Below are 57308 nucleotides of genomic sequence, written 5' to 3'. Positions count from 1 at the left end.
ATCTGCCCGGCGCCCATGGCCACCGGGACCTGCAGCACGGCGGCCAGCGCGGCGATGGCCAGCCCGGTCTTGAAAGTGCAGCGTTCGCCGTCGTCCAGCGGACGGCGCAGCGCCTGCAGCGCGGTCACGCCCATCATCAGGAAGGCCGCCGCCAGCGCCGACCCCACGACCACGACGCCCATGCGCCAGCCGACGGACGGATTGAGCACCACGGCCACCCAGTCGTAGACCTGGTAGCGGCCATCGACCAGGACGGCGCCGTCGGGCGTCTGCATCCAGGATTGCAGGGCCAGCACCCAGAACAGCGCGACCAACTGGCCCACCGCCACCATCAGCACCGCCAGGGTGTGGGCGCCATCGGACACACGGCGCTGGCCGAACAGCATCACGCCCAGAAAGCAGGACTTGAGGATGAAGACGGACAGGATGCCGTAGCCCAGCAAGGGGCCGGCGATGTTGCCGATCTTGTCCATCAGGCCTGCCCACAGGCTGCCCAGCTGGATCAGCACCGGCACGCAGGCGGCCAGGGTGAGGACGAAGGACAGGGCGAAGATGCGGACCCAGAAGCGGTAGGCGGCCGTCCAGCCGCCCTGCCCGGACACGCGGGCGCGAATCTTGAAGAACAGCAGGACCCAGGCAAGCGCCAGGGCCACGGCGAGGAACAACGCCAGGAAGCTCAGGCTGGCCACGAATTGCACGCGGGCCAAAGATAGGGTGGAAATATCCATGATGGCCCGTAGTGTAGAGCCAGTTACATGACGATGGGGGACAGTTTGAAACCGCTTGCGCCCCCCCTGGAAATGGCCCTTCTCAGGAACGTGGCAAAATTGACGCTTTGTCGCTGCTTTTTCCTATTCTTTCAAGAATGACCTCCGCCACGACGCCGACCCCCGCTGCATCCAATTTCCTGCTCAACATCGTCGAAGACGACCTGCAAGCCAACCGCTTCCAGGGTAAGCGTTGGGCCGGCAAGCCTGGCCCGGCGGCCGTGCAGCAGCAGGGCGAGCCCGATCCGGCCCGCATCCGCACGCGCTTTCCGCCGGAGCCCAACGGCTACCTGCACATCGGCCACGCCAAGAGCATCTGCGTGAATTTCGGGCTGGCCCGCGATTTCGGCGGCGTCTGTCACCTGCGTTTCGACGACACCAACCCCGAGAAAGAAGACCAGGAATACGTCGACGCCATCATCGAGGCTGTGCACTGGCTGGGTTTCGACTGGAAGGCCGATGGCCGCGACAACCTGTATTTCGCCAGCGACTACTTCGGCTATATGTATGAGTTCGCCGAAGCCCTGGTCGAGGCCGGCCACGCCTATGTGGACGAGCAAAGCCCCGACGAGATCCGCGCCAACCGCGGCACCCTGACCGAACCCGGCACCGACTCGCCCTGGCGCAACCGCCCGGCCGCCGAGTCCATCACGCTGCTGCGCGAAATGCGCGACGGCCAGCACCCGGACGGCAGCCTGGTGCTGCGCGCCAAGATCAACATGGCGTCGCCCAACATCAACCTGCGCGACCCGGTCATGTACCGCGTGCGCCACGCCACCCACCACCGCACGGGCAACCAATGGTGCATCTACCCGATGTACAGCTGGGCGCACCCGGTGGAAGATGCGCTGGAAGGCATCACGCACAGCGTGTGCACGCTGGAATTCGAAGACCAGCGCCCGTTCTACGACTGGATCCTGACGCGCCTGGCCGAGCTGGGCAAGCTGGCCCAGCCGCTGCCGCACCAATACGAATTCGCCCGCCTGAACCTGAGCTACGTGGTCACCAGCAAGCGCAAGCTGCTGCAACTGGTGCGCGAAGGCCATGTGGACGGCTGGGACGATCCCCGCATGCCGACCATCTTCGGCCTGCGCCGGCGCGGCTACACGCCGGCCTCGATCCGCCTGTTCTGCGACCGCACGGCCGTGTCGAAGTCGGATTCGCGCATCGACTACAGCCTGCTGGAGCAGGCGGTGCGTGACGATCTGGACCCGATCGCCCCGCGTTCGGTGGCCGTGCTGGACCCGATCAAGCTGGTGATCACCAATTACCCGGAAGGCCAGACCGAAGTCTGCACGGCGCCGCGCAATCCGCACGATCCCGAGGCGGGCGTGCGCGAATTCCCGCTGTCGCGCGAGCTGTGGATCGAGCGCGACGACTTCCGCGAGGAAGCGCCGAAGAAGTACTTCCGCCTGTTCCCGGGCAATACGGTGCGCCTGAAGTACGGCTATGTGGTGCGCTGCACGGGCTTCACGAAGAACGAGGCGGGCGAGGTGGTCGAAGTGCAGGCCGAGTACCTGCCGGAAACCAAGAGCGGTACGCCTGGTGCGGACAGCGTGAAGGTCAAGGGCAATATCACCTGGGTGAGCGCGGCCCATGCGGTGCCGGCGCAGATCCACCTGTACGACCGGTTGTTTGCGGATGCGCGGCCGGATGGAGGCGACAAGGATTTTCTGGCTTGCCTGAATCCGAATTCCAAGCAGACCGTGACGGCCTGGCTGGAGCCGGGGACCTTGGCGGTTCCGGGGGCGACCTGGCAGTTCGAGCGGCTGGGGTACTTCACGGCGGACTTGAAAGAGTCTTCAGTGGAGAAGCCGGTGCTGAATCGGGTGGTGACCCTCAGGGACTCTTGGGGCCAAGCCTAGTCACTGGCTTGCTTTCGAGGAAGGCGCCTTTTCAGGGCGCCTTTTTCATGGATCGGGGGGGCCGCGGCCTGCGATGGGCGCGACCAATGGGGCATGGCATCCCCTCCCCGGCGTTTCAACAGATGGAACCCGCCGAGGCCACCCGTAAACCGGGCGGTTTTTACCCTTGGCCGATCGATTGAACGGCCCCGGGGCGGGTTATCATCCCCGACATTGCGCAGCCGGTCCCATGCGCCCCTTTCGGGCGCCCAGAACCGCCAGCCCCACTCAAGATGAACACTGAATCCCTAGCCCTGGACTTCAAGAGCGCCACCCTGTACGCCATCCGGGTGGTCCTGCACAGCGCCGACCCCGAACGCCTGAACGCCGCGCTGGCCAAGCGCATGGCCGATGCCGGCAGCTTCTTCGAGAACGAACCCGTGGTCATCGACGCCAGCCGCGTCGAGGAAAACATCGATTGGACCGCCCTGGTCGCGGCCCTGCGCGGGCACAACCTGCCCCCCATTGGCGTAGTCGCCGAAGGCGCCAACCTGGCCGCGGCCCGCGCCGCAGGCCTGACGCCCGTGGAACTGTCCACGCCCGCCGCGCGCCCCGTACCGGTGGTGGACACCGCGCCGCCCAACGACGTCGCCACGCCGGTGCCCTCGGTGCCGGCGGCCGCGGTCGAGATTGCCGCCGCCCCCACCCCGACCGATGCCTCCGCGGACAAGGCCGCCGACAAACCGGCCGATGCGGCCACCGCCAAGTCCAGCGAACCCCTGCCCGAGCGCGCCGCCAGCAGCACCACGTCGGCGCCCAGCCCGACGCCGGCCGCGCCGCAATCGTCGTCGGCCCTGGTCATCACCAAGCCGCTGCGTTCCGGCCAGCGCGTCTATGCGCGCCACACCGACCTGGTCGTGATCGGCATGGTCAGCCAAGGTGCCGAAGTCATCGCCGACGGCAACGTGCATGTGTACGGACCGCTGCGCGGCAAGGCCATGGCCGGTGCGCGCGGCGATACTTCGGCGCGCATTTTCACCACGCACCTGGATGCGGAGCTGCTCGCCGTGGCCGGCGTGTACCGGGTAGTGGAAGACAAGCTTGACCGGTCGCTGCAGAACCAGCCCGCCTTGGTGCGCCTGGATGGGGACACGCTGCGCATCGAGGCCCTGAAAGCCTGAAAGGTGAGGCCCCCACGCCGCGCCCGCTATGCGAGCCAGCGGCCCCCCAAGGGGGCCTTCCTTGGGCGGCCCGGCGGAAGAAGGCTTTTTCAAGCCACACTACGCCCCGCGCTGCGGGCCCACGGCAACTCGGAAAGCGGTACCCGGTCTCAACACATTCTGTAAGAAGCCTTACATGGGCTTTTTGCTTTACGATAACGCGATTTATTCGAACATAAGGGTTTGATCGTCATGACACGCATTGTTGTGGTGACTTCCGGCAAAGGCGGCGTGGGTAAAACCACGACGAGCGCCAGTTTTTCCGCGGGCCTCGCGATGCGGGGCCACAAGACCGCTGTCATCGACTTCGATGTCGGCCTGCGCAATCTCGACCTCATCATGGGCTGCGAGCGTCGCGTGGTGTACGACTTCGTCAATGTGATCCAAGGCGAAGCCACGCTCAACCAGGCGCTGATCAAGGACAAGCAGCTTGAAAACCTGTTCATCCTGCCCGCCTCGCAAACGCGCGACAAGGACGCGCTGACGCAGGAAGGCGTGGAAAAGGTCATCAACGACCTGAAGGAAATGGGCTTCGACTACATCGTCTGCGATTCGCCGGCCGGCATCGAAACGGGCGCCCTGATGGCCGCCTACTTCGCCGACGACGCGCTGGTGGTGACCAACCCCGAAGTCTCGTCCGTCCGCGACTCTGACCGCATCCTGGGCATCCTGGCGGCCAAGTCCAAGCGCGCGGTCGACGGCGGCGAGCCGGTCAAGGAATTCCTGCTGCTCACGCGCTACAACCCCAAGCGCGTGGTCGACGGCGAAATGCTGTCGCTGGGCGACATCGAAGACATCCTGCGCATCAAGCTGATCGGCGTCATCCCCGAATCCGAAGCCGTGCTGCAGGCGTCCAACCAAGGCCTGCCCGCCATCCACCTGAAAGATACCGACGTTTCCGAAGCCTACAAGGACGTCGTGGCCCGTTACCTTGGCGAAGACAAGGCCCTGCGCTTTACCGACTACGAGAAGCCGGGTTTCCTGAAACGCCTGTTCGGAGGCAAGTAAGCAATGTCCTTCCTGTCGTTTCTGCTTGGTCAAAAGAAATCGTCCGCTTCCGTCGCCAAGGAGCGGTTGCAGATCATCCTGGCCCACGAGCGGGGCCGCGGCGACTCGCCCGACTACCTGCCGCAGCTGCAGCAGGAACTCATCGCGGTCATTTCCAAGTACGTGAAGATCAACCCCGAAGACATCAAGGTGCACCTGGAACGCCAGGACACCCTCGAAGTGTTGGAAGTGAAGATCGAAATGCCGCAAAGCGAAGCCTGACGCAAGACGTGCCGCGCAGACATTCTGCGCGGCGCTCGGCAAGCCCGCGCACAAACGAAAAACCCTCGGTTTCCCGAGGGTTTTTCATGGGCGGAAGAGACAGCCCTGTCGGCGGCAAGCCAATGGGACGGCCCGTTGGCGCCGGCCCATCACGGACCGACACGCGTTGCCTCGCGCAGCTTAGTGCTTGCCGACCTGGTCGCCGATGACACCCCCGATGGCCGCGCCGCCGACGGTGCCCAGGATGCCGCCGTTGGTGATGACGGCGCCCGCCACTCCCCCCAGCGCCGCACCGCCCACCGTGCTCTTCTGGCGATGGCTCATGCTGTCCCAGGACGAGCAACCCGCCATTGCGGCGGCCATGGCAACAGCGACACAGATTTTGGAAACAGATGCGATTTTCATGATGAGGCTCCTATTCTTGTACCCGGGGCCGCACCTGATGAAGACGCGAGCGCACGATACCCCTTATGGGTTTAGAGCCTTCAGGATCGCAAAATATCCCTGGGGACGGTGTGAGGTTTGCCCAGGAATTGTGTCAAAGGGCGAGGGAATCTTTGCGGTTCCCCGGGGCAGTGTTGCAGGGCCTGCGTACTATTTGACCAGACGTAACACGTCGCGGAAGCGCGGATGCTCGCAGGTGTCCATCCATTCGAAAATCGCCATTTCCGAGGTGACGATCTGGGCGCCGTGGGCGCGCGCGCGGCGCAGCGCGGCGTGGTGGTCGGACGGCTTGCGCGAGCCGGACGCGTCGGACACCAGCACTGCCTGGTAACCCGCATCGATCAAACCGATGACGGTCTGCAACACGCAGATGTGGGCCTCGCAGCCCGCCACCAGCACCGTCTTGCGCGCGGCCGGCAGCCAGGCATCGAAGCCGAGTTCGCGCGTGGAAGAAAAATGCATCTTCTGGAACGTGGACTGCACCAGCTCGTTCAGCGGCGCCACGGTCACGCCGAGCATCTTGCTATGGTGCTCGGTCGCCACCACCGGCACCTCGAGCAGGCGCGCGGCCTGTGCCAGCTTGTGCGCGGTCGCCAGCACGGCCTCACCGTCGTGGATCACGGGCATCAGGCGGCCCTGCATGTCGACGATGAGCAAGGTGGAATCGGAGGCTTGCAGCAGCATGGTGGAGTACTCCTGTCAGAAGCTTGCAGCATAACGCGGAAGAATTTGCGGGTAACGCCTCGGTGCCCATTTGCACAGGCAAAAAAATCCCGGCACATCGGCCGGGATTTCTCGGACTGCGTTACGGGCGGGATTACTTCAGGGCCTTGTAGCGCAGGCGCTTGGGCTTGGCGCCTTCTTCGCCCAGGCGGCGTTTCTTGTCGGCTTCGTACTCTTGGTAGTTGCCGTCGAAGAACACCACTTGCGAGTCCCCTTCGAATGCCATGATGTGCGTGGCGATGCGGTCCAGGAACCAGCGATCGTGGCTGATGACCATGACGCTGCCGGGGAACTCGAGCAGCGCGTCTTCCAGGGCACGCAGGGTTTCGACGTCCAGATCGTTGGACGGTTCGTCCAGCAGCAGCACGTTGCCGCCGGCGATCAGCGTCTTGGCCATGTGCAGGCGGCCGCGTTCGCCGCCGGACAGCTGGCCGACCACCTTGTTCTGGTCGCCGCCCTTGAAGTTGAAGCGGCCCAGGTAGGCGCGCGACGACATTTCGAACTTGCCCACGGTGAGGATGTCGGCGCCGTCGGCCACCGCGTCGAACACGGTCTTCTTGTCTTCCAGCGCATCGCGCGACTGGTCGACGAAGGCCAGCTTGACGGTCTGGCCCACCTTCACTTCGCCCGAATCCGGTTGCTCGCGGCCCGCGATCATGCGGAACAGCGTCGACTTACCGGCGCCGTTGGCGCCGATGATGCCGACGATGGCGCCCGGCGGCACCTTGAAGCTGAGGTTGTCGATCAGCAGGCGATCGCCATAGGCCTTGCTGACGTTGTTGAACTCGATGACCTCGTTGCCCAGGCGCTCGCCCACGGGAATGAAGATTTCCTGGGTTTCGTTGCGCTTCTGGTATTCGTAGGACGACAGTTCCTCGAAGCGGGCCAGACGCGCCTTGGCCTTGGCCTGGCGGCCCTTGGGGTTCTGGCGCACCCATTCGAGTTCTTTCTTGATGGTCTTCTGGCGAGCCGATTCCGAGGACTCTTCCTGCTTGAGGCGGTCTTCTTTCTGCTCGAGCCACGAGCTGTAGTTGCCCTTCCAGGGAATGCCGTAGCCGCGGTCCAGTTCGAGGATCCATTCGGCCGCGTTGTCCAGGAAGTAGCGATCGTGGGTCACGCCCACGACGGTGCCCGGGAACTTGTGCAGGAACTGTTCCAGCCATTCGACGCTTTCGGCATCCAGGTGGTTGGTCGGTTCGTCGAGCAGCAGCATGTCGGGCTTGGACAGCAGCAGGCGGCACAGGGCCACGCGGCGCTTTTCACCGCCGGACAGATTGCCGACGATGGCGTCCCAGGGCGGCAGGCGCAGCGCATCGGCGGCGATTTCCATCTGGTGCTCGATGTCGTCGGCGCCACTGGAAGCGGCGGCGGCGATGATGGCTTCGAGTTCAGCCTGTTCGGCGGCCAGCGCGTCGAAATCGGCATCCGGTTCGGCGTAGGCGGCGTAGACCTCGTCCAGGCGCTTCTTGGCGGTGACCACGGCGCCCAGGCCTTCTTCGACCGCCTGGCGGACCGTGTGCTCGGGGTTGAGCTGCGGTTCCTGCGGCAGGTAGCCGATGTTCAGGCCCGGCATGGGCGTGGCTTCGCCTTCGATCTCGCGGTCCACGCCAGCCATGATCTTCAGCAGCGTCGACTTGCCCGAGCCGTTCAGGCCCAGCACGCCGATCTTGGCGCCAGGAAAAAACGAAAGCGAGATGTCACGCAGGATCTGCCGCTTGGGCGGCACGATCTTGCCGACGCGGTTCATGGTGTAGACGTATTGGGCCATGGGCTCGTATAGGGTAAGAAAGCTGATGAACCGTCGATTGTAGGCCGGAACCCTGACAGGCGCGCGTCAGCCTTGCGCGGCGGGCTTGCCCCCGGCAAACGGGGCGCGCATCTGGGCCAGCATCACGCCCGCCAGCGCCATGGCGCCGCCCACGATGTGGAACAGGTGCGGCGTCTCGTCCAGGAACAGCGCCGCAATCGCCACCGTGGCCACCGGCATCACGTTCAGGAACATGCTGGCGCGGTTCGGCCCCAGGTGCCGCACCCCCTGCATCCACAGGAACGGCGCGAACAGCGACGGGAAGACCGCCGCGTACAGCACCAGCGGCAGGTTGTCGCCATTGAGCGGCGACGCCGGCGCCATCAGGAAGGCCGGCAACTGGAACAGCACGCCGAACGCCACCTGCACATACAGCGACTGCCATGGCCCCACCGGCAGGCCCCAGCGGCGCAGCAGCACGCCGTACAGCGCATACGCCAGCGCCCCCAGGCCCATCAGCACGTCGCCATGATTCGCGCCCACCGACAGCAGCCGCGCCGGATCGCCCTCGCCGATCAACAGCGCCAGCCCCGCCAGCGACAGCAGGCCGCCCAGCAGCGCCATCGCCGACGGCCGCTCGCGCAGCACCAGCGCCCCGACCGCGATCGTCATCAACGGAATCATCGCCGTGATGATGCCCATGTTGGTGGCCGTGGTGCTGCCCGCGGCCACATACGCCAGCCCCTGGTACAGCGCCATGCCCAGGCCGCCCAACACCGCGAACTTCGGCAGGTAGGGCAGCACCACGCGCCGATTGCGCCACACCCCCGGCAGCGCGAACGGCGTCAGCACCACGCCCGCCAGCGCCCAGCGATAAAAGCCGATGACCGCCGGCGATATCACGCCGGCCGCCATCTTGGTGACGATCATGTTGACCGACCAGATCAGCGCCGCCAGCAGCGGAAACAGGAAATAGCGGATCGGAATGGGAGAAGAAGCCGGGGACGATCCCGACGAAGAAACTGCGCGCGTCATGAATGCGGTACTGCCAGACAGGAATGGCTGGCCAGTGTAGGTCCATGTCCGACTTGATGTATATAATGAAAATCGGACAAACCCCTACGAACTTCGGACATGCCTGCTTCGCCCCCGGACCTCGGCCCCGGCCGTCCCTACCCCCTGGCCTGCCGCATCCTGCACTTCCTGCCGCACTCGCGCGTCCGGCGCCACACGTCACCGTGGGGTGAACTCAACTTCGCCCTGTCCGGCATCATGGAAATCGGCATCGAAGGCACCACCTACCTGTCCCCGCCCCAGTACGCCATCTGGATACCGCCCCAGATAGAGCACTGCTGCCAGAACCAGGACGACGTCCACTACGCCTGCATCGACATCCCCGCCGCCGCCTGCGCCGACCTGCCCGCCGCCCCCTGCACCCTCGAAATCAGCCCCGTCATGCGCGCCGTCCTGGCCGACTTCGAACAACGCGGCATCACCTACCCCGACACGCCCGCCGACCGGCGCCTGGCCCAGGTCGTCATCGACCAGATCCGCGTCGCCCGCGCCTACGCGAGCTACCTGCCGTCCAGCAACGAACCCGTCCTGGCCCCCATCCTGGCCGCCCTGCAAAACCAGCCCGGCGACAAGCGCAGCGCCGCCCACTGGGCTGCCACCGCCGGCATCACCGAACGCACCCTGCTGCGCCACTGCCAGCAGCACCTGGGCATGACCTTCAACGAATGGCGCCAGCGCCTGCGCGTCGTCAGCGCCCTCGGCATGCTCGAGGCCGGCCTGTCCGTCCAGGCCATCGCCCGCGACCTCGGCTACAGCACCCCGTCCGCCTTCATCGCCATGTTCCAGCGCCTGACCGGCCAATCCCCCGACAGCGCCCGCAAGCGCGCCGCCCCCGCCACGGCTTGAGCCATCGCTGAGCGCGTCTTTCCGCAGACCTCGAGCCCATCCTCGAATCAGTCCCTCAGCCACATCCCCAGACGCCCCCCGCTCCGCCAGCCGCACCATCCCGGTGCACCCGCCCCGCTACCACCGCACTCCCCCCGCGTAAATCGTCATCCACCCGTGCGATGCAAGCCTTGCGCGATCGCGAGACAATAGCGCTTGTTTTTACGTAACGCCGTACCCGCGGCATCATCGCGCCCAGGAACCCTCATGTCCGCCTCCGCCACGCCCCCGCCTTCCCTGACCCACTTCAGCGCGACTGAACTCGACATGCTGGCCAAGACCGCCGACGCCCTCAGCGCCTACCTCGGCAAGCCCGTCCTGGCCGAAGTCGTCCTGGGCGACGAAGGCACCGAATGGGTCACCTACGGCGTCCCCATCGACGAGAACGCCAAGACCGAAGACGCCCAGACCCATGTCCAACTCGGCGGCCCCGGCGCCCGCCTGCTCGGCAACCGCGGCGGCCTGCCCCAGACCGACGACGACACCTACGACTGCCTCTACCTCTGGGCCATCCAGATCTCGCTCAACGAAGGCGAACGCTTCATCAAACTCGACCACGACGGCGAAGAATCCGCCTGGTCCGACAACCTGGAAGACGTCCTGCCCTTCGCCCTGACCGAAGAACCCCTGCCCGACCCCGACGAAGAAGAAGACGACGCCGAAGACGACGACGAAGAAGACGACCCCCTGGGCCACGACCACCCGCACGACCCCAACGACCCCGGCCACCGCCACTGAGCAAAACGGCGACGCGGCAACGCAACGGGTCGAACACTCAAAGCTGGAAAGGGACCGCCCAGAACGGGCCGGTCCAGCAAAGCGGCCAAGCCGCAACGACGCCCCACAAGCCAAATGCGGCGACGGGCCGCCCGCGCGGCCTCGTTGCCGCGGCCCCGCAAGACGCTCCCCCCAAGAAACCCGAGGCAAGAACGCCAAGCAAACCAGTCGCCCCAGCAATCACGGCGAGCAATCGACGCGAGTCTGGCACGGCGTGGGGCGGGGTGCGCGGGGCGTGTAGATGCGCCCGACGGAATCGGAAGGGAAGGCCGAAGGCCTGGACGACGATGAGGAAGGGGGGGGCCGCCGAGGCAAGTCCGGAGCGAAGGCTCCGGACCGCAATCGTAGCCCCGCGCACCCCGCCCCCCGCCACGCCAGACGGTTCAAGAACCCCACCCGGCAACAGCAAAAAAAACTAGATCCTCCCCTCCTGCACCGCATGACAAGCAACTACCGACACCCCCGCCAACACCGCAACAGGCGCCTCGGCCTTGCACCGCGCATCCGCATGGGGACAGCGGGGATGAAACGTACACCCTGAAGGCGGATTCAGCGGGTTCGGCACTTCGCCTGCCACCGCCGTGCGCGGCTTGCCCGCCCCGTTGATATCCGGAATCGCCTCCAGCAACATCCGCGTATACGGATGCCGCGGCCGGGCAAACAGCTCGTCCCGGGGCGCCACTTCCACCATCCGCCCCAGGTACATCACCCCCACCCGATCCGCCACATGGTGCACCACCGCCAGATTGTGCGAGATGAACAGATACGTCAGCCCCAGCTCCCGCTGCAGGTCCTTCATCAGATTCAGCACCTGCGCCTGCACCGACACGTCCAGCGCCGACGTCGGCTCATCGCACACCAGGAATTCCGGGTTCACCGCCAGCGCCCGCGCGATCGAAATGCGCTGGCGCTGCCCGCCTGAAAACTGGTGCGGATAGCGACCCTGGTCCGCCGGATCCAGCCCCACCTGCTTGAGCAGATCCCCCACCCGCGCCGTGCGCTCGGCCGGCGTCATCGTCGTATGCGTCAGCATCGGCTCAGCGATGATCCGCCCCACCCGCCAACGCGGATTCAGGCTTGCGTACGGGTCCTGGAAAATCATCTGCAGCCGCTTGCGCAGCGCCCGGCCGCCCGGCTCCGACATCTTCGACAATGGCTGGCCATCGAAGCGGATATCGCCGCGCGTCAGGCCATACAGCCCCACCAGCATCCGCGCCACCGTCGACTTGCCGCAGCCCGACTCGCCCACCAGCGCCAGCGTCTCGCCGCGTGCAATCTCGAACGACACGCCGTCCACCGCCCGCAGCATCACCCGCGGCTTGCCCGCCAGCTTGCGTTCCAACCAGGGCGGCGACACATCGAACCAGCGCGCCGCGTCCTTCACCTGCACCAACGGCGCGCTCATGCTGCTACCTCCGATTGCTTGCCACCCGAGGCCGTGGCCCCCTCATGCAGCCAACAGGCCGCACGCGACGTACCGGCCGGCATCAGCTCGGGCCGGTCCTGCCCGCAACGCGGCAGCCGCCGCCCGCAGCGAGGATTGAACGCGCAGCCCGGCGGAATGGCATTCAGCCGCGGCATGCTGCCGTCGATCTGCACCAGCCTTTCGGCATGTCCTTCCAGCGACGGGATCGACCCCATCAGCCCCGCCGTATAGGGATGGCGCGGCTGGTGGATCACATCGGCCACCGGGCCGATCTCGGCCACCCGGCCCGCGTACATCACCGCCACCCGATCCGCCGTTTCCGCGATCACGCCCATATCGTGCGTGATCAGCATCACCGCCGTGCCGTGCTCGCGGCACAGCCGCTTGAGCAGCTCGATGATCTGCGCCTGGATCGACACGTCCAGCGCCGTCGTCGGCTCGTCCGCCACCACCAGCTTCGGCTCGGCCGCCAGGGCCAGCGCGATCACCACCCGCTGGCGCATGCCGCCCGAGAACTGGTGCGGGTAATGATCGATGCGTTCGCGCGCGGCGGGGATGCCCGTCGACGCCAGCAGCTCCACCGCCCGGTTGCGCGCCTGCGACCAGCTCAGGTCCAGGTGCGTCACGATGGTCTCGGCCAATTGCCGGCCCACCGTGTACAGCGGATTGAGCGAGGTCAGAGGGTCCTGGAACACCGCGCCGATCTCGCGGCCGCGTACGCGGCGCATCTGCTCGTCCGGCAGGTTGTCGATGCGGCGGCCGGCCAGCAATATCTCGCCGCCCGCGATGCGGCCAGGCGGTTCCAGCAGGCCGATGATGGACGCGCCCGTCAGGGACTTGCCCGCGCCCGATTCCCCCACCACGCCCAGGACTTCGCCCGCCTGGATCGAAAAGGACACGTCGTCCAGGGCGCGCAGGGTGCCGCGGCGCGTCGGAAATTCGACGCGCAGATTGCGGACTTCAAGAAGTGCGCTCATGTAAGACCTCAATTCAGACGCGGGTTGAGCGCGTCGCGCAGCCAGTCACCCAGCAGGTTGACCGACAGCACCAGCAGCACCAACGCGGCGCCCGGGAAGATGGTGATCCACCACTCTCCGGAAAACAGGAAATCGTTGCCGATGCGGATCAGCGTGCCCAGCGACGGCGCCGTCGGCGGCACCCCTACCCCCAGGAACGACAGCGTCGCCTCGGTGATGATCGCGGTGGCCAGGTGCACGGTCGCCAGCACCAGCACCGGCCCCAGCACATTGGGCAGCACGTGGCGGAACATGATCACCGGCGAAGCCACCCCGATCACCCGCGCGGCCTGCACGTATTCGCGGTTCTTTTCCACCAGCGTCGAGCCCCGCACCGTGCGGGCGTACTGTGGCCAGCCGGCAAGCGCGATGGCGCCGATAAGCACCGGAAACGCGATGATCTCGTGCAGCTCGCGCGGCACCGCCGCACGCGCCACGCCGTCGATCAGCAGCGCGATCAGGATCGCCGGGAACGACAGCTGCACGTCCGCGATCCGCATGATGAACGCATCGATGCGCCCGCCCGCGTAACCCGAGATCAGCCCCAGCACGATGCCGATCAGCATCGACAGCAGCACCGACGCCAGGCCGATCAAAAGCGACACGCGGGTGCCGTACAGGATCGCCGAATACAGGTCGCGGCCCTGGCTGTCGGTGCCCAGCAGATAGGTCTGCTGGCCGTTGGCCTCCCAGGCCGGCGGCAGCAGCGCGTCCAGCAGTTCCACCTTGGTCAGGTCGAACGGATTGTGCGGCGCCACCCAGCCGGCGCCGAATGAGCCGATCAACAGCAAGGCCAGCAGGAGGGTGGCCGCGATGGCCACGGGCGCCCGGCGCCAGGCCCAGGCGATGTCGCTGTCCCACCAGCGTTTCAGAACGGCGCGCATCAGTGGCCACCTCCGCCGCGGGTCAATCCCGAGCGCAAGCGCGGGTCCACGACAAAATACAGAAGATCGACTATCAGGTTGATCACCACGAACACCAGCGCGATCAGGCACAGGTACGCGGCCATCACCGGCACGTCGGCGAATTGCACCGCCTGGATGAACAACAGGCCCATGCCCGGCCACTGGAACACCGTCTCGGTCACGATGGCAAAAGCGATGATGCCGCCCAGCTGCAAGCCGGTGATGGTGATGACGGGCACCATGGTGTTCTTCAGCGCATGGCCGAAGTGGATGGCGCGGCGCTTCAGGCCACGGGCGCGGGCGAACTTGATGTAGTCAGACCGCAGCACCTCGAGCATTTCCGAACGCACCAGCCGCAGCACCAGGGTCATCTGGAACAGCGACAGCGTGATGGACGGCAGGATCAGGTGCTTCCAGCCCGTGGCGGTGAACAGGCCCGACGTCCACCAGCCCACGCTGACGGTATCGCCGCGGCCATAGCTGGGCAGCCAGCCCAGCTGCACCGAGAACACCAGGATCAGCAGGATGCCGATCAGGAAGGTCGGCAGCGACACCCCCAGAAGCGAGCCAGCCAACAGCAGCTGCGACAGCAGGCTGTTGCGCTTGAGCGCGGTATACACACCCAGTGGCACGCCCACCACCAGCGCCAGCAACGCCGCCACCATGGACAGTTCCAGCGTCGCTGGCAGGCGCGATTTGAGCAGGGTGGACACCGGTTCGCTCTGGCGCAGGGAAATGCCGAAATTGCCCTGTGCGGCGTTGGCCACGAAGTGGCCGAATTGAACGATGGCGGGCTCGTTCAGGCCCAGGCGTTCACGCAGTTCGATGCGCTCGGCATCGGTGGCGTCCTGCCCCAGCATGATGGTGACAGGGTCGCCGACGTATTGAAAAAGCACGAAGGCCAGTAGCGCGACGGTGAGCATCACCGCTACGGCCTGCAACAGGCGACGCAGTATGAAAGCAAACATAGGCGGGAAAAACAAAGACGGCGAAGCCCCTGAGCAGGGGCTTCGCTGTCTGGTTAGCCGGGATCAGTCGACCTTGACCCAATCGGCAACGAGGCGATTGTCGGCGCGGTGGATGACCGTGACGTTCTTGCGCATGGCCCAGGGAATGACCTGGTCGTGCAAGGGGATGTGACCGAAATCCTTGGCGTGGCCTTCGAGCACGGTGATGATGTCCGCGTCGCGCTTGGCCGGATCGGTCTCGGTCTTGATGCGATCAATGATCGCGTCAAGTTCCTTGTTGCTGTAGTTGCCCAGGTTGTACATGCCGTCCGCGCCCTCACCCTTGGTGCGGATCAGGTTCTGCAGCGTGTACATGGCATCGAACGTCGGTACGCCCCAGCCGAACAGGTAGGCGCTGGTGTCGGAGCTCTGCACCTTGGGGAAGTAGGTCGAACGCGGCATGGCGTTCATCGTGGCCTTCACGCCCACCTTGGCCCACATGCCCACCACGGCCTGGCAGATCGCCTCGTCGTTGATGTAGCGGTTGTTGGGGCAGTCCAGCGTGAAATTCAGGGTGCCGTCGTAGCCAGCGTCCTTGAGCAGCGCGCGGGCCTTTTCGGGATCGTACGGCACGCGCTTGTGGATCGACTCGGCCCAGCCATGGACCTGCGGCGCGATCATCGTGCCGGTAGGCGCCGACAGGCCGCGCATCACGGCGCGCTTGATGGCGTCCACGTCGATGGCGCGATACAGCGCCTCGCGCACGCGGATGTCCTGGAACGGGTTCTTGCCCTTGATGTTCGAGTACTGCAGTTCCGGACGCTTCTGGTCCAGGCCCAGGTAGATGGTGCGGTATTCGTTGCCCTCGACCACCTTGGCCGATTGGCGCAGGCGGTCCAGGTCCTGCGCGGCCGGGTCCAGCACGAAGTCGATTTCTCCCGACAGCAGCGCGGCGGTGCGGGTGGCGTTCTGCTTGATCGGCGTGAACACGACTTCGGTGACGTTGCCGACCTTGCCGGCCTTGTTCCACCAGTCCTTGTTTTCTTCGAACACCGTGCGCACGTCCACTTCGCGCGACTTCAGCTTGTAGGGGCCGGTGCCGTTGGTGTTGCGCGCGCCGAAGGTGTCTTCCTTGTTGACGAAGTCCTGCGGCTTGGCGATGTTGTTCTTTTCCGACCAGGCCTTGTTCATGATGAACACATTGGTCAGCTGGCGCAACAGCACGGGGTTGGGCGCCGAGGTCTCGATCTCGACCGTCAGGTCGTCGATCTTGCGCGCTTCCTTGATGCCGGTGGTGTAGGCCTTGTAGTTCGACGTGGGCGCCATGGCGCGGTGCACCGAGAACACCACGTCGTCGGCGGTGAAGGCGGCACCGTCATGGAACTTCACCCCGGGGCGCAGCTTGAAGCGGTACAGCGTGGGCGAGACCTGCTCCCACTCGGTCGCCAGGCGCGGCACCACCTTGAAGGTCTTGTCGTAGTCCACCAGCGGTTCGTAGATGTAGCTGTTGGCGGCGATCGTCATGCCTTCGTTCTGCGAATGCGGATCAAAGGTGAGGATGTCGCCCTGTGCGGCCCAACGGAAGGATTTGGCCTGCCCGATCGAGGGCACGGCCACGGCGGCGGCGATCGCGATGGCAATCAAAGTGCGGCGCATAGGTGTCAGCTCCTGACTGTAGTCTGAATACCGGCGCGATATTGCCTAGCCGCAAGACCCTCGTCAATTAAGGGTTTATGCGTACCGTAGCCGGTTTTCACAGGAGAAACGCAAATAGGGACGCATAAAGACATGACAAAAAAATCGCATGCTTTGCCAAGTAAACAGCGTTCACCTGTCGGACAAGTTCTATTCGTCCGTGTCCAGCGGCAGGTCCAGCGGCACGTGCTCCGTCATCAGCACGCGCAGCATGTCGATCAGCAGCGCCGCCTTTTCTTCGCCGAACGGCGCAAGCACCGCCTTCTGGTGCTGGGTGGCCTGCTCGCATAGCGCCGCGATCAGGTTGCGGCCCTTGGTGGTGATGCCGACCCGCGTCTGGCGGCGGTCGGCGCGCACGCCGGTGCGCGCCACCAGGCCTTCGGTTTCCATGCGCTGCACCACCTTGCTCAGGGTCGGTTGCTTGGTGATGGCCAGCACCGCCAGGTCGCCGATGGTTTCGCCCGCGCTGCCTTCCAGGCTGGCCAGCACCCGCCATTCGGTGACGGACAGCCCGGCCGACTTCACCTGCTGATGGAATTCTGCCGAGATGCGCTGGCTGGCCTGCGCCAGCAGGTAGGCCAGGTAATCGTCGACGAACCGCGTGCCGGTGGCCAGGGTCCCGCTCTGCTTGTCCGACCGCATGTTGCTTTGCTCCCACGCACCAATATGGATAGGCGGCGTCATGCCGCAGGGCGCATTGCACCACGCTGGCGCGAAGGCGCGCCATGAGGTGACGCAATGCTGTTGCGCAGCACAGGGTATACCCCGAATCGCAACCCGTTTTTGCACCATCACAGCGCCTTTTTTCAGGCTCGGCGATAGAGAACAACCAGTATATACACCCTTGTTTTAGCGTGATATTTTTTTGATTCCATGAAATTTCATCTTTTTTGTTGACAGCTAAAACGTTGACTCCTAAAGTATTTTCAGCGTGAAATTTCGTGACGTGGCCTTGCTGCGCAGCAGCAACGCTTGAGGACCCGCAAGCCGGTCCGCGTGGAGGAGTTCGAGATGGCTGAAAGGTCTTTCAAGAAAGAAGTCCAGCAGTTGCGTATCGGGGCCGGCGAAGAATTTCGCGGCGAAGGCATCCTGGCCGTCACCAAGGCCTTGCTGCAGTCCGGCGTGGGCTACGTGGCCGGTTATCAGGGTTCGCCCATCTCGCACTTGATGGACGTGCTGGCCGACGCCAACGACATCCTGCAGGAACTGGGCGTGCACTTCGAGGCCAGCGCGTCCGAAGCCACCGCCGCCGCCACGCTGGCCGCGTCCGTCATGTACCCCATCCGCGGCGCGGTCACCTGGAAGTCCACCGTGGGTACCAACGTCGCGTCCGACGCGCTGGCCAACCTGGCCTCGGGCGGCGTCACCGGCGGCGCGCTGGTCATCGTGGGCGAAGACTACGGCGAAGGCTCGTCCATCATGCAGGAACGCTCGCACGCGTTCGCCATGAAATCGCAGATCTGGCTGCTGGACCCCCGCCCCAACCTGGAAAGCATGGTCAAGGCGGTGGAAGACGGCTTCGCGCTGTCGGAAGCCAGCAAGACGCCGGTGATGCTGCAACTGCGCATCCGCGGCTGCCACGTCCATGGCCGCTTCATCGCCAAGGAAAACAAGCGGCCCGAGTTTTCGCTGGCCCAGGCGCTGGAGAACCCGGCGCGCGACACCAGCCGCATCGTATTGCCGCCCGCGTCGTTCCTGCACGAGCAGGAAAAGATCAAGGAACGCTGGCCCGCCGCCATCCGCTATATCAAAGCGCACAAGCTCAACGAGCACTTCGACGGCGACCAGGACGACATCGGCCTGATCCTGCAGGGCGGGCTGTACAACGGCGTGATCCGCGCCTTGCAGCTGCTGGGCCTGGCCGACAACTTCGGCAACAGCCGCATTCCGCTGTACGTCATGAACGTGGCCTACCCCGTCATCGAAGACGAGGTCATCGACTTCTGCCGCGGCAAGCGTTCGGTGCTGCTGCTGGAAGAAGGCCAGCCCGACTACCTGGAACAGAACCTGCACGCCGTGCTGCGCAAGGCGGGCATCGACACCCGCCTGTCCGGCAAGGACGTGCTGCCGATGGCGGGCGAATACACCACCCAGGTCATGCGCGACGGCCTGCGCGAATTCCTCAAGCGCGAACGGCCCGCGTCGTTGCAGACGCATGCGGCGGTGGCCGTGGACCGCGAAGCCGGTGCCGCGCCACAGCTGGAAATCACCGAGATCGCCCGGCCCAAGCCAGCGCCGCGCCCGGTCGAACAGCCCATCACCTTCCACAAGCAGGTGGCCGACCTGGCCGCCGTGGTGCCGCCGCGGCCGGCCGGCTTCTGTACCGGCTGTCCGGAACGGCCGATCTTCTCGGCCCTGACCCTGGCACAGGAAACGCTGGGGCAGCACCACATTTCGTGCGATATCGGCTGCCACCTGTTTTCGATCCTGCCGCCCTTCAACCTGGGCGCCACCACCATGGGCTACGGCCTGGGCGCGTCCAGCGCCGCGGCGTTCAACGTGCCCGCGGCCAAGCGGCCGATCTCGATCATGGGCGACGGCGGCTTCTGGCACAACGGGCTGGCGTCGGGCATCGGCAACGCGGTCTTCAACAAGTACGACGGCGTCATCGTTATCGTCGACAACTTCTACGCGTCGGCCACCGGCGGGCAGGACATCCTGTCGTCCCGCGCCGAGAACCCCGACCGGTCCACCAACAACCCCATCGACCAGGCCGTGCGCGGCGTGGGCGTGAAGTGGGTGCGCACGCTGGACCGCACCTATGACGTGGCCAAGGTGCGCGCCACGATCGAAGAAGCGCTGACCACCGACATCAAGGGCCCCAAGGTCATCATCGCCCAGTCGGAATGCATGCTGAACAAGCAGCGCCGCATCAAGCCGCTGTTCAACAAGGCGGTCAAGGAAGGCCGCCGCGTGGTCAAGGAACGCTTTGGCGTCGACCCGGACGTATGCACCGGCGACCACGCCTGTATCCGGCTGTCGGGCTGCCCGTCTCTGACCGTGAAGGACAGCGGCGACCCCTTGAAGGAAGACCCGGTGGCGCACGTGGAAAGCAGCTGCGTGGGCTGCGGCAACTGCGGCGAAGTCGCGCATGCCGCGGTGCTGTGCCCGTCTTTCTACCGTGCCGACATCGTGCACAACCCCAGCGGCCGCGACCGTTTCCTGGCGCGCGTGCGCCAGGGCGTGATCGGCTACCTGCAGCGCCGCCGCGCCGCGCGCCTGGCCAAATTCGCCCTGTGAGGACCCGCCCCATGAACCCGGTGGCATTGCAGCAAGGCACCCCCATCAAGATCGCTATCCTGGCCATGGGCGGCCAGGGCGGCGGCGTGCTGGCCGACTGGATCGTCGACATGGCCGAACATGCCGGCTGGTGGGCCCAGACCACCTCGGTGCCCGGTGTCGCCCAGCGCACCGGCGCCACCATCTATTACCTGGAACTGCTGCCCGAAGCCGACGTGGCGCGCGCCGGCCGCCCACCCGCGCTGGCCCTGATGCCCACGCCCGGCGACGTCGACCTGGTGGTGGCCGCTGAACTCATGGAAGGCGGCCGCGCGATCCAGCGCGGCCTGGTCACGCCCGACCGCAGCGTGCTGATCGCCTCGTCGCACCGCAGCTACGCCGTCAGCGAGAAGTCGGCCCCCGGCAACGGCATCGCCGACCCCAACAAGGTGCTGGAAGCCGGCCGCGCCGCTGCGCGCCGCTTCCTGTGCTTTGATCTGCAGGAGCTGGCCGACCGGGCGGGCAGCGTCATCAGCGCCAGCCTGTTCGGCGCGGTGGCCGGCAGCGGCGCCCTGCCGTTCTCGCGCGAAGACTATGAAGCCACCGTGCGCCGCGCCGGCGTCGGTGTCGAAGCCAGCCTGCGCGCCTTCGCACTGGGCTTTACGGCCGCCGACCAGGCACCCGCACAGCCGGCCGCGATCGACCTGACCCGCCCCGTGCCCGCGCTGCCCGAACGCGCCGCCAGCCCGCGCACCCAGGCGTTGCTGGACACCATCGCCCGCGATTTCCCCTCCTGTGCCCAGCCCATGCTGGTGGCCGGCGTACGCCGCCAGATCGAATTCCAGGACCTGGCCTACGCCCAGGACTACCTGGCGCGCATGCAGGCCATCCGCGAGCTGGACGCACGCCACGGAGGCGAAGCCAGGCAATGGGCCTTGACCCTCGCCGCCGCGCGCTACCTGGCCACCGCCATGGCCTACGACGACGTGATCCGCGTGGCCGACCTGAAGACCCGCGGCTCGCGCTTCGAACGCGTGCGCAGCGAAGTGGGCGCCAAGCCGGACCAGTTGGTCTACACCACCGAATTCATGCATCCGCGGCTGGAAGAGATCTGCGGCACGCTGCCTGCAGGCCTGGGCCGCTGGCTGGAACAGTCCAAGGGCTTCGGCGGCTTTGTCGAGCGGCGCCTGGGCAAGGGCCGCCGCATGCAAAGCGGCACGCTGGGCGGCTTCATGATGCTGTACCTGCTGGCCGGCATGCGACGCTTTCGCCGCCGCACCCTGCGCCACCAGATCGAATCGGCCGCGCTGACGCAGTGGCTGGACCTGGTGGCCAGCCTGGCCCCGCGCGACTACGACCTGGCCGTGGAAACGGTCAACTGCCGCCGCCTGGTCAAGGGCTACAGCGACACCCACGTGCGCGGCGGCGGCAAGTACCGCCAGCTGATCGCGGCCGCGGCCCAACTGGCGGGCCGGCCCGATGCCGCGGCGTCGCTGCGGTCGCTGCGCGAAGCCGCGCTGGCCGACGAGAAATGCGGCCCCATGGAACGCCAGCTGGCCGACGTACTGGCCCAGAAAATGGCCGCCTGACCCCAGAACCTAGAGACGAATGCCGTGCAAACCCTGAAACTCATCGTCCGCGAGATCCGCCAGGAGTCGCCCCTGATCCGTTCGCTGCGCCTGGCGCGCGAAGATGGCGGCGCCCTGCCCGCCTTCGGCCCCGGCGCCCACCTGAAAGTGTCGGTGCCCGGCCTGCGCGAACCGCGCTGCTATTCGCTGGTGCAACTGGCGCCCGAGGCCGGCCGCTTTGCCGAGCCCGCCGAATACCGCCTGGGCGTGCGGCTGGAAGAAGCCAGCCAGGGCGGTTCGCGCCACATGCATGGCCTGGCGGTCGGCGATACGCTGACCGTCGAAGGCCCCAAGAACGACTTTCCGCTGCACGAATCGCCCGCGGGCGACGAACCCGTGGTGCTGATCGCCGGCGGCATCGGCATCACGCCGGTGGCCTCGATGGCGGCCGCGCTCAAGTCCGCCGGCCGCGCCTTCCGCCTGCACTACAGCGGCCGCAGCCGCGACCAGCTGGCGTTCCTGCCGGAATTGCAGGCCCTGGCCGGCGACGCGCTGGCCCTGCACGCCGATGATGAGCCGTCGTGCCGCTTCGATCTGCAAGCCCTGCTGGACGGCGCGAACCCGCGCCAGCACCTGTACGTGTGCGGCCCCAAGGGCCTGATCGATGCCGTCATCCAGGCCGCCCGCGCGCGCCACTGGCCCGACGCCCACATCCATTTCGAACTGTTCGCCAGCGCCGCGCCGCAGGCCGGCGACCAGCCCTTCGAGGTGGAACTGCGCCAGTCCGGCCGCGTGCTGACCATTCCCGCCGACAAGACCATCGTCGACGTCATGGAAGAAGAAGGCTGCGATCCCATGTTTGACTGCAAGCGCGGCGAATGCGGCGTGTGCCAGGCCACCGTGCTGGAAGGCGAACCCGACCACCGCGACTACTACCTGTCGGACACCGAGAAAGCCAGCGGCAAGATCATCCAGATCTGCATCTCGCGCGCCAAGTCGGCGCGCCTGGTGCTGGATCTGTAGCCGGTCCGCAGAAAGGAGACGAGCATGGCCAAATACCGCGACAATCCCGACGCCATCCGCGCCCTGCTGCGCGAGACCGAGGTGCACAAAGACCTGTTCATCGACCAGGAGCTGTTCGACCTGGAAATGGAACGGCTGTACGCCAACACCTGGGTCTACGTCGGCCACGACAGCCAGGTGCCCAATCCCGGCGACTACATCACCACCACCGTCGGCAACCAGCCGGTGGTGATGGTGCGCCACAGCGACCGCACGGTGCGCGTGCTGCACAACCGCTGCCCGCACAAGGGCACCATGGTGGCGGGCGACGCCTGCGGCAACACCGGCAAGTTCTTTCGCTGCCCTTATCACGCCTGGACCTTCAAGACCGATGGCAGCCTGCTGTCGATTCCCCTGAAGAAAGGCTACGAAAACACCGGTCTGGAACAGTGCGAAGCCAGCCAGGGCATGGCGGCCGTGAAAGACGTGCGCAACCACCGCGGCTTCGTCTTCTGCCGCCTGAACCCCGAGGGCCAGTCGTTCGAGGACTTCTTCGGCGACGCGCTGTCGACCCTGGACAACATGGTCGACCGCTCGCCCGAAGGCCGCCTGGAAGTGGCCGGCGGCGTGCTGCGCTACATGCACCGCTGCAACTGGAAGATGCTGGTCGACAACCAGACGGACACCTGCCACCCCATGGTGGCGCACGAGTCGTCGGCCGGCACCGCGGTCAAGGTCTGGGAGCAGGCCCCGGCCGGCACGCCCAAGCCCATGGCGGTGGAATTGTTCGCGCCGTTCATCTCGCCCTATGAGTTCTTCGAGAACATGGGCATCCGCGTCTGGGAAAACGGCCATGGGCATACGGGCGTGTCGGATTCGATCCACGCCTCGTATTCCGGCATTCCGGGTTACTGGGAGTCCATGGTGTCGGCCTATGGCGAGGAACGCGCCAGGCAGATCCTGGGCGACGTACGCCACAACACGGTGTATTTCCCCAATATCATGGTCAAGGGTCCGATCCAGACGCTGCGCGTGTTCAAGCCGATCGCTGCCGACCGCACGCTGGTGGAGTCCTGGACCTTCCGCCTGGTTGGCGCGCCCGACCTGCTGCTGGAGCGCACCCTCATGTACAACCGCCTGATCAACGCGCCCACGTCGGTGGTCGGCCACGACGACCTGGAAATGTACGAACGCGCGCAGGACGGCCTGCAATCGCGGGCTCGCGACTGGGTCAACGTCGGCCGGCTGTACTCGCCCGACGAGATCGGGCGCAAGAACGTCACCACCAACGGCACCAACGAATGGCAGATGCGCAACCAGTATCGCGCCTGGGGCCGCTACATGACGCAGACGGAGGCGGCATGAGTTTTTCCGAACGCGACCTGATCGATTTCGTCTACGCCGAAGCGCGCCTGCTCGATGATCTGCGCTTCGAGGACTGGCTGGACCTGTACACCGAAGACGGCTACTACTGGATGCCGCTGGCCCACGGCCAGACCGACGCCAGGCTGCATGCCTCGCTGATGTACGAAGACAAGCTGCTGCTGCGCGTGCGGGTCGAGCGGCTGGCCGGCCAGCGCACCTTTTCGCAGCAGCCCAAGAGCCGCTGCCACCACCTGCTGCAGGCGCCCACGATCGAACGCGGCCATCCGGAATCGGCGCCCGAGGAAGGCCGCCACGTGCTGCGCACCGCCTTCCACTATGTCGAAACGCGCCAGGACGCGCAGACCCTGTACGCCGGCTGGGCCACGCATCATCTGGTGGAACAGGACGGCGCGCTGCGCATCCGGTTAAAGCGCGTTGACCTGGTCAATTGCGATGCCGCCTTCGGCAACATCCAACTGTTCATGTAGGAGCGGCTTGTGAGCACCACTGTCCACCAGGCTTTCCGCGATACCGCGGCCCGCCACGGCGCCAGGCCCTTCCTGTGCATCCTGCCCGAAACGGCCGCGGCCTATGGCATCGGCTCCGGCGAACTGGGCTATGCGCAGGCCGCCAGCGCCATCGAGACGCTGCGCGCCGCCTATGCCCGGGCCGGCTACGGCCACGGCCACCGCGCCGGCCTGCTGCTGGAAAACCGCCCCGCCTTCTTCCTGCATTGGTTCGCGTTGAACGCCCTGGGCGTGTCGGTCGTGCCCATCAACCCCGACCTGCGCGCGGCCGAACTGGAATACCTGACCGGGCACTCCGAGATCGCGTTGGCGGTGGCCTTGCCCGAGCGCCATGCCGACCTGCTGGCCGCGGCCGAACGCGCCGGCCGCCCCCTGCGGGTCATGGCGCCGGACGACGCACCGCCCGCCGCGCCGTTTGCCGCGCCGCTGGCCGGCGAACCCGGCGAGCTGACCGAATGCGCGCTGCTGTACACGTCCGGCACCACCGGCCGGCCCAAGGGCTGCATCCTGCCCAACCGCTATTTCCTGCATGCGGGCGGCTGGTACGCCCGCATCGGTGGCCTGGCCGCACTGCGGCCCGGCGAAGAACGCATGCTGACGCCGCTGCCGCTGGTGCACATGAATGCCATGGCCTATTCCGCCATGGCGATGGTGCTGACCGGCGGCTGCCTGATTCCGCTGGACCGCTTCCACCCCAAGACCTGGTGGGACAGCGTGCGCGATTCCGGCGCCACGGTGCTGCACTACCTGGGCGTGATGCCGGCCATCCTGATGAAGGCCGAACCGTCCGCGCAGGACCGCCAGCCTGCCATCCGCTTCGGCTTCGGCGCGGGGGTGGACCGCAAGCTGCAGCAACCGTTCGAAGCGCGCTTCGGCTTTCCGCTGCTGGAGGCCTGGGCCATGACCGAGACCGGCGCCGGCGCCGTCATCATCGCCAATAAAGAACCGCGCCATATCGGTGAAAGCTGCTTCGGCGCCGAAGAAGACGACGTGCAGGTGCGCATCGTGGCCGATCACGGCGGCGAGGCGGCGGCCGGCGAACCGGGCGAACTGCTGGTGCGCCATGCCGGCAGCGACCCGCGCTACGGTTTTTTCGCCGGCTACCTGAAAGACCGGGACGCCACCGACCAGGCCTGGGAAGGCGGCTGGTTCCATACGGGCGATATCGTGCGCCGCGAGGCCGACGGCGCGCTGCGCTTTGTCGACCGCAAGAAGAACGTGATCCGCCGCAGCGGCGAGAACATCTCGGCCGTGGAAGTGGAAAGCGTGCTGCTGCAGCACCCGCTGGTCAAGGCCGTGGCGGTGGCCGCCGTGCCGGACCCGGTGCGCGGCGACGAGGTGCTGGCCTGCGTGGTGGCGGAAACGGCGCCGGCCGACGCCGCCGCCCGGGCCGACGCCGCGCGCGGCATCGTGCAATGGAGCCTGCAGCAACTGGCCTACTACAAGGCGCCCGGCTACGTCGCGTTTGTCGACAGCCTGCCGCTCACCACCACCAACAAGATCCAGCGCGGCGAAATGAAGGCGCTGGCGCCGACGCTGCCGGGCACGGCCTGCTGCGTGGACACCACCGCCATGAAAAAGCGCCAGGAGCCCGCCCGATGACCGCGCCGCGCGCCCGCTACGACGGCGTGGTGGCGGCCCTGCCCGTCAGCATTCCCTACGAACGCTACTCCACCCTGGCCGCGCACGGCTGGCTGGGCCGGGCGCTGGCCGCGCTGATCCGCCAGGCCGGCATCGCCAAGACCGACGTCGACGGCCTGTGCGTGTCCAGCTTCACGCTGGCGCCGGACACCGCCGTGGGCCTGGTGCAGCACCTGGGCATGAGCCCGCGCTGGCTCGACCACATCCCGATGGGCGGGGCCAGCGGTGTGGCCGCGTTGCGCCGCGCCGCCCGGGCGGTGCAGGCCGGCGACGCCAGCATCATCGCCTGCATCGCGGGCGACACCAACCAGGTGGACTCGTTCCGCAATACCGTCAGCCAGTTCTCGCGCTTTGCCCAGGACGCCGTCTACCCGTACGGCGCGGGCGGCCCCAACGCCAGCTTCGCGCTGCTGACGGCGCACTACATGCGTACCACCGGCGCCACCCGCGAAGACTTTGGCAAGGTCTGCGTGGCCCAGCGCGCCAACGCCCTGCGCTACCCCCACGCCCTGATGAAAAAGCCGCTGACGCTGGCCCAGTACCTGGATGCCCGCGTCATTGCCGACCCGATCCACCTGTTCGACTGCGTCATGCCCTGCGCCGGCGCCGACGGCTTCCTGGTCATGACCGAGGCCCGTGCCCAGGCGTTGGGCCTGCCCTACGCCCGCATCCTGTCCACCATCGAACGCCACAACGCCTGGATCGAAGACCCGATCCAGACCCGCGGCGGCTGGACGGTGGACATCGACGAGCTCTACGGCATGGCCAACGCCAGCCCGGCCGACATGGATTTCCTGCAGGCCTACGACGACTATCCCGTCATCAACCTGATGCAGATGGAAGACCTGGGCTTCTGCGCCAAGGGCGCGGCGCCCGAGTTCGTGCGCGCCAACACCTTCACGGTGGACGGCAGCCTGCCCTTCAACACCAACGGCGGCCAATTATCGGTGGGCCAGGCCGGCGCGGCCGGCGGCTACCTGGGCATGGTCGAGGCCTTGCGCCAACTGACCGGCACGGCCGGCGGCACGCAAGTGCCCGACGCGCGGCTGGGCCTGGTAAGCGGCTTCGGCATGATCAACTACGACCGCGGGCTGTGCACCGCCGCGGCCATCCTGGCCAGGAGCGACGCATGACCGAGCCGCTAGCCAAGCCGCCCCGCAAGAACCCGGTGGCGCGCACGCGCCAGCCGACCCTGCCGCCCGGCGCCCGCAGCCGCGCCGCGCTGGGCCTGACGGCTGCCGCCGCCGAAGGCCGCTTCGACCTGCAGACCTGCGCCGACTGCGGCGCGGTGCAGTATCCGCCGCGCGATGCCTGCGGCCACTGCCTGTCCGACCACCTGCCGTGGCGCCCGGCGGACCCGCACGGCGTGCTGCTGGTCAGCACCACCCTGCACCACAGCAACGACCTCTACTTCCGCGAGCGCCTGCCCTGGCGCGTGGGCACCGTGCGCATGGACGCCGGCCCCTCGGTCGTGGCCCACATCCACCAGGATTGCGCCGACGGCGCCCGCGTGCGGCTGGCGCTGAAGCTGGATCGCGCCGGCCAGGCCGTGATGATCGCCCTGCCCGAAAGGAATACGCCGAACATGGAAGACGACAAGACCCTGCGCGAAACCTCGTGCGACCCGAAGTTCCGCCGCGCGCTGGTCACCGACGGCAAGTCGGCGGTGGGCCAGGCGGTGGCACGCGCGCTGCTGGAGGCCGGCAGCCCGACCGTGTTCCTGGGCGATCCGCAGGCCTGGCGCCAGGACCCCGGCTTCAATGCCCTGGCGGCCGACCCGCGGGTGCAGGTGCTGGCGCTGGACGTGACCGACTCCGATTCCGTCGAACGCGCCGCGGCGTCCATCGGCGGCAAGGTCGAGATCCTGGTCAACACGGCCGACCTGGAACGCGAAGGCGGCCTGCTGGACCGGCGCGACGTGAACACCGCGCGCGATGCCATGGACGTGAACGTGCTGGGCCTGATGCGGCTGGCGCAGGGTTTCGGCCCGGCGCTGTGCGGCCGCGCAGCCGATGGCGTCAACAACGCCACCGCCTGGGTCAACGTGCTGTCCATCTACGCCCACATGAACCTGCCCTCGCGCGGCATGTGGTCGGCGTCCAAGGCGGCCGCGCTGTCGTTGGCGCAGTGCCTGCGCGCCGAGATGCGGCCGGCGGGCGTGCGGGTGGTGAACGTGTTTCCGGGCCCGGTCGACCATGAATGGGAACAGCGCACGCCGCCCCCGCGCGTGGCGCCCAAGGCCATCGCGAGCGCCATCGTGCGCGCGCTGCAGGACGGCGTCGAAGACGTGTATGTCGGCGACGTGGCGCAGGAATTCCGCGCGCGGCTGGCGGAGAACCCCAAGGGACTGGAGCGGGAACTGGGCGCCTGACGGCCGGCCCTCGCCCGACGACACGAAAACCAATAGGAGCAACAGATGAGCCAACCCATTCTTGCCCAATTCATGACCGAACTGGTTTCGGGCCGCATCCGCCTTGTGGACCTGACCGAGACGCTGACGCCGGAATTCCCCACCATCGTGCTGCCGCCGGAATTCGGCCAGGCCTGGCCGTTCCGCATCGAAGAGATTTCGCGCTACGACGAACGCGGCCCGGCCTGGTACTGGAACAACTTTTCGTGTTCGGAACACACCGGCACGCACTTCGACGCGCCGGTGCACTGGGTCACGGGCAAGGACCAGCCGGACAACACCGTGGACACCATTCCGGTGGACGCCTTCATTGCCGGCGCCTGCGTCATCGACTGTTCCGCGGAGGCTCGCGACAACCCCGACTTCCTGCTGACCATCGATTTCGTCAAGGCATGGGAAGAAAAGCACGGCCGCATCCCGGCCCGGTCGTGGGTGCTGATGCGTACCGACTGGTCCAAGCGCGCCAAGCCCGCCGAATACCTGAACATGAAAGAAGACGGCGCCCATTCGCCCGGCCCCGACGCCGAGGTGGTGCCCTGGCTCATCAAGGAACGTGACGTGCACGGCTTCGGCACCGAATCGGTGGGCACCGACGCCGGCCAGGCGCATCACCTGAATCCGCCCTACCCCTGCCACTACTACATGCACGGCAACAACCGCTATGGCCTGCAGTGCCTGACCAACCTGGACCAGCTGCCGCCGACGGGTGCCGTGATCTTCTCGGCGCCGCTGAAGATCCGCAGCGGCTCGGGCAGCCCGTTGCGGGTCCTGGCCTTGGCGCCCCGCGCCTGACCCGCACGCAAAGGAAATCCGCATGACTCAATCCAACGTTGCGATCGTCACCGGCGGCAGCGCCGGCATCGGCGCCGAAATCTGCCGCAGCATGCTCGATGCCGGCTACGAAGTGATCTCGATGGCGCGCCGTGCCGCCGATTTCAGCCACCCGCGCCTGCACAACGTGCAGGTGGACCTGCTGGACGCCGACGCCACCGCGCAGGCCGGGGCCGAGGTCGTGGCGCGTTTTCCCGTCAGCCACGTCATCCACAACGCTGGCGTGATCTGGCCCAAGCTGCTGCCCGACGTCACCCAGGAAGAACTGCACGGCCTGACGCAGATCCACCTGGGCGCGGCCATCAGCCTGGTGCAGGCGGCGTTGCCCGGCATGCAGGAACGCAAGTTCGGCCGCATCGTCATGATGTCGTCGCGCGGCGCGCTGGGCCTGCCCACCCGCACCGCCTATTCCGCCACCAAGGCCGGCATGGTCGGCATGGCCCGCACCTGGTCGCTGGAACTGGCGCCGTACGGCATCACCGTCAACGTGGTGGCGCCCGGCCCGATCCAGACCGACATGTTCTACGAGGTGATCGAGCCCGGCAGCGAGCGCGAAAAGCAGCTGGCCAACGGCATTCCGGTCAAGCGCCTGGGGCGTTCGGACGACGTGGCACGCGCCGTCATGTTCTTCGCCGACCCCGCCAACAGTTTCGTCACCGGCCAGACGCTGTTCGTCTGCGGCGGCGCCAGCGTCAGTTCCATCACCATCTGAACGGCCCTTTTCACGCCCGCTTCGGGTTTTGACGGATAGGTAAGCACGGGGACCGGGTCTACAGTGCTGAGCCTTGCCTCTCAGAAAGTTTAAGCCGCAAGTAATTCCAGCCGTACCCCCGCAGTTCCCGTTTTCTCCGTTTTCCAGCCGCACTCCTTTTACGCTCCCTATCCGGAGGTTTTGCCATGCTGTCGAAGAAACTCCCCCTGGCCGCCGCCGTGCTGGCCGCGCTGTGTTCCCTGCCCGCCCTGGCCCAGGTCAAGGTCGGCGTGGTGTCCTCGTCCACCGGCCCCACCGCGCTGGTGGGCATTCCGCAGAAGAACACCGTGCCGCTGCTGCCCAGGAAGATCGGCGACCTGACGGTGGAATACATTTCGCTGGACGATGCCAGCGATTCCACCAACTCGGTCACCGCCTTCAAGAAGCTGATCTCGGAACAGAACGTGGACGCGCTGATCGGGCCGTCGGGTTCGCCCAACGCCATGGGCGTGATCCAGTTCGCCTTTGAGGCCGGCGTGCCGATGCTGGCGCCGGTGGGCACCGCGGCCGTGGTGCTGCCGATGAACGAGCAGAAGAAGTGGGTGTTCAAAACCACGCAGAACGACGACATCATCGCCCGCGCGCTGGTCGACCACATGGCCAAGACCGGCATCAAGACCGTCGGCTTCATCGGCCTGAACGATCCGTATGGCGAGAATTGGTACAAGGTCTTCTCGGGCCTGGCCGCCGAAAAGGGCATCAAGATCGCCGCCAACGAGCGCTATCTGCGCTTTGACAGCTCGGTCACCGGCCAGGCGCTCAAGATCCTGGCCGCCAAGCCCGACGCCGTGCTGATCGCCGCCCCCGGCGCGGCCAGCGTGCTGCCGCAGACCACGCTGTTCGACCAGGGCTACAAGGGCAAGTTCTACCAGACCCACGGCGCCGCGTTGCCCGACTTCCTGAAGCTGGGCGGCAAGAAGGTCGAAGGCACGGTGCTGGCTGCCAGCCTGATGCTGGTGTTGCCGGAAATGCCCGACAGCAACCCGTCCAAGAAGGTCGCCAGCGACTACATCGCCGCGTACGAAAAACTCAACGGCTCCAAGCCCGCCACCTTCGGCGCCAACGTCTACGACGCCGGCCTGCTGCTGGAAAAGGCCATTCCGCTGGCCGAGAAGGCCGGCAAGCCGGGCACCAAGGAATTCCGCAGCGCGCTGCGCGATGCGCTGGAACAGACCCGCGAGCTGGTCGGCACCCAGGGCGTCTACAACATGAGCGCCGCCGACCACAGCGGCTTTGACGACCGCGGCCGCGAGCTGATCACCGTGAAGGACGGCAACTGGACGCTGGTGAAGTAAAGGTAAAGGCGGGGGAAGGCCCCCCCCCCGAAGCGCCGCGCGCTTCCCCCAGGGGGCATGCCTGCGGACCGGCAAAGCCGGCTCCGCGGCATCCCGCTGGGGATGCGTTCAAGTGAAGATGAGGTCGCCGTCATGTTTGTCTGTTTTATCCGGAAGTACTGATGAATGCTCAGATCGCCCTGATACTCGGTCAGGACGGCATCACCAACGGCGCCATCTACGCGCTGCTGGCCTTGTCCATCCTGCTGGTCTTTACCGTTACCCGCGTGCTGTTCATCCCCCAGGGCGAGTTCGTCGCCTTCGGCGCGCTGACCATGGCCGCCCTGCAAGCCGGCAAACCGGTGCTGCTGGTGTGGCTGCTGCTGGCCTTTGCGCTGGCCGAGGCCGTGGCCGATCTGCTGGCGCGCGCCAAGCGGCCGGGCCGCCAGCGCGGCGCCTGGCGCATCGGCGCCAAGGTGGCGTATCCGCTGATCCTGGCGGCGCTGTTCTATCGCTTGCCGCTGGCGCAACTGCCGATGGCCGTGCAGGCGCTGCTGACGCTGTTGCTGGTGGTGCCGATGGGGCCGCAGCTGTATCGCCTGTTCTACCAGCCCATCGCGTCCGCCTCGACGCTGGTGCTGCTGATCGTGTCGATCGCGGTGCACCTGGCGCTGGTGGGCCTGGGCCTGTTGGCCTTCGGCGCCGAGGGCGCGCGCACCGCGCCGTTCAGCGATGCCAGCCTGACGCTGGGCCCCATCAACGTCAACAGCCAGGCGCTGTGGGTGGTGGCGGTGTCGGCGCTGTTGATCATCGTGCTGTACCAGTTCTTTGAACGCTCCATGTACGGCAAGGCCCTGCGCGCCGCTGCCTTCAACCGGCTGGGCGCGCGCCTGATGGGGATTTCGCCAGTGTTCGCCGGCAAGGCCACGTTCTTCCTGGCGGCGCTGATCGGCACCGTCTCGGGCATCCTGATCGCGCCCATCACCACCATGTACTTCGATTCCGGTTTCATGGTCAGCCTGAAGGGCTTCGTCGGCGCCATCATCGGCGGCCTGGTGAGCTACCCCCTGGCCGCTGGCGGCGCGGTGCTGGTCGGCCTGATCGAGGCGTTTTCGTCGTTCTGGGCCAGCGCCTACAAGGAAATCATCGTATTCACCCTGATCATCCCCGTGCTGCTCTGGCGCTCGCTGAAAAGCCACCACGTCGAGGAAGAAGAAGAATGACCCCGCGCCACCTCGTCCTCGCGTTCCTCGCGCTGCTGGCGGCCGCGCCGCTGGTGCTGCCGCCGTTCTACGTCACCCTGCTGAACTACATCGGCCTGTACGCCATGGTGGCGCTGGGCCTGGTGCTGCTGACCGGCGTCGGCGGCCTGACCAGCTTTGGCCAGGCCGCGTTCGTCGGCGTGGGCGCCTACACCACCGCCCTGCTCACGACACGGGCCGACGCCTTGCCCGCCTGGCTGGCCTGGCTGGGCGCCTCGCCCTGGCTGACGCTGCTGGCCGGGCTGGCCCTGACATTGGTGATCGCCTACCTGCTGGGCGCCATCACGCTCAAGCTGTCCGGCCACTTCCTGCCGCTGGGCACCATCGCCTGGGGCCTGTCGCTGTACTTCGCCTTTGGCTCAGTCGAAGGGCTGGGCGGACACACCGGCATCCCCGACGTGCCCGCCATCAACCTGTTCGGCTGGGCGCTGACCCAGGGCGGCGAGATCTACTACCTGATCTGGGCCTTCCTGCTGGTGGCCATGTGGTCCACCAGCAACCTGCTGGATTCGCGCGAAGGCCGCGCGATCCGCGCCCTGAAGGGCGGCCGCGTGATGGCCGAGTCCATGGGCGTGGACACCGCCCGCTCGCGCATGGTGATCTTCATTATCGCGGCGCTGCAGGCCTGCGCGTCGGGCTGGCTGTACGCGCACATGCAGCGCTTCGTCAACCCGAACCCGTTCGGGCTGCAGATGGGCATCGAATACCTGTTCATGACCGTCATCGGCGGCGCCGGGCAGGTCTGGGGCGCGCTGGTCGGCGCGGGCGTCTTCACCGTGCTCAAGCAGTGGCTGCAGGACTGGCTGCCCAAGCTGCTGGGCCAGACCGGCAACTTTGAAGTCATCATCTTCGGCTTCGGCATGGTGCTGCTGCTGCACCGCGCCCGCGGCGGCCTGTGGCCGGTGCTGGCGCGGCGCTTTCCGGTGAGGAAAAGCGTGCGCAAGATCGACGCGCAGGCCGAACCGCTGCCGCGCAAGCCCATGCCGCCGCGCGGCGAGGTCGTGCTCAAGGCGGTGGACGTGACCCGCAAGTTCGGGGGCCTGGTGGCCAACAACGCCATGAACCTGGAGATCCGTGCGGGCGAGATCCTGGCGCTGATCGGCCCGAACGGCGCCGGCAAAAGCACCATGTTCAACCAGATCTCGGGCGTGGACACGCCGACCTCGGGCCAGGTCACGCTGCTGGGCCAGCCGGTGGCCGGCGCCGGGGCGCGCAAGATCGCGCGCCTGGGCCTGTCGCGCACCTTCCAGCACGTGCGCCTCCTGGGCCGCATGAGCGTGCTGGAAAACGTGGCCATCGGCGCCCACCTGCGCGGCCATCGCGGCGTGCTGCCGGCGGCCTGGCGGCTGGACCGCGCCGAAGAGGCCCGCCTGCTGGCCGAGGCCGCCCGCCAGGTCGAGCGCGTGGGCCTGGGCAAGCACCTGCACGACGAAGCCGGCTCGCTGGCGCTGGGCCAGCAACGCATCCTGGAAATCGCCCGGGCGCTGGCGTCGGACCCCTGCATCCTGCTGCTGGACGAGCCGGCCGCGGGCCTGCGCTACCAGGAAAAGTGCGAACTGGCCGAGCTGCTGAAGAAACTGCGCGCCGAAGGCATGGCCATCCTGCTGGTGGAGCACGACATGGATTTCGTGATGGGACTGGTGGACCGGGTGGTGGTGATGGACTTCGGCGAAAAGATCGCCGAGGGGCTGCCGGCCGAGATCCAACACAACCCCGCGGTGCTGGAAGCGTATCTGGGCGGAGTGGAAGAATGAGCGCAACATTGCTGGAAGTACGCGACCTGCGCGTGGCCTACGACAAGGTCGAGGCCGTCTCGGGCGTGAGCCTGTCGGTGGCCGAAGGCAAGATCGTGACCGTCATCGGCCCCAATGGCGCCGGCAAGACCACGCTGCTGTCGGCCATCATGGGCGTGCTGCCCTCGCGCGGCGAGATCGTCTTCGGCAGCAAGCGCCAGGAACACGCCGAGATCGAGGAAATGGTGGCGGCCGGCATGAACCTGGTGCCCGAAAAGCGCGAGCTGTTCGCCGAAATGACGGTGGAAGACAACCTGGCGCTGGGCGCCTTCGACCGCTTTCGCCGCGGCCTGCGCGACCAGGACAAGACGCTGGCCGAGGTCTACGACCTGTTTCCGCGCCTGCAGGAACGCCGCGCCCAGCTGGCCGGCACGCTATCGGGCGGCGAACGCCAGATGCTGGCCGTGGGCCGCGCCCTGATGGCCAAGCCGCGCCTGCTGATGCTGGACGAACCCAGCCTGGGTCTGGCCCCGCGCATCGTGCGCGAGGTCTTTCGCATCGTCGCGCGGTTGCGCGAGATGGGTGTGTCCATCCTGCTGATCGAACAGAACGCCCGCGCCGCACTGCAAGTGGCCGACTATGCCTACGTGCTGGAAACCGGCGCGGTCACGCTGGAAGGCCCCGCCGCCGAGGTCGCGGTGGACCCGCGCGTGGTCGAGGTGTACCTGGGGCTGGGCCACGCGGCCGCAGCAACCTGAGGGGTCGGACGGGAGCCGATGCCCCCGCCGCCGCAGGATTCGTGTGCCCGCGCCCTACGCCACGCCGCGCCGCCGGTCGCGCCGATACAGCGCATAGCCCAGCGGCCACATGATGCCGACCATCACGCGCGCCCACGGCTGCGTCAGGCGGTAGGCCTGCACGGCCGTCGGCACGCCGGAATGCTTCAGGTGCAGCCGGAACCGCGTGTAGCGCGCGGCGGCCATGATGAATTCGCGCGGCCGGAAGCGGAAGAATTCCAGGTGGTGCTGCAGCATGTCCCAGGCCAGCAGGTACAGCCCCTGCGCGTTGTTGCGCACCGACACGGCACCCTGGCTCAAGCCGCCCGGGGTGTCGTGATAGGTGCGCACGACCTGGTTGATGAAGCGGCTGAGATAGCCGGCCCGCGCAATCGCCCACCACACCAGGCTTTCCGGAACGAAGCCGGCAACGTCCTCGGGAAACGGGAATTTGCGCAGGATGTCGGTGCGCATGCAGCCGAATTTCTCGCCTTTGATGCGGTAGCGGAAGTACACGTCGACGGCGGTGCTGTCGAACACGTCCTGGGGATAGCGGTCGCCGACGATGCTGCCGTCGGGCCGCGCACAGAGGCCGGTGATGGCCACGTAGGAATCGCGCCGCGCCGGCGGAATGGCGTCCCAGGCAGCCTTGAACGTGGCCAGGGCGTCCGGCGGCATTTCGTCGTCGCTGTCGAGCCCGACGATCAACTTGCCGCGCGCCTCGCGCACACCACGATTGAAGGCGGTCTTCTTGTGCTGGTTGTTCTGCCAGATGTAGCGGATCGGAAAGTCAGCCCGCTGCTGCCAATCAAGCACGGCTTCGTGCGTATTGTCAGTGGAGCCGTCGTCCACGACGACCCATTCGAAATCCCGAAAAGTCTGGCGGGATAGCGATTCATACACCCGGTGCAGGGTGCCCGCCCGGTTGTAGGTCGGCGTCAGAACGGTAAAGAACGTCGGCGTATCAGTCATGCCTGCTGTGCCCTTTTGCGATTTCCGGATAACCGCTGCGGTCTTGGTATGCGTGTTTTCGCCTGAAGTGTAGGGGATATGCCAGCGCCAACCGATGGCACGGCATGCAAATTTGCAATCAAATCTGACAAGGTGTGGATTCCAGCCCCCCGGCCGTGGCCTGGCGCCCGTTGGGGCGGACCCCGGAGTGGCGTAAACTCGGGCGGCCCCAACCGGAATGCCTATGGAAGCTTCGACCGTCCAGCTCAATGACATCGCCTTGTTCGTAGAGGTTGCCAAGCGCAAGAGCTTCAGCCTGGCCGCCCGCGCGCTCAATATGCCGACGTCGACGCTGTCGCGCCGGATCAATGAACTGGAACGGGCGATCGGGCTGCGCCTGATCAACCGCAATACGCGCCGCCTGGACCTGACGGAGGCGGGCGCGGCCTACATGAGCCGCTGCCAGGGCCTGATCGACGAGGCACGCCTGGCGCACGAACAACTGCAGACGCTGTCGGGCGGCCCTTCCGGCAACCTGCGGGTATCGATGCCCTACAGCCTGGCAATCTGGCTGCTGCCGGAAACGATCAACGATTTCACGGACCGCTACCCGGAGGTGGAGTGCGAGTTCGACCTGAGCATGATGACGGCATCGGACGCGCAAGGCACGCCCTTCGACATCGTGCTGCGTTTCGGCCGCAACAGCGATTACCCGACCGCGAATATCGACAACGGCAACGGTAACGCCGCACTGACGCCGCGCAGCGACGGCGCCGTGGTGCAAGAGCTGGTGTCGCTGGACAATTACCTGTACGCCTCTGACCGCTATCTGGAACGCTTCGGCGAGCCCAAGACGCCGAGCGACCTGACCCAGCACCAATGCCTGCGCACGACGATCGACGACGCGCATTCCCACTGGACGCTGCACAACGGCAAGGTGAGCGAGCTGGTTCCCGTGAGCGGCCATCTGGCCGCTAACAACATGAGCATCGCAGGAACGCTGGCCGGTCTGGACCTGGCCATTACCCGGATGCCCCATTGCCAGGCGTTGGATCCGATCATCAAGCGGAATTCTCTGCGGCGGGTGCTGCCGGGATGGTCGGTGGATCCTATTTCTATCTATGTTGTTTATCCTTCGAGTATTCAGCCGGCTAAGACTCGGGCTTTTATGGATTTCATTCGGCCTAAGTTGGGGCCGGCTGAGTAGTTTTTGTTTGCGGCGGTTTGAGTTCTTGAGCCGCGCGTGACGGGGGGGGTGGAGCGGGGTGCGGGGCCCGTCTCGTGCCGGCCGCGCGGGCGGCCTTACGAGACTTACGCGCCGTCTTGCGTATACCGATGCCGCTATCGCGTGTAGGTAAGGCCGCTGGTTTTCTATCGGCGCGGATGCAGTGGATTCCAACAAGGTCTCCAGCGCCCGATGGGCGGCGCGCGAGAAAGCCGCCACGCGCAAGCCATCCCATGCCGCGCCGCCCATCACCGCCCCCCCGAAGCAACCCCGAAAAGCCCAAATTAGCGCTCTCCCAAATTTCAAGCTAGAATACCGAGTTACCCAATTCCCCCGCCAGCCCAGTATCCGGTTGTGCGGTCGGTTGGAAGACCGCAAGTTGGAACTTCCAACCGCAAATCCGATTTCCGCAAATTCAACAGGAGAATCAACATGGCTGAACGCAAACGCGTGCGTCGTAACACCCTGGAACGCCGTTGCCTGGGCAAGGCCTTCAAGCGCTTGTTCGTCAAGTCGCCCAAGGGTGTTTTCAAGATGCTGGAAAAGATCAAACGCGTCTAAATGGCCGCTGGTTGCCCGGGCTTTGCCTGGGTAGCTTGATCGAAAAGTCCCCGCCTGGCGCAAGCCAAGCGGGGATTTTCCATTTGGGGCCCGGATTTGCGGGGTTGGTCTCTTCGGCCTGACGCGGGCTCCAGTGTCGCGCGTGCCTCGCCGGTGCGGCATATCGCCAGGCGAAGCGCGAGCCAGTCCAGCCCCCCCCGCGTCGCCCTAGCCCTTCAGCTTTGCCAGCACCTGCTCCGCCCGCGGCAGCGGATTCACCGCACCGTATCCCAGCGTAGACAGCGCCGCCGCCACGTTCGCGTAGCGGACCGCGTCTGCCCAGCTGTCGCCCTGGCAGCGGCGGGCCAGCAGGCTGCCTGCGAAGCAGTCGCCGGCGCCGGTGGCGTCCACGGCGTCCACGCGCAGCGCGGCGACCGGGGTGCGGGTCTTGCCGTCGTCGATGATCGAGCCGTCCTTGCCCAGTTTCAGTACCACCACGCCGGTGGCGCCCGCGTCGCGGATCCAGTCGAGCGTGCGTTCGGGGTCGTCGTTGCCGGTCAGGTGCTGCATGTCGTCCATGCTCGGCAAAAACAGGGTCGCATGGCGAAGGGCTTCTCGCAGCGTTGCGCGGGCGCGGTCCAGCGGCCACAGGCGCAGGCGCAGGTTGGAATCCAGGCTGACCTCGACGCCCGCCGCGCGGGCCCGGGCCATCGCGGCGAAGACGGTGTCGCAGGCGCTGGTGCTGATCGCCAGGCTGATGCCCGAGACGTGCAGGAAGCGGGCGCGTTCGATCTGGCCACCGGCCAGGCTGGCGGGCGTCATCAGGCTGGCGGCCGAGCCGCGGCGCAGGTAGCTGAAGGCGTGGCCGTCCGGGCCATGCTGCACGAAATACAGGCCGGTGTGGGCCGAGGCGTCGACCTCGACGCCCGACGTGTCCACCCCTTCGGCCTGCCACAGCGCCAGGAACTGGGCGCCGAACGTGTCGTCGCCCACGCGCGTCAGGTAGGCGCAGCGCGCGCCCTGGCGCGCCGCCGCGATCACCGCGTTGGACGTGTCGCCGCCGAACCCTTGCAGGTATTGCAGCTGGTCCTTGTGGGTCTGGTTCAGCTCGACCAGCGGTTCGCCCAGCGCGACGATATCGAAATCAGCCATGGGCGGCCTCGCGCGTGCGGGTGATCTGCGCCACCAGTGCCGCCGTGTCGCGGGCGGCGAAGGCGGCCTTGTCGTACAGGTTGCTGCCGATGCCGACCAGGCCCGCGCCGGCCGCGAAATAGGTGTTCATGTTTTCGGCCGTGATGCCGCCCGTGGGGCAGAACACCGTGTCCGGGTACACCGATTTCAACGCAGCCAGGTGCTTGGGGCCGCCCGTGTCGGCCGGGAACACCTTGACCACGTCCACGCCGGCGCGACGCGCGGCCAGCACTTCGGTGGGCGTGAAGGCGCCGAGCAGACACAGGGCATCGGCGGCGTGGGCCAGGTCCACGATGTCCGTGGCCAGGGCCGGCGACACCAGGAAGTCGGCGCCGGCCACCAGGGCCTCGCGCGCCTGCTCTTCATTCAGCACCGTGCCCACGCCCAGCAGCAGGCTGGCGCCGTGCTTGTCGCGCAGTGCACGCACCAGGTCGGTCACGCCGGGAATGGTCCAGGTCAGTTCCAGCGTGGTGCAGCCGGCAGCCACGGCCACTTCGGCCGCATAGGCGGCGGTGGCGGCGTCGGTGTAGCGCAGCACGGGCACGACGCGGGCGGCCAGCAGGGCGGCCAGCTTTGAAGCAAGGGGAGCAGCGGTCATGGATTTCCTCGGGGACGGGATCGTTCAGGCGCCGCCGGACGGCACGGGCAGCACGGCGAGTTTGGCTGAGGCGGCATCGCGCAACCGCAGCAGGGGTTCTATATAAGCGGATTGCGGATCGGCGCGGCGGCGGAACAGCAGCGTGCTGACGCTGACGCAGGCCACCGGCTGGCCGGCGGCGTCGCGCAGCGCCACGCCATAGCAGGCGATGCCGGACTCGTTCTCCTCGTTGTCCAGGGCGTAGCCGCGCGCGGCCGTGTCGGCCAGCGCCGCGCGCAGGGCCGGCAGCGTCGACAGCGTGCCAGGCATGCGCAATTCCAGCGGCAGGTCGCGCAGCAGGCGTTCCCGCGCCGGCTCGGGCAGCGCCGCCAGGTAAGCCTTGCCCACCGCGCTGGAATGCAGCGCCACGGCCGCGCCCACGCGCGAGGCCATGCGCACCGGGCCGGGGCTTTCGAGTTTGTCGATGTAGATCATTTCGGCGCCGGCCGGCACCGCCAGGTGCACGGTTTCACCGGTTTCGTCGCGCAGGGCCTGCAAGTCGGCCGACAGCGCGGCGCGCAGGTCGAACTGCGACCAGGCGCGGCTGGCCAGGGCCAGCAGGCGCGGCCCCAGGCGGTAGGCGCCGTCGGTTTCGGCCACCATGCCCTGCTCGGCCAGCGCCGCCACGATGCGGTAGGCGGTGGGCCGGGGATAGCCGCAACTGCGCGCCAGCGCGGCCGCCGTGGGCGGATGCGGGGCATCGGCCACGGCCTGCAGCACCGTCATGAACTTGGCGAACGCCGCAGCGCCCGCCACCTTGGTTTCCGACACGACCACCCCCATGTTGGGAAGAGCCCAGCGTTAACAATGCTTATGCAGAATGCGCAAGGCAAACCGCGCGAATTTCAGACGAATCTGCGATACTGTTTATTTGTACAGCAGCTGAGCGCGTGACTGACCACATTGTGGACTCATGCCTCACTATATAGGCAATTATTCCACATCGCCGCGTCCGGAACCAGCGACAGGTCGTCGTCCCGGCGGGCCCCCTCCCTCAGGCTACGATACCGTCCATGAGCTCCCAAATTCGCATCGTTGGCGCCCGCCAGAACAATCTCAAGAACCTGGACCTGACCATCGCCACCGGCGAATTGGTTGTCGTGACCGGCGTATCGGGGTCCGGCAAAAGTTCGCTGGCCTTCGACACCCTGTACGCCGAGGGACAGCGCCGCTACGTGGAAACCTTCTCGCCCTATGCGCGCCAGTTCCTGGATCGCATGGACAAGCCGCAGGTGGACCGCATCGAAGGCATCCTGCCGGCCATCGCCATCGACCAGACCAACCCGGTGCGCAGCTCGCGCAGCACGGTCGGCACGATGACCGAGCTGAACGACCACGTGAAGCTGCTGTTCGCGCGCGGCGCCCGGCTGCACTGCCGCGGCTGCGGCAAGGTGGTGCGGCGCGACACGCCCGATTCCATCTACCACTCGCTGGCCGAACGCTCGGCGGTGGCTGGCGACCCGCGGCTGGTGGTGACCTTCCCCATCGCCGTGCCCGCCAACTTCACCGAAGACGAAGTGCGCGGCTTCCTGGAGCAGCAGGGCTACACCCGCGTGCACGCCGAGGAAACCGCCGTGCCGCGCGCCACGGCCGCGGCCAAGGGCGCCAAGAAGGAAAAAGGCAAAGGCAAGGCCAAGTCCGACACCGACGAACGCCGCATCCTGCATGTCATCCAGGACCGCTTCCGCTTTGCCGGCACCGAACGCGAACGCGTGATGGAAGCGCTGGACACCGCGCTGCGCATGGGCGCGGGCCACCTGGCCGTCTATGTGATGGACGCCGAGGGCGCCGACGCCGACATCTGGAAATACAGCGACCGCCTGCACTGCGCCGACTGCAACATCGAATACACCGACCCGCTGCCCAGCAGCTTCTCGTTCAATTCGCCGCTGGGCGCCTGCGAGGCCTGCCGCGGCTTCGGCCGCGTGATCGGCATCGACTTCGGCCTGGTCATCCCCGACGAAAACAAGACCCTGCTCGAAGGCGCCATCAAGCCCTGGACCACGCCGTCGTACAAGGAATGCCAGGACGAGCTGCAGAAGTACGCGCCGCGCGCCGGCATCCCGCTGGGGGTGCCCTGGAAGAGCATGAGCGAAGAGCACAAGCGCTGGGTGCTCTACGGCACGCCCGACTGGAAGGGCGGCAACGATGCCTGGAAGCACCAGTGGTACGGCGTGCAGCGCTTTTTCGATTGGCTCGAAACCAAGTCGTACAAGATGCACGTGCGCGTGCTGCTGTCGAAATACCGCAGCTACACGCCCTGCCCCACCTGCAATGGCGCGCGCCTCAAGCCCGACGCGCTGCTGTGGCGCCTGGGCACCAAGGAAGAAGCCGACACCGTGCTGCCGCCCGACGACGGCCGCTACAAGCGTTTCATGCCGGTGGGCGCCAACTGGACCCGCCCGCAGCTGGACGCCATGGACGGCCTGTCGGTGCATGACGTCATGCTGCTGCCCATCGAGCGCGTGCGCACGTTCTTCGACACGCTGTCGTTCTCGGGCGCGCTGGACGCGGCCACCGATCTGCTCATGACCGAAGTGCGCGCCCGCCTGAAGTTCCTGTGCGATGTCGGCCTGGGCTACCTGACGCTGGACCGCCAAAGCCGCACGCTGTCCGGCGGCGAGGTGCAGCGCATCAACCTGACCACCGCGCTGGGCACGTCGCTGGTGAACACGCTGTTCGTGCTGGACGAGCCGTCCATCGGCCTGCACCCGCGCGACATGCACCGCGTGGTCGAAGTGATGCACCGGCTGCGCAACGCCGGCAACACGCTGGTGGTGGTCGAACACGACCCGCAGGTCATGGTGGCGGCCGACCGTATCATCGACATCGGCCCCGGCCCGGGCGAACGCGGCGGCAACATCGTGTTCGACGGCACGCCGGCGCAATTGCGCGCGGCCAACACGCTGACGGGCAACTACCTGGGCGGCCGCCAGCGCGTCGAAGCGCCGCGCCCCATGCCGGTCGCGGCCAATACGCCGCGCCTGCTGCTCGAAGGCGTCAGCGCGCACAACCTGAAGAACGTCTCGGTCGAACTGCCGCTGGGCCGGCTGGTCTGCGTGACCGGCGTGTCCGGCTCGGGCAAGTCCACGCTGGTGCAGGACGTGCTGTACCCGGCCCTGCTCAAGCAGAAGGGCAAGCCGTCCGAAGCGCCGGGCGCGTTCGAACGCCTGCTGGGCGCCGAACAGATCGCCGACGTCGTGATGGTGGACCAGACCCCCATCGGCAAGACCGCGCGGTCCAACCCGGCCAGCTACGTGGGCGCGTTCGACGCGATCCGCAAGCTGTTCGCCCAGGCCCCGCTGGCGCGTGAACGCGCCTACACCGCGGGCACCTTCAGCTTCAACGGCGGCGACGGCCGCTGCCCCACGTGCGGCGGCACCGGCTTCGAACACGTCGAAATGCAGTTCCTGTCCGACGTCTACCTGCGTTGCCCCGACTGCGACGGCAAGCGCTTCCGCCCCGAAGTGCTGGAAGTGCGCGTGGAACACCTGGGCAAGAGCGCCTCGATCGACGAAGTGCTGGAAATGACCGTCAGCGAGGCGCTGGAATTCTTCAAGGGCCTGCGCGACGTGCAGACGGGCCTGGCGCCGCTGGCCGACGTGGGGCTGGAATACGTGCGGCTGGGCCAGCCCGTGCCGACCCTGTCGGGCGGCGAGGCGCAGCGGCTCAAGCTGGCCGGCCACCTGGCCGAGGCGGCGCGCAGCGGCATCTCGACGGCCAAGGTCGCCAAGAAGGGCAGCCTGTTCCTGTTCGACGAACCCACCACCGGCCTGCACTTCGACGACGTGGCGCGCCTGATGCGCGCTTTCCGCAAGCTGCTGGCCGCCGGTCACACGCTGCTGGTCATCGAACACAACCTGGACGTGATCCGCGCGGCCGACTGGCTGATCGACCTGGGCCCCGAAGGCGGCGACGCCGGCGGCCTGGTGCTGGGCGTGGGCACGCCGCAGGACCTGATGGCCAACCCGGCCTCGCACACCGGCGCCGCGCTGCGCGACTACGAAGTCAGCATCCTGCCGGCCGACGTGGTGGTGACCAGCGATGCCGACGCCCAGGAAGTCGAACAGGCCGGCCTGACCGCCCGCATCGCCGAACCGGCCGCCGCCTATGGCGCCGGCGAAGGCACGCCGCTGCAGTCGGTGATGCGCAAGCGCCGCCAGGACAATATGTCCATCGAGATCCGCAATGCGCGCGAGCACAACCTGAAGAACATCAGCGTCGAGATTCCGCGCGACAAGTTCACGGTGATCACCGGCGTGTCGGGGTCGGGCAAGTCGACCCTGGCCTTCGACATCCTGTTCAACGAGGGCCAGCGCCGCTACCTGGAATCGCTCAACGCCTACGCCCGCGCCATCGTGCAGCCGGCCGGCAAGCCCGACGTGGACGCCATCTTCGGCATTCCGCCCACGGTGGCGATCGAACAGCGCACCAGCCGCGGCGGCCGCAAGTCGACCGTGGCCACGATGACCGAGATCCACCACTTCCTGCGCCTGCTGTATGTGAAGCTGGGCACGCAGTACTGCCCCGACTGCAACGTGGCGGTGGAACCGCAGAACACCGACCAGATCGTGGCGCGCCTGCTGCGCGACCACAAGGGCGAGCACATCGGCCTCCTGGCGCCGCTGGTCACCGCGCGCAAGGGCTACTACACCGACCTGGCCAAGTGGGCCGGGTCCAAGGGCCATACGCACCTGCGGGTCGACGGCGAGTTCATTCCCGTCGCGCCGTGGCCGCGCCTGGACCGCTACAAGGAACACACCATCGAACTGCCGGTGGCCGACGTGGTGGTCGATCCCGCCAACGAGGCCGACCTGCGCGCCGCGGTCAAGAGCGCGCTGGAAAACGGCCAGGGCGTGATGTCGGTGGTCTGGCCGGTGAACAAGCTGCACGAAGCGCTGAACAGCGAATTGCAGCAGCAGCACTTCTCGGTCAAACGCGCCTGCCCGTCTTGCGGCACCAGCTTCCCCGAGCCCGATCCGCGCCTGTTCTCGTACAACTCCAAGCACGGCTGGTGCACCGGCTGCTTCGGCACCGGCCTGCAACTGCAAGGCTTCGACGAAGAACAGACCGGCGAGGAAACCGCCTGGAACGCCTGGTACGAAGGCGAGGCCAAGGTCTGCACCCAGTGCGACGGCCAGCGCCTGAACCGCGTGGCGCGCGCGGTGCGCTGGCGCGACAAGTCCATCGCGGAACTGGCCTCGCTGCCGGTGTCGGACGCGCACACCTTCTTTACCGGACTGGTGGCGCGCGGCCGCGAAGGCGAGATCGCCCGCGACATCCTCACCGAAATCCGCGGCCGCCTGAATTTCATGCAGGAAGTGGGCCTGAACTACCTGGCGCTGGACCGCGCCGCGCCGACGCTCTCGGGCGGTGAAGCACAGCGCATCCGCCTGGCGGCGCAACTGGGGTCCAACCTGCAGGGCGTCTGCTACGTGCTGGACGAACCCACCATCGGCCTGCACCCGCGCGACAACCGCATCCTGCTCGACGCGCTGGCGCGCCTGGAAGACAACGGCAACACGCTGGTGGTGGTCGAGCATGACGACGACACCATCCGCCGCGCCTCGCACATTATCGATATCGGTCCGGGCGCGGGTGTGCGCGGCGGCCGCGTGGTGGCGCAAGGCACGGCCCAGGACCTGATGGACGCCCCCGAGTCCGTCACCGGCCGCTACCTGGCCAAGCCGCTGCAGCACCCGCTGCAAGGCCGCCGCCCGGTCGAGGCCGACACGCCCATGATCGAGATCAAGGGCGCACGCCTGCACAACCTGCGCAGCGTCGACGCCAAGATTCCGGTGGGCCGCCTGAGCGTCGTCACCGGCGTGTCCGGCTCGGGCAAATCGACCCTGGCGCGCGAAGTGCTGCTGGACAACCTGATGCAGGCCGTCTCGCAGGGCAAGGCGCCCGGCTGGGCCGGCTGCGAAAGCATCAAGGGCTGGGAAGCGATCGACCGCGTGCTGGAAGTGGACCAGACCCCCATCGGCAAGACGCCGCGCTCGTGCCCGGCCACCTACGTCGGGTTCTGGGACGACGTGCGCAAGCAGTTCGCCGATACCCGCGAGGCCCGCATGCGCGGCTGGACGGCGGCGCGCTTCTCGTTCAATACCGGCGACGGCCGCTGCCCGATCTGCGAAGGCCAGGGCATGCGCACCATCGAAATGAACTTCCTGCCCGATGTGAAGGTGCCGTGCGATGCCTGCAACGGCGCACGCTTCAACAACGACACGCTCAGCGTGCAGATGCGCGGCAAGAACGCGGGCGAACTGCTGGCCATGGAAGTGGACGACGCCATCGGCTATTTCGCGGCGCACCCGAAGATCCACCGCCCCCTGCAACTGATGCAGGACGTCGGCCTGGGTTACCTGACGCTGGGGCAGCCGTCGCCCACGCTGTCCGGCGGCGAGGCCCAGCGCATCAAGCTGGTGACCGAGCTGTCCAAGGCGCGCCTGACCGACGGCCTGATCAAGACCGGCCGCGCCTCGCGCATTCCGCACACGCTGTACGTGCTGGACGAACCGACGGTGGGCCTGTCGATGGCCGACGTGGAAAAGCTGATCCACGTGCTGCATCGCCTGGTCGAAGCCGGCAACACCGTGGTGGTCATCGAGCATAATCTCGACGTCATCGCCGAAGCCGACTGGCTGCTGGACCTGGGCCCCGAAGGCGGCACGGGCGGCGGCAAGCTGGTGGGCCAGGGGTCGCCGGAACACGTCATGGCCCAAAGCGCCCAATCGCACACCGGACGGGTCCTGGCGGAGTTCCTGGCACAACAATAAAGAGCGTCATGCATTGTCGTTTTGAAGACCGGCTGGCCGGCCGCGCCCTGCGGCTGGACGGCCTGCGGGCCCGCATCGAGGCGCGCGCGGCGGCCGAGATCGGCCCCGCGCTGGCCGCCGTCGACGCGGCCCGCCACCAGGGCCATTGGGTGGCCCTGCTGCTGGATTACGAACTGGGGGAATGGCTGCTGCCCGAGGCCACCCGGCCCGCGCCCGCCGGCCCCTGGACGCCGCCGCGCGACGACGGCGCAGCGCGCCTGACCGCGCTGGTGTTCGAACGCAAGATCGACGAAGCGCCCTGGGACGCCCCCGCGGCCGACAGCGCCCCCGGCGCCCTCAGCATTCCGGCGCCGCGCCTGCGGGAAGCCGATTACGTGCGCCAGATCGACGCCATCCGCGGCCTGATCGCCGACGGCGAGCTCTACCAGGTCAACTACACCCAGCCGCTGGACCTGCAATACCAGGGCGACGCGGCCACGCTGTACCGCCGCATCGCCGCGCGCAATCCCGTCGCGCACGCCGCCTTCATCCAGGATGGCGCGCGCACGGTGCTGTCGTTTTCGCCCGAATTGTTCGTGGCCCGCCGCGGCCCGCAACTGACCACCCGGCCCATGAAAGGCACGGCACCGCGCCACGCCGACCCGGCCGAAGATGCCCGGCTGGGCCAGGCGCTGCTGGCCAGCGACAAGAACCGCGCCGAAAACCTGATGATCGTCGACCTGCTGCGCAACGACCTGGGCCGCCTGGCCGAGCCGGGTTCGGTCAAGGTCGATGCCCTGTTCTCGCTGGAACGCTACCCCACCGTCTGGACCATGACGTCGACCGTGTCGGCCCAGGCGCCCGGCGCCACGCTGGAAGCCGTGCTGCGCGCGCTGTTCCCCTGTGGTTCCATCACCGGCGCCCCCAAGGTGGCCGCCATGCGCCGCATCCGCCAGATGGAAGCCGCGCCGCGTGGCCTGTATTGCGGCAGCATCGGCTGGCTGGCGCCCGATGGCGATTTCTCGCTGAACGTGGCGATCCGCACCCTGGTGCTGGATGCCGCGGGCCACGGGGTCTACAGCGTGGGCGGCGGCATCGTCCACGATTCGGATCCGGCCGAGGAATGGCAGGAATGCCACTGGAAGGCCCGCATCCTGCGCGCGTAAAACCGCAACCCGCGCCAGCAGTAGTAGGATAGAGCGCGGCCCCGTCCGCCATTACCCAGGAGCCCCCATGCAACCCGAACTGATCGAGACCATCCTGGTCGATGCCGAACGCCGCGTGCCGCTCTTGACGCGCCACCTGCACCGGCTGGAACAGTCCTGCAAGGCGCTGGGCTACACCTGGGGCGGGCGCACAGTCGAAAGCGACATCATGATCGCGGCACTCAGCCTGGTGACCCCGGGGGCGCACCGCCTGCGTCTGCTGGTCGCCCGCGACGGCAGCCGCCACATCCAGACCGCGGTGCTGCCGCCCCTGCCCGCCGTGCAGGAAATCATGCTGGCGCCCGAGGCCCTGCGCTCGTCCGAACCGCTGCTGCGCTACAAGACCACTTACCGCCCCTGGTACACCAAGACCATCGAATGGCTGCCCGCGCATCCGCATATTTTCGACCTGGTCTACCTGAACGAACGCGGCGAGCTGTGCGAAGGCAGCCGCAGCAACGTCTACCTGCGGCTGGACGGCGACTGGTACACCCCGCCCGTGGACAGCGGCTGCCTGCCCGGCGTGCAGCGGGCCGAACTGTTGGATAACGGCAACGTGACCGAACGCGTCCTGACCCTGGCCGATCTGCACGCCGCCGACGAGATCCGCCTGTCCAACGCCCTGCGCGGTTGGTTCGACGTGACGCTGCGCGAAGCCTGACGCCGCCGGGCGCGGGACAGCGCCGATTGCCAAACCGGCAAGGCTGACGAATAATTGATACTCATTCTTATCTATTGTTCGGCGTCGGCAGCGTCCCATCGTGTTTCCTCCCTCTTGCACGGCCTCCCCCAACGTAGCAACCCTCTATAGCGACCACCACGGCTGGCTGCAGGAATGGCTGCGCCGGCGGCTGGGCAACGCCTTCGACGCGGCCGACCTGGCGCAGGACACCTTCCTGCGGGTGCTGCGCACGCTGGAACCCATCCGCGAACCGCGCGCCTACCTGACCACCATCGCCCACGGCCTGGTGGTGAACCACTGGCGCCGCCAGGACCTGGAACGCGCCTACCGCGAAACGCTGGCCACGGTGTCCGACACCCTGGCCCCGTCGCCCGAGGAAGGCGCGCTGCTGCTCGAAGCCCTGTGCGAGCTGGACGCGCTGCTGAACCAGCTGAACCCCAAGGCCCGCGCGGCCTTCCTGCTGGCGCACCTGGACGGCTACACCTACCTGGAGATCGCGGCGCGGCTCGACGTGTCCGAACGCATGGTCAAGAAGTACATGGCGCAGGCGATGCTGCACTGCCTGACCGCTGACCAGGCCATGGGACTGGCCACGCCATGAGCGCCACGGGCGCGCCGCCCAGTTTCCAGGTGCTGCAGCAGGCAGCCGAATGGTTCGCCGTGCTGGGCGCGCCGGCCGTCGATGCCCAGGCGCACCAACGCTGGCGGCAGTGGCATGACGCCGATCCGGCCCATCAACTGGCCTGGCGCCAGGTCGAGGCGATCAGCGGCAAGTTCCTGAACCTGCCCGGCGGCAACAAGCCCATGGCCCATCGGCTGCTGGACGCCGCCGCGGCCGGCCAGGCGCGCCGCCGCCAGGCACTGAAGATGCTGACGCTGCTGTGTGGCGTCGGCCTGGGCAGCTGGGGCGCGTCGCAAGCCGTGCCCTGGCGGCGCTGGACGGCCACGCACCATACCGCCCTGGCCGAACGCCGCGAGGTCCGGCTGGCCGATGGCGGCCGCGTCTGGCTCAATACCGACAGCGCGATCGACGTGGACTACGGCCCCGACCTGCGCCGCATCCGCCTGGTGGCCGGCGAAATCCTGGTCACCACCGCGCCCGACACCCAGACACCCGCGCGGCCCTTCGTGGTCGATACCGCCCAGGCCCGGCTGCGGGCGCTGGGCACCCGCTACAGCGTCTACCAGGAAGACGACGCCAGCGTCGTCGCGGTGTTTGACGGCGCGGTGCAGGTCGAACCGGTGACGCTGGGCGTGGCGGGCGGCATCCTGCATGCCGGCCAGCAGGCCCGCATCACGCGGGCCGGCAACGTCGTTGCCGAACCCTCGGCCCTGGCCCGCCGTTCGTGGGTCGACGGGCTGATCGTTGCCGAAAACATGCGGTTGGGCGACTTCGCGGCGGAACTGTCGCGCTACCGGCGCGGACACCTGGGCTGCGACCCCGCGATTGCGGACCTGCGCATCGTGGGCACCTATGCCACCGCGGACACCGACCAGGTGCTGGCGACCCTGGAAAACACGCTGCCCGTGCGCGTGCGCCGGACGCTGCCGTGGTGGGTGGTGCTGGAAGGCCGCTAAGGGGCCGAAAAAAGGGCCGAAAAAAGCCGACAAGAAACGGCGACAAAGGGGCCGACAGATTCGAGGCCGGCCGATTCTTTTTGCGCAAAGGCGTCGCCGAGGTTCCCTTTTTCGCGTCGTGGATTGGCATACGGGGTGCAACCACCCATTTCTCCCTTCCAGACCGGGCCGTACCATGCACATGCCTTCCCCTTCCCGCCGACGCGCCGCCGTCCGCCTGCCCGCCGCCACGGCCGCCGCCGCACTAATCGGCCTGGCCCTGCCCGGCGCGGCCCCCGCCCAGACGCCAAACGCCGCCCAGGCCGCCGCCGAGCGCGACTACGACATTCCGCCCGGCGACCTGAGCCGGGTGTTGACCGAATTCGCCATGCAAGCGGGTATCCAGGTGTCGATCGAAGCGTCGCTGACCGCCGGGCGGCAGAGCCCGGGCGTGCGCGGGCGGCAATCGGCGTGGTCGGGACTGAACGCGATCCTGGCTGGCACCGGCCTGCAGCCGATGCGCAGCGGCAACGCCTACACCGCGCGCCCCGTGCCGAATGCCGACGCGGTCACGCTGCCCAACATCACAGTACGCGGCAACGCCACCGCCGCCTTGCAACAGGAAGGTCTGGCCAGCGACGGCTACCGGGCGTCCAGCGTATCGGCCGCCGGTGCACTGGGCGGCATGGAGCTGCGCAACGCGCCCTATTCGTTCAGCGTCGTCACCCGCGAGCTGCTGCAGAACGTGCAGGCGCAGACGCCCGACGACGTCTACAAGATCAACCCGGCAACGCTGACACAGACACCGCAGTTGAGCGGCTGGGCGCCGATGGTCAAGATTCGCGGCTTCAACAGCTATGACCGCGCGGAAGATGGCCTGCGCCACGCCTACGGCTTTGCCGCCTCGCTGGAAGACAAGGAACGCGTCGAAGTGCTGAGCGGGCTGTCCGGCTTTCTGTACGGCGCGGCCTCGCCCGGCGGCATGATCAATTACGTCAACAAACGCCCCACCCCGGACCGGTACAACAGCATCACCGTGGGCACCTATGGCGCCAGCCAAGCCTACGTTCATGGCGACTTCGGCGGCCCGTTCGACGACAACGGCAAGGTCGGCTACCGCGTCAACCTTGTCCGCCAGAATGGCGATACCGCCGTGGACGGCCAGAAGATCGATCGCACCCTGGCAAGCCTGGCCCTGGATTTCAACGTGACCGATCGCTTCAAGATCGAGTTGGGCGCCTCATACAGCGACTACAAGATGACGTCGCCCACGGCTTACTGGTTTGTCCGCGACGGGATATCCCGCCCCAAGGCCCCGGATTCCAGCAAGGACTGGAGCCAACCGTGGATCCGCGACGAGACCGAAAGCCGTAAATGGATGGCTCGCATGACCTATGAGGCCAGCGATCACCTAACGGTACGCGTCGCCCATCTGCGCGAATACCAGGACCGGCCCATCCAGTACCACACGATGAACACGCTGCGTTCGTCCAGCGAATACGCGCAATTGCGGCAGAAAGTCGGTGCGACCAGCACCGAGTCCGAAGCCTGGCAGGCGCTGGCAGACATTTCTTTCGACACCGGACCGATCGGCCACAAGGTCACCATGGGCTATTACGGCTACATGGACAAGCAATGGCAAACCACCTATTTTCCCAACACCGGCTACGTCGGCCCGTACGGCCTGGTCTCGCCCACGCACGTGCCGGAACCGCAATGGCCGTCCGATGCGTCGGAAAGAACGTACTACGCCAGCCGCATCCGCAACGACAATTTCATGATCGGTGACCTGATCCGGTTGAACGAACAATGGTCTGCGCTGGTGGGCGTGAACCGCAGCACCATCAAGGCCATGGAGCGTGACCAGGACGGCAACGCGGGCCAACCGGATTACGATCGCGGCCGCAATTCGCCCAACGCGTCGTTGATCTTCACGCCAACCCCTTGGCTGACGACCTACGCAACCTACATCGAAGGCCTGGAACAAGGCGGCGTTGCACCGGACGAAGCCGTCAACCGCGGGCAGGTGCTGTCGCCCATGCGCAGCAAGCAACGCGAACTGGGCGTGAAGGCCGAGTTGGGCGGTGTGCTGGTCAGCGGCGCGCTGTTCGACATCGAAAAAGCCTACGAGTACTCCAACAACGCCAATGTCTACGTACAGGACGGCGTCCAGCGCCATCGCGGCGCCGAAGTCTCGGCGGTGGGCAAGGTGACCGATGCCTGGACCGTGATGGGCGGCGTGACGATGCTCACGGCCCGTGTAGAAGGCAGCGCCAACGACGGCAACGCTCCGATCAACGTGCCCAAGCTGACGGCCAAGCTGTATTCGGAGTACGCGCTGCCCTTCGCGCCGGGCCTGAGCCTGACTGGCGGGGTCTACTACGTCGGCAAGCAGTGGGCCACTAACACCAACACCAGCCGGCTGCCGTCGTACACCACCTTCGACCTGGGTCTGCGCTACGCGACCAAGGTCACCGGTCGACCGGTGACGCTGCGCCTGAATGTCAACAACGTAGCCGACCGCAGTTATTGGCTCAACAGCTACTACCTGGGCAGCCCGCGCAGCGTTGCGCTGTCGGCGCAGATGCAGTTCTGAGCGCCTGGCGGAACGCGCGCGGCGCGCGCGTTCCGGACTGAGACCTGTCCCTCGGTCAGGCCCTGGACTTATCAGACCTGCACAGCCTAATCCGCGAACTGCTCCACCACCACCTGCCGCAGCCATTGATTGGCCGGCTCGCGGTGGTTGCGCGCATGCCAGAAGACGTTGATGACGGACTCCGGGATCTTCACCGGACAGGGCGCGGTGGCCAGGCCGAACGGCTTGCAGGCGCAATCGGCAAAGCGCTGCGGCACCACCGCGATCATGTCGGTGGCCTGCAGCACCGGCCCCACCGCCATGAAGTGCGGCACCGTCAGCCGCAAGCGGCGGCGGATGCCGGCGCGTTCGATGACCTGGTCCACCACGCCGTGCCCGGTGCCTTCGGACACGATGGCAACGTGCTCGGCCGCGCGGAACTGCTTGGCCGACACCCCGCCGCGCGCCAGCGGATGGTCCTGCCGGAAGATGCACACATAGGGCTGGCGAAACAACCGCCGCTGAAAGAAGCCTTGCTTTAAACCCGGCAGAAAGCCCATCGCCAGGTCGATCCGCCCGCGCTCCATTTCGTCCTTCACGTCGATCGACGTCGTGCGCACGGTGCGGATGGTGACGCCCGGCGCCGCCGCATCCAGCGCCCGCATCAGCCGCGGCAGAAAGTAGGTTTCGCCCACGTCATTGACGCCGATGACAAAGGCCCGCTCGCTCTGCGCCGGGTCGAACAAGGCCCGTGCGTTCAATGTGCCGTGCAACGCGGCCAGCGCATCGGCAATGGGCTGCGCCAGCGCTTCGGCGTAGGGCGTGGGCACCATGCCGCGCGAGGTCCGCAGGAACAATTCGTCGCCCAACAGCTTGCGCAGCCGGCCCAGCGCGTTGCTGACTCCGGGCTGCGAGATACCCAGGTTGCGCGCCACCGCCGACACCCGGCCGTGCTTGCACAACTCGTTGAAGACGACCAGCAGGTTCAGGTCCATGTCTTGCAGGTTCATGCGCTTGTCTCCACCAATATTGATTCTGGTGATTGTTGTCATCAGCCAGATTCTATTTATTTATTTCATGCCCTGGCCGAAGATGCAACAAACGCCGCGCCCATGTCGCGCGGCCCCCGCCCGGCCGCACGACGGCCACGGATGAAGGAGACAAACCATGCAACCCTGGCCCACCGACGGCACCCACCGCATTCCCTTCGGCGTCTACACCGACGCCGCGCTGCACCAGAAAGAACTGGACCGCTTTTTCTACCGCGGCCACTGGAACTACGTCGGCCTGGAAGCGGAAATCCCCAACCCAGGCGACTTCAAGCGCACCGCGGTTGGCGAGCGCTCCGTCATCCTATTGCGCGACAACGACGGCCAGGTGCGAGTGGTGGAAAACGTCTGCGCCCACCGCGGCGTGCAGTTCTGCCGCGAACGCTCGGGCAACCGAAGCGAATTCGTCTGTCCCTATCACCAGTGGAACTACGACCTGCAGGGCAACCTGATCGGCGTGCCCTTTCGCCGCGGCGTCAAGCAGGGGGGCCGCGTCAACGGCGGCATGCCGCCCGATTTCAAGCCCGAGGAACACGGCCTGACCAAACTGGCCGTGGCCTGTCGCAACGGCGTCGTCTTCGCCTCGTTCGACCCCGACGTCGAGCCGCTCGAAGACTACCTGGGCCCCGACATCCTGCACTACTTCGACCGCGTCTTCGACGGCCGCCAGTTGGTGATCCACGGCTACAGCCGCCAGCGTATTCCCGGCAACTGGAAGCTGATGCAGGAGAACATCAAGGACCCCTACCACCCCGGCCTGCTCCACACCTGGTTCGTCACCTTCGGCCTGTGGCGGGCCGACAACCGTTCCGAACTGAAAATGGACCGCCACTTGCGCCACGCCGCCATGATCTCGACGCGCGGCCAGGGCGGCAAGGGCAGCGTCACCAGCGGCGTCTCCAGCTTCAAGGAACAGATGTCGCTGAACGACGACCGCTTTCTGGACATCGTCCCCGAACCCTGGTGGAACGGCCCCACGGCGGTGCTGATGACGCTGTTTCCCAGCGTCATCATCCAGCAGCAGGTCAACTCGCTGTCGACCCGCCACATCCAGCCCGTCGGCCACGACGCCTTCGATTTCGTCTGGACGCACTTCGGCTTCGCCGACGACACGCCCGAGATGACCCGGCGCCGCCTGCGCCAGGCCAACCTGTTCGGCCCCGCCGGTTTCGTGTCGGCGGACGACGGCGAGGTGATCGAGTTCTCGCAATCCGGCTTCCAGCAAAAGCCCTGGCACCGCAGCGTGGCCGAACTGGGCGGCAAGACCGCCGAGAACACCGACCATATGGTGACCGAAACGCTGATCCGCGGCATGTACGCCTACTGGCGCCGCGTGATGGAAGAGGAGGCCTGACGATGCTGGAATTTCCGCTGTACTACGCGCTGACCCGGCTGTACACCGACTACGCCGCCGCGCTGGACGCCGAACAATGGGACCAGTGGCCGGACTTCTTCCTGGAAGACTGCACCTACAAAGTGCTGCCCCGCGAAAACCACGAACGCGGCTACCCCCTGGCCACCATGGCCTTCGAAAGCCGCGGCATGCTGCGCGACCGCATCTACGGCGCCACCGACACCATCTTCCACGACCCCTACTACCAACGCCACGTGGTCGGCGCGCCCCGCGTCCTGTCGGTCGCGGGCGACCGGATCGAATCCGAAGCCAACTACGCCGTCTTCCGCACCAAGCCCAACCAGCTGACGACGGTCTTCAACGTCGGCCGCTACCTGGACGTCATCCGCCAGACGCCCGACGGCCTGAAATTCGAATCCAGGCTATGCATCTTCGACAGCGAGCTGATTCCGAATTCGTTGATCTATCCCATCTGACCCAAAAGGTGGCGCATCGCTCGCCGGCCCCTGTCGGCGGGCGCCCCAAATCCCACTCCCCAGGCAGGCAACATCGCGCGCCCGCCTGCGGCTTGCCCCAATCCTGACGAGGACACCGCAACATGACAACGCAATGGATAAAGGCCATCCCGCTGGCCGACATACCCGATGAAGACGTGATCGCCGTCCAGGCCGGCGACCACGAAATCGCGCTCTACGGCGTCGAAGGCGCCGTCTACGCCACCGCCAACCTCTGTACCCACGGCAACGCCCGCCTGTGCGACGGCTTCCTGACCGGCCACGAAATCGAATGCCCGCTGCACCAGGGCCGCTTCGACGTCAGAGACGGCCGCGCCCTCTGTTCGCCGCTACGCGACAACATCGCGACCTACCCCGTCAGAATCGAAGACGGCATGGTGTTCGTGGCGCTGTAGCAAGACAGCCGAACCATCCCATGCCCAAGGCGGCGCCCCACTGGCGCCGCCAATCAGCCCAACGCCAAACGCAAGGCTTCATTGGCCGCCGCCATCCCCATGGCGGCCGTCACGGTCACGACAGACCCATACCCCGCACAAGACAACCCCTGCGGCGCAGCCGCTTGCGCGGACACCCCCATGTCGTCTTCCATCTCGCCCGCCCGCGTCCATTCATCCGGCAAGATCGCCGGCTGATCGAACCACAGCGCATGCACCCCCATTTTGGGCACCCGCTTCAAGGCCTTGCCGTTCTTGTCCGATGCCCGAGCAAATCCATGCTCGCGCCGCAGCTTGTTGCGCAACTTGGACAACAACGCATCATTGACCGCCGCCGACAGATCCCCCGCCCGCAGCGCCAACGGGTCCGTCTTGCCCCCCGCCCCGCCACACAGCAGCATGGGCACACCCAATGCCCGCGCATGCAAGATCATCGCAATCTTGGCCGCCGCCTGATCGGTACAGTCAATGATGACGGTATAGGGCCCAGGCAAGACCTCGCCGACATTCTCAGGCGACACAAAGTCATCCACCCGCGTCAACCGACACGCCGGATTGATCCCCAACACCCGCTCGGCCATGGCATCCACCTTGGACTGCCCCACGGTCTCGGTCAGCGCATGAATCTGCCGATTGACGTTGGACTCCGCAATATGGTCCAGATCAATCAGGGTCAACGCCCCGATCCCACAACGCGCAAGCGCCTCAACCGTCCACGAGCCAACCCCACCCAGGCCGGCAACGGCAATGTGCGCGTCTTGAAAACGTCTGGGAGCATCAGGCCCGTACAGGCGTGACAGGCTGGAGAAGCGGCGGTCGAGGTCGACGGAATCGAGGGTGTTCATAAGAGATATTTTATATGGCCGCCAAACCCGCCCCATGCCGGCCAGGCGGACGGCCTTGCGAGGAATACCCACCATCACGCGCAATCCCATGCCGTGCCCCCCCGCTCGTGCCCTTCTATCGGCGCGGATGCCGTGGCGTTCAACATGAATGTGCAGCGCCCGATGGGCGGCGCGCGAGACGGTCAACACTAGCAGCCCGATCTCTGCCGCGCCGCCCATCACCGCCCCACCCCCAACCGTGCGGAACCACTAGAAACGCAATCACCACCAGCGCGAAGCGCCACCGCCACACAGTCAGCAACACGAATGCCAAACGTGGCCGCCCGCGCGGCCGCGGCTTGGCGGCCCTGCAGATTTCATGCCCTGACCACAGGTCTAGCAGCGCGACAATTCTCGAAAACCGTAGCCCCTGGCGGGGGTGGCTTGCGGAGTGGGCAACCTCGATGCGCCCGAGGGAATCGGAAGATACCGTCTTGGCCGTCAAGTAGAAAAAGCGTAATCAGGCCTGTAAGGCTGCCGCGTCTTGAGCACGCCGAAGCACAGATGCACCACTTTTCGCATGCATGCGCCCAGGGCCGACATCTTGCTCTTGCCCGCGGCCAGCAGTCGTTGATACAACGCCCGCACATGGGGGTTGTGCTTGGACGCAACGACGCCAGCCATGTATGCCAACGCCCGTACGTCCGCAGGAC

At 66.9% G+C, this 57308-nt stretch carries 48 protein-coding genes and 1 pseudogene (1 of these 49 running past the window's edge); 31 read left to right on the top strand and 18 right to left on the bottom strand.

Going from position 1 to position 57308, the window contains the following annotated elements; all coding sequences use genetic code 11:
- On the bottom strand, nucleotides 1-728 hold the 5' portion of the coding sequence (locus AC6LJ2_RS00245; protein WP_263914728.1) for a cytochrome ubiquinol oxidase subunit I. It extends 616 nt beyond the left edge of the window; only the first 728 of its 1344 coding nucleotides appear in the window; its start codon is at nucleotides 726-728; the stop codon falls past the left edge of the window.
- Between the two features lie 137 nt (nucleotides 729-865).
- On the opposite strand from AC6LJ2_RS00245, the gene AC6LJ2_RS00240 reads away from it, so the two are divergent.
- The 4 genes from AC6LJ2_RS00240 (at nucleotide 866) to minE (ending at nucleotide 5100) form a co-directional block, all read left to right on the top strand.
- Complete coding sequence (locus AC6LJ2_RS00240; protein ID WP_498150502.1) at nucleotides 866-2632, top strand: glutamine--tRNA ligase/YqeY domain fusion protein; 1767 nt, start codon at nucleotides 866-868, stop codon at nucleotides 2630-2632.
- Between the two features lie 272 nt (nucleotides 2633-2904).
- Nucleotides 2905-3792 (top strand): septum site-determining protein MinC, encoded by an 888-nt coding sequence (minC, locus tag AC6LJ2_RS00235; RefSeq protein ID WP_445658263.1) that lies wholly within the window; start codon nucleotides 2905-2907, stop codon nucleotides 3790-3792.
- A 231-nt stretch (nucleotides 3793-4023) separates the two neighbouring features.
- Nucleotides 4024-4839 carry a septum site-determining protein MinD gene (gene minD, locus AC6LJ2_RS00230; RefSeq protein WP_263914731.1) on the top strand — a complete coding sequence of 272 codons (816 nt, stop codon included), beginning with the start codon at nucleotides 4024-4026 and terminating at the stop codon, nucleotides 4837-4839.
- Nucleotides 4840-4842: 3 nt separating this feature from the next.
- Nucleotides 4843-5100: a cell division topological specificity factor MinE gene (gene minE, locus AC6LJ2_RS00225; RefSeq protein ID WP_025136804.1), complete on the top strand. Its 258-nt coding sequence runs from the start codon at nucleotides 4843-4845 to the stop codon at nucleotides 5098-5100.
- A 180-nt stretch (nucleotides 5101-5280) separates the two neighbouring features.
- Here minE and AC6LJ2_RS00220 read toward each other — a convergent pair whose 3' ends face one another.
- The 4 genes from AC6LJ2_RS00220 to AC6LJ2_RS00205 all read right to left on the bottom strand — a co-directional run bounded on the left by AC6LJ2_RS00220 (nucleotide 5281) and on the right by AC6LJ2_RS00205 (nucleotide 9049).
- A complete protein-coding gene (locus tag AC6LJ2_RS00220; RefSeq protein ID WP_263914732.1) occupies nucleotides 5281-5505 on the bottom strand; it encodes a YMGG-like glycine zipper-containing protein in 225 nt (74 codons plus the stop codon).
- A gap of 189 nt (nucleotides 5506-5694) precedes the next feature.
- The gene (locus AC6LJ2_RS00215) at nucleotides 5695-6228 is read right to left on the bottom strand and encodes an isochorismatase family protein (protein WP_498150501.1); all 534 of its coding nucleotides are present in this window, start codon (nucleotides 6226-6228) and stop codon (nucleotides 5695-5697) included.
- Nucleotides 6229-6361: 133 nt separating this feature from the next.
- On the bottom strand, nucleotides 6362-8035 hold the full coding sequence (ettA, locus tag AC6LJ2_RS00210; RefSeq protein WP_025136800.1) for an energy-dependent translational throttle protein EttA: 1674 nt from the start codon (nucleotides 8033-8035) through the stop codon (nucleotides 6362-6364).
- Nucleotides 8036-8101: 66 nt separating this feature from the next.
- Nucleotides 8102-9049: a DMT family transporter gene (locus tag AC6LJ2_RS00205; protein ID WP_445658262.1), complete on the bottom strand. Its 948-nt coding sequence runs from the start codon at nucleotides 9047-9049 to the stop codon at nucleotides 8102-8104.
- A gap of 99 nt (nucleotides 9050-9148) precedes the next feature.
- On the opposite strand from AC6LJ2_RS00205, the gene AC6LJ2_RS00200 reads away from it, so the two are divergent.
- A complete protein-coding gene (locus AC6LJ2_RS00200; RefSeq protein ID WP_498150500.1) occupies nucleotides 9149-9934 on the top strand; it encodes an AraC family transcriptional regulator in 786 nt (261 codons plus the stop codon).
- 246 nt (nucleotides 9935-10180) lie between these two features.
- A complete protein-coding gene (locus tag AC6LJ2_RS00195; protein ID WP_498150499.1) occupies nucleotides 10181-10711 on the top strand; it encodes a hypothetical protein in 531 nt (176 codons plus the stop codon).
- A 454-nt stretch (nucleotides 10712-11165) separates the two neighbouring features.
- On the opposite strand, the gene AC6LJ2_RS00190 is transcribed toward AC6LJ2_RS00195, so the two are convergent.
- The 6 genes from AC6LJ2_RS00190 to AC6LJ2_RS00165 form a co-directional block, all read right to left on the bottom strand.
- A complete protein-coding gene (locus AC6LJ2_RS00190; RefSeq protein WP_498150498.1) occupies nucleotides 11166-12155 on the bottom strand; it encodes an ABC transporter ATP-binding protein in 990 nt (329 codons plus the stop codon).
- Nucleotides 12152-13153, bottom strand: a complete 1002-nt coding sequence (locus AC6LJ2_RS00185) for an ABC transporter ATP-binding protein (protein ID WP_263915728.1) — start codon at nucleotides 13151-13153, stop codon at nucleotides 12152-12154. Before AC6LJ2_RS00185 ends, AC6LJ2_RS00190 begins: the two co-directional genes overlap by 4 nt.
- 8 nt (nucleotides 13154-13161) lie before the next feature.
- A complete protein-coding gene (locus tag AC6LJ2_RS00180; protein WP_263915727.1) occupies nucleotides 13162-14076 on the bottom strand; it encodes an ABC transporter permease in 915 nt (304 codons plus the stop codon).
- A complete protein-coding gene (locus AC6LJ2_RS00175; protein WP_025136793.1) occupies nucleotides 14076-15065 on the bottom strand; it encodes an ABC transporter permease in 990 nt (329 codons plus the stop codon). Before AC6LJ2_RS00175 ends, AC6LJ2_RS00180 begins: the two co-directional genes overlap by 1 nt.
- 63 nt (nucleotides 15066-15128) lie before the next feature.
- A complete protein-coding gene (locus AC6LJ2_RS00170; protein WP_263915726.1) occupies nucleotides 15129-16700 on the bottom strand; it encodes an ABC transporter substrate-binding protein in 1572 nt (523 codons plus the stop codon).
- A 189-nt stretch (nucleotides 16701-16889) separates the two neighbouring features.
- Nucleotides 16890-17381, bottom strand: coding sequence for a MarR family winged helix-turn-helix transcriptional regulator (locus AC6LJ2_RS00165; protein WP_025136791.1), 492 nt, complete (start codon nucleotides 17379-17381; stop codon nucleotides 16890-16892).
- Nucleotides 17382-17750: 369 nt separating this feature from the next.
- Here AC6LJ2_RS00165 and AC6LJ2_RS00160 point away from each other — a divergent pair, with 369 nt between their 5' ends.
- The 14 genes from AC6LJ2_RS00160 to AC6LJ2_RS00095 all read left to right on the top strand — a co-directional run bounded on the left by AC6LJ2_RS00160 (nucleotide 17751) and on the right by AC6LJ2_RS00095 (nucleotide 35080).
- Nucleotides 17751-19979: a ferredoxin family protein gene (locus tag AC6LJ2_RS00160; protein WP_263915725.1), complete on the top strand. Its 2229-nt coding sequence runs from the start codon at nucleotides 17751-17753 to the stop codon at nucleotides 19977-19979.
- Nucleotides 19980-19990: 11 nt separating this feature from the next.
- The gene (locus AC6LJ2_RS00155) at nucleotides 19991-21547 is read left to right on the top strand and encodes an indolepyruvate oxidoreductase subunit beta family protein (RefSeq protein ID WP_498150497.1); all 1557 of its coding nucleotides are present in this window, start codon (nucleotides 19991-19993) and stop codon (nucleotides 21545-21547) included.
- A 24-nt stretch (nucleotides 21548-21571) separates the two neighbouring features.
- Nucleotides 21572-22549, top strand: coding sequence for a 2Fe-2S iron-sulfur cluster-binding protein (locus AC6LJ2_RS00150; protein WP_263915723.1), 978 nt, complete (start codon nucleotides 21572-21574; stop codon nucleotides 22547-22549).
- Nucleotides 22550-22573: 24 nt separating this feature from the next.
- Nucleotides 22574-23893, top strand: a complete 1320-nt coding sequence (locus AC6LJ2_RS00145; RefSeq protein WP_263915722.1) for an aromatic ring-hydroxylating dioxygenase subunit alpha — start codon at nucleotides 22574-22576, stop codon at nucleotides 23891-23893.
- Nucleotides 23890-24381 (top strand): aromatic-ring-hydroxylating dioxygenase subunit beta, encoded by a 492-nt coding sequence (locus tag AC6LJ2_RS00140; RefSeq protein ID WP_263915721.1) that lies wholly within the window; start codon nucleotides 23890-23892, stop codon nucleotides 24379-24381. Before AC6LJ2_RS00145 ends, AC6LJ2_RS00140 begins: the two co-directional genes overlap by 4 nt.
- A 9-nt stretch (nucleotides 24382-24390) precedes the next feature.
- Nucleotides 24391-26022, top strand: a complete 1632-nt coding sequence (locus tag AC6LJ2_RS00135) for an AMP-binding protein (RefSeq protein ID WP_263915720.1) — start codon at nucleotides 24391-24393, stop codon at nucleotides 26020-26022.
- Nucleotides 26019-27194 (top strand): thiolase family protein, encoded by a 1176-nt coding sequence (locus tag AC6LJ2_RS00130; RefSeq protein WP_263915719.1) that lies wholly within the window; start codon nucleotides 26019-26021, stop codon nucleotides 27192-27194. Before AC6LJ2_RS00135 ends, AC6LJ2_RS00130 begins: the two co-directional genes overlap by 4 nt.
- Nucleotides 27191-28432 carry an SDR family NAD(P)-dependent oxidoreductase gene (locus AC6LJ2_RS00125; protein WP_498150496.1) on the top strand — a complete coding sequence of 414 codons (1242 nt, stop codon included), beginning with the start codon at nucleotides 27191-27193 and terminating at the stop codon, nucleotides 28430-28432. Before AC6LJ2_RS00130 ends, AC6LJ2_RS00125 begins: the two co-directional genes overlap by 4 nt.
- Nucleotides 28433-28477: 45 nt before the next feature.
- A complete protein-coding gene (locus AC6LJ2_RS00120) occupies nucleotides 28478-29263 on the top strand; it encodes a cyclase family protein (RefSeq protein WP_445658252.1) in 786 nt (261 codons plus the stop codon).
- Between the two features lie 22 nt (nucleotides 29264-29285).
- Nucleotides 29286-30014: an SDR family NAD(P)-dependent oxidoreductase gene (locus tag AC6LJ2_RS00115; RefSeq protein ID WP_175190790.1), complete on the top strand. Its 729-nt coding sequence runs from the start codon at nucleotides 29286-29288 to the stop codon at nucleotides 30012-30014.
- Nucleotides 30015-30199: 185 nt separating this feature from the next.
- Nucleotides 30200-31348, top strand: a complete 1149-nt coding sequence (locus tag AC6LJ2_RS00110) for an ABC transporter substrate-binding protein (protein WP_263915715.1) — start codon at nucleotides 30200-30202, stop codon at nucleotides 31346-31348.
- A 161-nt stretch (nucleotides 31349-31509) separates the two neighbouring features.
- Nucleotides 31510-32550, top strand: a complete 1041-nt coding sequence (locus tag AC6LJ2_RS00105) for a branched-chain amino acid ABC transporter permease (protein WP_025136779.1) — start codon at nucleotides 31510-31512, stop codon at nucleotides 32548-32550.
- Entirely contained in the window at nucleotides 32547-34343 is a 1797-nt protein-coding gene (locus AC6LJ2_RS00100; RefSeq protein ID WP_498150495.1) for a branched-chain amino acid ABC transporter ATP-binding protein/permease, read from the top strand. The genes AC6LJ2_RS00105 and AC6LJ2_RS00100 overlap by 4 nt, the downstream gene beginning before the upstream one ends.
- The gene (locus AC6LJ2_RS00095; RefSeq protein WP_498150494.1) at nucleotides 34340-35080 is read left to right on the top strand and encodes an ABC transporter ATP-binding protein; all 741 of its coding nucleotides are present in this window, start codon (nucleotides 34340-34342) and stop codon (nucleotides 35078-35080) included. The genes AC6LJ2_RS00100 and AC6LJ2_RS00095 overlap by 4 nt, the downstream gene beginning before the upstream one ends.
- Nucleotides 35081-35134: 54 nt before the next feature.
- On the opposite strand, the gene AC6LJ2_RS00090 is transcribed toward AC6LJ2_RS00095, so the two are convergent.
- A complete protein-coding gene (locus AC6LJ2_RS00090; protein ID WP_263915711.1) occupies nucleotides 35135-36070 on the bottom strand; it encodes a glycosyltransferase family 2 protein in 936 nt (311 codons plus the stop codon).
- A gap of 223 nt (nucleotides 36071-36293) precedes the next feature.
- Here AC6LJ2_RS00090 and AC6LJ2_RS00085 point away from each other — a divergent pair, with 223 nt between their 5' ends.
- Both AC6LJ2_RS00085 and AC6LJ2_RS00080 read left to right on the top strand, forming a co-directional pair.
- Nucleotides 36294-37256 carry a LysR family transcriptional regulator gene (locus AC6LJ2_RS00085; protein ID WP_263915710.1) on the top strand — a complete coding sequence of 321 codons (963 nt, stop codon included), beginning with the start codon at nucleotides 36294-36296 and terminating at the stop codon, nucleotides 37254-37256.
- Nucleotides 37257-37706: 450 nt separating this feature from the next.
- On the top strand, nucleotides 37707-37835 hold the full coding sequence (locus AC6LJ2_RS00080; protein WP_006226408.1) for a hypothetical protein: 129 nt from the start codon (nucleotides 37707-37709) through the stop codon (nucleotides 37833-37835).
- 207 nt (nucleotides 37836-38042) lie between these two features.
- On the opposite strand, the gene AC6LJ2_RS00075 is transcribed toward AC6LJ2_RS00080, so the two are convergent.
- From AC6LJ2_RS00075 to AC6LJ2_RS00065, 3 genes are read right to left on the bottom strand one after another with little or no spacing between them, the layout of a single operon-like run.
- Nucleotides 38043-38966 (bottom strand): PfkB family carbohydrate kinase, encoded by a 924-nt coding sequence (locus AC6LJ2_RS00075; protein ID WP_263913974.1) that lies wholly within the window; start codon nucleotides 38964-38966, stop codon nucleotides 38043-38045.
- On the bottom strand, nucleotides 38959-39603 hold the full coding sequence (locus AC6LJ2_RS00070) for a bifunctional 4-hydroxy-2-oxoglutarate aldolase/2-dehydro-3-deoxy-phosphogluconate aldolase (RefSeq protein WP_263913972.1): 645 nt from the start codon (nucleotides 39601-39603) through the stop codon (nucleotides 38959-38961). Before AC6LJ2_RS00070 ends, AC6LJ2_RS00075 begins: the two co-directional genes overlap by 8 nt.
- A gap of 24 nt (nucleotides 39604-39627) precedes the next feature.
- Nucleotides 39628-40425: an IclR family transcriptional regulator gene (locus tag AC6LJ2_RS00065; protein ID WP_498150493.1), complete on the bottom strand. Its 798-nt coding sequence runs from the start codon at nucleotides 40423-40425 to the stop codon at nucleotides 39628-39630.
- 230 nt (nucleotides 40426-40655) lie between these two features.
- On the opposite strand from AC6LJ2_RS00065, the gene uvrA reads away from it, so the two are divergent.
- The 6 genes from uvrA to AC6LJ2_RS00035 all read left to right on the top strand — a co-directional run bounded on the left by uvrA (nucleotide 40656) and on the right by AC6LJ2_RS00035 (nucleotide 52440).
- Nucleotides 40656-46421, top strand: a complete 5766-nt coding sequence (gene uvrA / locus AC6LJ2_RS00060) for an excinuclease ABC subunit UvrA (protein ID WP_498150492.1) — start codon at nucleotides 40656-40658, stop codon at nucleotides 46419-46421.
- A gap of 8 nt (nucleotides 46422-46429) precedes the next feature.
- Entirely contained in the window at nucleotides 46430-47566 is a 1137-nt protein-coding gene (locus AC6LJ2_RS00055) for an aminodeoxychorismate synthase component I (protein WP_498150491.1), read from the top strand.
- 67 nt (nucleotides 47567-47633) lie between these two features.
- A complete protein-coding gene (locus AC6LJ2_RS00050) occupies nucleotides 47634-48266 on the top strand; it encodes an aminotransferase class IV family protein (RefSeq protein WP_498150490.1) in 633 nt (210 codons plus the stop codon).
- 100 nt (nucleotides 48267-48366) lie between these two features.
- On the top strand, nucleotides 48367-48888 hold the full coding sequence (locus AC6LJ2_RS00045) for a sigma-70 family RNA polymerase sigma factor (protein ID WP_263913965.1): 522 nt from the start codon (nucleotides 48367-48369) through the stop codon (nucleotides 48886-48888).
- A complete protein-coding gene (locus tag AC6LJ2_RS00040; RefSeq protein ID WP_498150489.1) occupies nucleotides 48885-49865 on the top strand; it encodes a FecR domain-containing protein in 981 nt (326 codons plus the stop codon). Before AC6LJ2_RS00045 ends, AC6LJ2_RS00040 begins: the two co-directional genes overlap by 4 nt.
- 181 nt (nucleotides 49866-50046) lie before the next feature.
- Nucleotides 50047-52440, top strand: a complete 2394-nt coding sequence (locus AC6LJ2_RS00035; RefSeq protein WP_498150488.1) for a TonB-dependent siderophore receptor — start codon at nucleotides 50047-50049, stop codon at nucleotides 52438-52440.
- Nucleotides 52441-52526: 86 nt separating this feature from the next.
- Here AC6LJ2_RS00035 and AC6LJ2_RS00030 read toward each other — a convergent pair whose 3' ends face one another.
- Complete coding sequence (locus AC6LJ2_RS00030) at nucleotides 52527-53429, bottom strand: LysR family transcriptional regulator (RefSeq protein WP_445658242.1); 903 nt, start codon at nucleotides 53427-53429, stop codon at nucleotides 52527-52529.
- 157 nt (nucleotides 53430-53586) lie between these two features.
- On the opposite strand from AC6LJ2_RS00030, the gene AC6LJ2_RS00025 reads away from it, so the two are divergent.
- The 3 genes from AC6LJ2_RS00025 (at nucleotide 53587) to AC6LJ2_RS00015 (ending at nucleotide 55732) form a co-directional block, all read left to right on the top strand.
- Nucleotides 53587-54822 (top strand): aromatic ring-hydroxylating dioxygenase subunit alpha, encoded by a 1236-nt coding sequence (locus AC6LJ2_RS00025; RefSeq protein ID WP_498150487.1) that lies wholly within the window; start codon nucleotides 53587-53589, stop codon nucleotides 54820-54822.
- A gap of 2 nt (nucleotides 54823-54824) precedes the next feature.
- The gene (locus tag AC6LJ2_RS00020) at nucleotides 54825-55298 is read left to right on the top strand and encodes an aromatic-ring-hydroxylating dioxygenase subunit beta (RefSeq protein WP_263913958.1); all 474 of its coding nucleotides are present in this window, start codon (nucleotides 54825-54827) and stop codon (nucleotides 55296-55298) included.
- Nucleotides 55299-55420: 122 nt separating this feature from the next.
- Nucleotides 55421-55732, top strand: coding sequence for a non-heme iron oxygenase ferredoxin subunit (locus AC6LJ2_RS00015; RefSeq protein ID WP_263913957.1), 312 nt, complete (start codon nucleotides 55421-55423; stop codon nucleotides 55730-55732).
- Between the two features lie 53 nt (nucleotides 55733-55785).
- On the opposite strand, the gene AC6LJ2_RS00010 is transcribed toward AC6LJ2_RS00015, so the two are convergent.
- Together AC6LJ2_RS00010 and AC6LJ2_RS00005 are read right to left on the bottom strand one after the other, a co-directional pair.
- The gene (locus AC6LJ2_RS00010) at nucleotides 55786-56616 is read right to left on the bottom strand and encodes a tRNA threonylcarbamoyladenosine dehydratase (protein ID WP_445659130.1); all 831 of its coding nucleotides are present in this window, start codon (nucleotides 56614-56616) and stop codon (nucleotides 55786-55788) included.
- 480 nt (nucleotides 56617-57096) lie between these two features.
- Nucleotides 57097-57308: pseudogene (locus AC6LJ2_RS00005) on the bottom strand (IS110 family transposase); the annotation flags it as partial.

The sequence above is a fragment of the Achromobacter sp. 1014246743 genome, assembly GCF_059760725.1.
Note: the sequence above shows the minus strand (reverse complement) of the source record. Positions and strands in the feature narration are given on the sequence as shown.

Bases quoted from the DNA above. Each gene is read 5' to 3' on its own strand.
- AC6LJ2_RS00240 (WP_498150502.1), top strand. From the start codon at position 866: ATGACCTCCGCCACGACGCCGACCCCCGCTGCATCCAATTTCCTGCTC.
- minC (WP_445658263.1), top strand. From the start codon at position 2,905: ATGAACACTGAATCCCTAGCCCTGGACTTCAAGAGCGCCACCCTGTAC.
- minD (WP_263914731.1), top strand. From the start codon at position 4,024: ATGACACGCATTGTTGTGGTGACTTCCGGCAAAGGCGGCGTGGGTAAA.
- minE (WP_025136804.1), top strand. From the start codon at position 4,843: ATGTCCTTCCTGTCGTTTCTGCTTGGTCAAAAGAAATCGTCCGCTTCC.
- AC6LJ2_RS00220 (WP_263914732.1), bottom strand. From the start codon at position 5,505: ATGAAAATCGCATCTGTTTCCAAAATCTGTGTCGCTGTTGCCATGGCC.
- AC6LJ2_RS00215 (WP_498150501.1), bottom strand. From the start codon at position 6,228: ATGCTGCTGCAAGCCTCCGATTCCACCTTGCTCATCGTCGACATGCAG.
- ettA (WP_025136800.1), bottom strand. From the start codon at position 8,035: ATGGCCCAATACGTCTACACCATGAACCGCGTCGGCAAGATCGTGCCG.
- AC6LJ2_RS00205 (WP_445658262.1), bottom strand. From the start codon at position 9,049: ATGACGCGCGCAGTTTCTTCGTCGGGATCGTCCCCGGCTTCTTCTCCC.
- AC6LJ2_RS00200 (WP_498150500.1), top strand. From the start codon at position 9,149: ATGCCTGCTTCGCCCCCGGACCTCGGCCCCGGCCGTCCCTACCCCCTG.
- AC6LJ2_RS00195 (WP_498150499.1), top strand. From the start codon at position 10,181: ATGTCCGCCTCCGCCACGCCCCCGCCTTCCCTGACCCACTTCAGCGCG.
- AC6LJ2_RS00190 (WP_498150498.1), bottom strand. From the start codon at position 12,155: ATGAGCGCGCCGTTGGTGCAGGTGAAGGACGCGGCGCGCTGGTTCGAT.
- AC6LJ2_RS00185 (WP_263915728.1), bottom strand. From the start codon at position 13,153: ATGAGCGCACTTCTTGAAGTCCGCAATCTGCGCGTCGAATTTCCGACG.
- AC6LJ2_RS00180 (WP_263915727.1), bottom strand. From the start codon at position 14,076: ATGCGCGCCGTTCTGAAACGCTGGTGGGACAGCGACATCGCCTGGGCC.
- AC6LJ2_RS00175 (WP_025136793.1), bottom strand. From the start codon at position 15,065: ATGTTTGCTTTCATACTGCGTCGCCTGTTGCAGGCCGTAGCGGTGATG.
- AC6LJ2_RS00170 (WP_263915726.1), bottom strand. From the start codon at position 16,700: ATGCGCCGCACTTTGATTGCCATCGCGATCGCCGCCGCCGTGGCCGTG.
- AC6LJ2_RS00165 (WP_025136791.1), bottom strand. From the start codon at position 17,381: ATGCGGTCGGACAAGCAGAGCGGGACCCTGGCCACCGGCACGCGGTTC.
- AC6LJ2_RS00160 (WP_263915725.1), top strand. From the start codon at position 17,751: ATGGCTGAAAGGTCTTTCAAGAAAGAAGTCCAGCAGTTGCGTATCGGG.
- AC6LJ2_RS00155 (WP_498150497.1), top strand. From the start codon at position 19,991: ATGAACCCGGTGGCATTGCAGCAAGGCACCCCCATCAAGATCGCTATC.
- AC6LJ2_RS00145 (WP_263915722.1), top strand. From the start codon at position 22,574: ATGGCCAAATACCGCGACAATCCCGACGCCATCCGCGCCCTGCTGCGC.
- AC6LJ2_RS00140 (WP_263915721.1), top strand. From the start codon at position 23,890: ATGAGTTTTTCCGAACGCGACCTGATCGATTTCGTCTACGCCGAAGCG.
- AC6LJ2_RS00130 (WP_263915719.1), top strand. From the start codon at position 26,019: ATGACCGCGCCGCGCGCCCGCTACGACGGCGTGGTGGCGGCCCTGCCC.
- AC6LJ2_RS00125 (WP_498150496.1), top strand. From the start codon at position 27,191: ATGACCGAGCCGCTAGCCAAGCCGCCCCGCAAGAACCCGGTGGCGCGC.
- AC6LJ2_RS00120 (WP_445658252.1), top strand. From the start codon at position 28,478: ATGAGCCAACCCATTCTTGCCCAATTCATGACCGAACTGGTTTCGGGC.
- AC6LJ2_RS00115 (WP_175190790.1), top strand. From the start codon at position 29,286: ATGACTCAATCCAACGTTGCGATCGTCACCGGCGGCAGCGCCGGCATC.
- AC6LJ2_RS00110 (WP_263915715.1), top strand. From the start codon at position 30,200: ATGCTGTCGAAGAAACTCCCCCTGGCCGCCGCCGTGCTGGCCGCGCTG.
- AC6LJ2_RS00105 (WP_025136779.1), top strand. From the start codon at position 31,510: ATGAATGCTCAGATCGCCCTGATACTCGGTCAGGACGGCATCACCAAC.
- AC6LJ2_RS00100 (WP_498150495.1), top strand. From the start codon at position 32,547: ATGACCCCGCGCCACCTCGTCCTCGCGTTCCTCGCGCTGCTGGCGGCC.
- AC6LJ2_RS00095 (WP_498150494.1), top strand. From the start codon at position 34,340: ATGAGCGCAACATTGCTGGAAGTACGCGACCTGCGCGTGGCCTACGAC.
- AC6LJ2_RS00090 (WP_263915711.1), bottom strand. From the start codon at position 36,070: ATGACTGATACGCCGACGTTCTTTACCGTTCTGACGCCGACCTACAAC.
- AC6LJ2_RS00085 (WP_263915710.1), top strand. From the start codon at position 36,294: ATGGAAGCTTCGACCGTCCAGCTCAATGACATCGCCTTGTTCGTAGAG.
- AC6LJ2_RS00080 (WP_006226408.1), top strand. From the start codon at position 37,707: ATGGCTGAACGCAAACGCGTGCGTCGTAACACCCTGGAACGCCGTTGC.
- AC6LJ2_RS00075 (WP_263913974.1), bottom strand. From the start codon at position 38,966: ATGGCTGATTTCGATATCGTCGCGCTGGGCGAACCGCTGGTCGAGCTG.
- AC6LJ2_RS00070 (WP_263913972.1), bottom strand. From the start codon at position 39,603: ATGACCGCTGCTCCCCTTGCTTCAAAGCTGGCCGCCCTGCTGGCCGCC.
- AC6LJ2_RS00065 (WP_498150493.1), bottom strand. From the start codon at position 40,425: ATGGGGGTGGTCGTGTCGGAAACCAAGGTGGCGGGCGCTGCGGCGTTC.
- uvrA (WP_498150492.1), top strand. From the start codon at position 40,656: ATGAGCTCCCAAATTCGCATCGTTGGCGCCCGCCAGAACAATCTCAAG.
- AC6LJ2_RS00055 (WP_498150491.1), top strand. From the start codon at position 46,430: ATGCATTGTCGTTTTGAAGACCGGCTGGCCGGCCGCGCCCTGCGGCTG.
- AC6LJ2_RS00050 (WP_498150490.1), top strand. From the start codon at position 47,634: ATGCAACCCGAACTGATCGAGACCATCCTGGTCGATGCCGAACGCCGC.
- AC6LJ2_RS00040 (WP_498150489.1), top strand. From the start codon at position 48,885: ATGAGCGCCACGGGCGCGCCGCCCAGTTTCCAGGTGCTGCAGCAGGCA.
- AC6LJ2_RS00035 (WP_498150488.1), top strand. From the start codon at position 50,047: ATGCCTTCCCCTTCCCGCCGACGCGCCGCCGTCCGCCTGCCCGCCGCC.
- AC6LJ2_RS00030 (WP_445658242.1), bottom strand. From the start codon at position 53,429: ATGAACCTGCAAGACATGGACCTGAACCTGCTGGTCGTCTTCAACGAG.
- AC6LJ2_RS00025 (WP_498150487.1), top strand. From the start codon at position 53,587: ATGCAACCCTGGCCCACCGACGGCACCCACCGCATTCCCTTCGGCGTC.
- AC6LJ2_RS00020 (WP_263913958.1), top strand. From the start codon at position 54,825: ATGCTGGAATTTCCGCTGTACTACGCGCTGACCCGGCTGTACACCGAC.
- AC6LJ2_RS00015 (WP_263913957.1), top strand. From the start codon at position 55,421: ATGACAACGCAATGGATAAAGGCCATCCCGCTGGCCGACATACCCGAT.
- AC6LJ2_RS00010 (WP_445659130.1), bottom strand. From the start codon at position 56,616: ATGAACACCCTCGATTCCGTCGACCTCGACCGCCGCTTCTCCAGCCTG.